The sequence below is a fragment of the Paracoccus shanxieyensis genome (genome assembly GCF_009711265.1).
In the GTDB taxonomy this organism is placed as follows: Bacteria; Pseudomonadota; Alphaproteobacteria; order Rhodobacterales; family Rhodobacteraceae; genus Paracoccus; species Paracoccus shanxieyensis.
The window spans coordinates 1-48,893 of record NZ_WMII01000023.1 but is presented as its reverse complement, the minus strand read 5'-3'; the positions used below and the strand labels follow the sequence as shown (position 1 = coordinate 48,893).

40 protein-coding genes, 7 pseudogenes and 1 other annotated feature are annotated in these 48,893 nt (G+C 63.4%); of the genes and pseudogenes, 26 read left to right on the top strand and 21 right to left on the bottom strand.

What is annotated here, in order from left to right:
- Positions 1 to 499: 499 nt before the first annotated feature.
- The 4 genes from GL284_RS18125 to repC all read left to right on the top strand — a co-directional run bounded on the left by GL284_RS18125 (position 500) and on the right by repC (position 4,650).
- The gene (locus tag GL284_RS18125) at positions 500 to 1,876 is read left to right on the top strand and encodes a plasmid recombination protein (protein WP_155045928.1); all 1,377 of its coding nucleotides are present in this window, start codon (positions 500 to 502) and stop codon (positions 1,874 to 1,876) included.
- Between the two features lie 239 nt (positions 1,877 to 2,115).
- Positions 2,116 to 2,661 (top strand): type 4 pilus major pilin, encoded by a 546-nt coding sequence (locus GL284_RS18120; RefSeq protein WP_155045927.1) that lies wholly within the window; start codon positions 2,116 to 2,118, stop codon positions 2,659 to 2,661.
- A gap of 218 nt (positions 2,662 to 2,879) precedes the next feature.
- Positions 2,880 to 3,791: a helicase RepA family protein gene (locus GL284_RS18115; RefSeq protein WP_155045926.1), complete on the top strand. Its 912-nt coding sequence runs from the start codon at positions 2,880 to 2,882 to the stop codon at positions 3,789 to 3,791.
- Positions 3,792 to 3,807: 16 nt separating this feature from the next.
- Entirely contained in the window at positions 3,808 to 4,650 is an 843-nt protein-coding gene (repC, locus tag GL284_RS18110; protein WP_230383165.1) for a replication protein C, IncQ-type, read from the top strand.
- A 285-nt stretch (positions 4,651 to 4,935) separates the two neighbouring features.
- On the opposite strand, the gene GL284_RS18105 is transcribed toward repC, so the two are convergent.
- From GL284_RS18105 to GL284_RS18090, 4 genes and pseudogenes are all read right to left on the bottom strand, one after another.
- Positions 4,936 to 6,585, bottom strand: a complete 1,650-nt coding sequence (locus GL284_RS18105; RefSeq protein WP_155045924.1) for a site-specific integrase — start codon at positions 6,583 to 6,585, stop codon at positions 4,936 to 4,938.
- A gap of 298 nt (positions 6,586 to 6,883) precedes the next feature.
- Positions 6,884 to 8,224, bottom strand: coding sequence for a HipA domain-containing protein (locus tag GL284_RS18100; protein WP_155045923.1), 1,341 nt, complete (start codon positions 8,222 to 8,224; stop codon positions 6,884 to 6,886).
- The gene (locus tag GL284_RS18095) at positions 8,214 to 8,474 is read right to left on the bottom strand and encodes a helix-turn-helix domain-containing protein (protein ID WP_150350644.1); all 261 of its coding nucleotides are present in this window, start codon (positions 8,472 to 8,474) and stop codon (positions 8,214 to 8,216) included. The genes GL284_RS18100 and GL284_RS18095 overlap by 11 nt, the downstream gene beginning before the upstream one ends.
- A gap of 438 nt (positions 8,475 to 8,912) precedes the next feature.
- Positions 8,913 to 9,174: pseudogene (locus GL284_RS18090) on the bottom strand (ATP-binding protein); the annotation flags it as partial.
- Here GL284_RS18090 and GL284_RS18085 point away from each other — a divergent pair.
- A pseudogene (locus GL284_RS18085) lies at positions 9,175 to 9,471 on the top strand (hypothetical protein); the annotation flags it as partial. It lies immediately after the preceding pseudogene.
- A 34-nt stretch (positions 9,472 to 9,505) separates the two neighbouring features.
- Here the strand turns inward: GL284_RS18085 and GL284_RS18080 are convergent.
- Together GL284_RS18080 and GL284_RS18075 are read right to left on the bottom strand one after the other, a co-directional pair.
- A complete protein-coding gene (locus tag GL284_RS18080; protein ID WP_150350645.1) occupies positions 9,506 to 9,991 on the bottom strand; it encodes a hypothetical protein in 486 nt (161 codons plus the stop codon).
- Between the two features lie 41 nt (positions 9,992 to 10,032).
- Positions 10,033 to 14,343, bottom strand: coding sequence for a peptidoglycan-binding domain-containing protein (locus GL284_RS18075; protein WP_150350646.1), 4,311 nt, complete (start codon positions 14,341 to 14,343; stop codon positions 10,033 to 10,035).
- 317 nt (positions 14,344 to 14,660) lie between these two features.
- Between GL284_RS18075 and GL284_RS18070 the strand changes: the two genes are divergently transcribed.
- Positions 14,661 to 14,840 (top strand): hypothetical protein, encoded by a 180-nt coding sequence (locus tag GL284_RS18070; protein WP_150350647.1) that lies wholly within the window; start codon positions 14,661 to 14,663, stop codon positions 14,838 to 14,840.
- Positions 14,841 to 14,842: 2 nt separating this feature from the next.
- On the top strand, positions 14,843 to 15,088 hold the full coding sequence (locus GL284_RS18065) for a hypothetical protein (RefSeq protein ID WP_150350648.1): 246 nt from the start codon (positions 14,843 to 14,845) through the stop codon (positions 15,086 to 15,088).
- A 27-nt stretch (positions 15,089 to 15,115) separates the two neighbouring features.
- On the opposite strand, the gene GL284_RS21615 is transcribed toward GL284_RS18065, so the two are convergent.
- The 6 genes and pseudogenes from GL284_RS21615 to GL284_RS21370 form a co-directional block, all read right to left on the bottom strand.
- Positions 15,116 to 17,002, bottom strand: coding sequence for an IS256 family transposase (locus tag GL284_RS21615; RefSeq protein WP_150350649.1), 1,887 nt, complete (start codon positions 17,000 to 17,002; stop codon positions 15,116 to 15,118).
- An 18-nt stretch (positions 17,003 to 17,020) separates the two neighbouring features.
- Positions 17,021 to 18,100: a quaternary amine ABC transporter ATP-binding protein gene (locus GL284_RS18055; protein ID WP_150350650.1), complete on the bottom strand. Its 1,080-nt coding sequence runs from the start codon at positions 18,098 to 18,100 to the stop codon at positions 17,021 to 17,023.
- Positions 18,101 to 18,103: 3 nt separating this feature from the next.
- Positions 18,104 to 18,976, bottom strand: coding sequence for an ABC transporter permease (locus GL284_RS18050; RefSeq protein ID WP_150350651.1), 873 nt, complete (start codon positions 18,974 to 18,976; stop codon positions 18,104 to 18,106).
- A 142-nt stretch (positions 18,977 to 19,118) separates the two neighbouring features.
- Positions 19,119 to 20,464 (bottom strand): annotated as a pseudogene (locus tag GL284_RS18045) (IS5 family transposase).
- Between the two features lie 107 nt (positions 20,465 to 20,571).
- Positions 20,572 to 21,498: a glycine betaine ABC transporter substrate-binding protein gene (locus GL284_RS18040; protein ID WP_190941547.1), complete on the bottom strand. Its 927-nt coding sequence runs from the start codon at positions 21,496 to 21,498 to the stop codon at positions 20,572 to 20,574.
- Positions 21,429 to 21,581, bottom strand: a complete 153-nt coding sequence (locus GL284_RS21370; RefSeq protein ID WP_190941614.1) for a hypothetical protein — start codon at positions 21,579 to 21,581, stop codon at positions 21,429 to 21,431. Before GL284_RS21370 ends, GL284_RS18040 begins: the two co-directional genes overlap by 70 nt.
- Positions 21,582 to 21,709: 128 nt before the next feature.
- On the opposite strand from GL284_RS21370, the gene GL284_RS18035 reads away from it, so the two are divergent.
- Positions 21,710 to 22,627 carry a LysR family transcriptional regulator gene (locus GL284_RS18035; protein WP_150350653.1) on the top strand — a complete coding sequence of 306 codons (918 nt, stop codon included), beginning with the start codon at positions 21,710 to 21,712 and terminating at the stop codon, positions 22,625 to 22,627.
- An 80-nt stretch (positions 22,628 to 22,707) separates the two neighbouring features.
- On the opposite strand, the gene GL284_RS18030 is transcribed toward GL284_RS18035, so the two are convergent.
- From GL284_RS18030 to GL284_RS18010, 5 genes are read right to left on the bottom strand one after another with little or no spacing between them, the layout of a single operon-like run.
- Positions 22,708 to 23,709 carry a dipeptidase gene (locus GL284_RS18030; RefSeq protein WP_150350654.1) on the bottom strand — a complete coding sequence of 334 codons (1,002 nt, stop codon included), beginning with the start codon at positions 23,707 to 23,709 and terminating at the stop codon, positions 22,708 to 22,710.
- Positions 23,710 to 23,727: 18 nt separating this feature from the next.
- Positions 23,728 to 24,798 (bottom strand): ABC transporter ATP-binding protein, encoded by a 1,071-nt coding sequence (locus tag GL284_RS18025; RefSeq protein ID WP_150350655.1) that lies wholly within the window; start codon positions 24,796 to 24,798, stop codon positions 23,728 to 23,730.
- A gap of 11 nt (positions 24,799 to 24,809) precedes the next feature.
- Positions 24,810 to 25,574, bottom strand: a complete 765-nt coding sequence (locus GL284_RS18020) for an ABC transporter permease (protein ID WP_341870500.1) — start codon at positions 25,572 to 25,574, stop codon at positions 24,810 to 24,812.
- Positions 25,575 to 25,621: 47 nt separating this feature from the next.
- Positions 25,622 to 26,530 carry an ABC transporter permease gene (locus GL284_RS18015; protein ID WP_081791309.1) on the bottom strand — a complete coding sequence of 303 codons (909 nt, stop codon included), beginning with the start codon at positions 26,528 to 26,530 and terminating at the stop codon, positions 25,622 to 25,624.
- Between the two features lie 43 nt (positions 26,531 to 26,573).
- On the bottom strand, positions 26,574 to 27,638 hold the full coding sequence (locus tag GL284_RS18010) for an ABC transporter substrate-binding protein (RefSeq protein ID WP_120441246.1): 1,065 nt from the start codon (positions 27,636 to 27,638) through the stop codon (positions 26,574 to 26,576).
- A gap of 146 nt (positions 27,639 to 27,784) precedes the next feature.
- On the opposite strand from GL284_RS18010, the gene GL284_RS18005 reads away from it, so the two are divergent.
- The gene (locus tag GL284_RS18005; RefSeq protein WP_036762307.1) at positions 27,785 to 28,693 is read left to right on the top strand and encodes a LysR family transcriptional regulator; all 909 of its coding nucleotides are present in this window, start codon (positions 27,785 to 27,787) and stop codon (positions 28,691 to 28,693) included.
- 3 nt (positions 28,694 to 28,696) lie between these two features.
- Here the strand turns inward: GL284_RS18005 and GL284_RS18000 are convergent, their stop codons facing one another.
- On the bottom strand, positions 28,697 to 29,593 hold the full coding sequence (locus GL284_RS18000) for a LysR family transcriptional regulator (protein ID WP_028718945.1): 897 nt from the start codon (positions 29,591 to 29,593) through the stop codon (positions 28,697 to 28,699).
- A 173-nt stretch (positions 29,594 to 29,766) separates the two neighbouring features.
- On the opposite strand from GL284_RS18000, the gene GL284_RS17995 reads away from it, so the two are divergent.
- The 5 genes from GL284_RS17995 (at position 29,767) to GL284_RS17970 (ending at position 37,791) form a co-directional block, all read left to right on the top strand.
- Positions 29,767 to 30,489 carry an isochorismatase family protein gene (locus tag GL284_RS17995; RefSeq protein WP_028718944.1) on the top strand — a complete coding sequence of 241 codons (723 nt, stop codon included), beginning with the start codon at positions 29,767 to 29,769 and terminating at the stop codon, positions 30,487 to 30,489.
- A gap of 86 nt (positions 30,490 to 30,575) precedes the next feature.
- Positions 30,576 to 32,651, top strand: coding sequence for a hydantoinase/oxoprolinase family protein (locus GL284_RS17990; RefSeq protein ID WP_150350657.1), 2,076 nt, complete (start codon positions 30,576 to 30,578; stop codon positions 32,649 to 32,651).
- A gap of 1 nt (position 32,652) precedes the next feature.
- Positions 32,653 to 34,434 carry a hydantoinase B/oxoprolinase family protein gene (locus GL284_RS17985; protein ID WP_028718942.1) on the top strand — a complete coding sequence of 594 codons (1,782 nt, stop codon included), beginning with the start codon at positions 32,653 to 32,655 and terminating at the stop codon, positions 34,432 to 34,434.
- Positions 34,435 to 34,524: 90 nt separating this feature from the next.
- Positions 34,525 to 36,024 (top strand): NCS1 family transporter, encoded by a 1,500-nt coding sequence (locus GL284_RS17980; protein ID WP_155045921.1) that lies wholly within the window; start codon positions 34,525 to 34,527, stop codon positions 36,022 to 36,024.
- 771 nt (positions 36,025 to 36,795) lie between these two features.
- Positions 36,796 to 37,791 (top strand): bile acid:sodium symporter family protein, encoded by a 996-nt coding sequence (locus GL284_RS17970; RefSeq protein WP_150350658.1) that lies wholly within the window; start codon positions 36,796 to 36,798, stop codon positions 37,789 to 37,791.
- Here the strand turns inward: GL284_RS17970 and GL284_RS17965 are convergent.
- Positions 37,759 to 38,658, bottom strand: a complete 900-nt coding sequence (locus GL284_RS17965; RefSeq protein ID WP_150350659.1) for a LysR family transcriptional regulator — start codon at positions 38,656 to 38,658, stop codon at positions 37,759 to 37,761. The genes GL284_RS17970 and GL284_RS17965 overlap by 33 nt on opposite strands.
- Before the next feature lie 105 nt (positions 38,659 to 38,763).
- On the opposite strand from GL284_RS17965, the gene GL284_RS17960 reads away from it, so the two are divergent.
- Positions 38,764 to 39,996: an aminopeptidase P family protein gene (locus tag GL284_RS17960; protein WP_150350660.1), complete on the top strand. Its 1,233-nt coding sequence runs from the start codon at positions 38,764 to 38,766 to the stop codon at positions 39,994 to 39,996.
- Between the two features lie 131 nt (positions 39,997 to 40,127).
- Entirely contained in the window at positions 40,128 to 41,456 is a 1,329-nt protein-coding gene (locus tag GL284_RS17955; RefSeq protein ID WP_196216806.1) for an MFS transporter, read from the top strand.
- 87 nt (positions 41,457 to 41,543) lie between these two features.
- On the opposite strand, the gene GL284_RS17950 is transcribed toward GL284_RS17955, so the two are convergent.
- Positions 41,544 to 42,245: an FCD domain-containing protein gene (locus GL284_RS17950; RefSeq protein WP_155045920.1), complete on the bottom strand. Its 702-nt coding sequence runs from the start codon at positions 42,243 to 42,245 to the stop codon at positions 41,544 to 41,546.
- Positions 42,246 to 42,433: 188 nt separating this feature from the next.
- Here GL284_RS17950 and GL284_RS17945 point away from each other — a divergent pair, with 188 nt between their 5' ends.
- The 5 genes and pseudogenes from GL284_RS17945 to GL284_RS17930 all read left to right on the top strand — a co-directional run bounded on the left by GL284_RS17945 (position 42,434) and on the right by GL284_RS17930 (position 45,357).
- Positions 42,434 to 43,510, top strand: coding sequence for an ABC transporter substrate-binding protein (locus GL284_RS17945; protein WP_080620435.1), 1,077 nt, complete (start codon positions 42,434 to 42,436; stop codon positions 43,508 to 43,510).
- Between the two features lie 169 nt (positions 43,511 to 43,679).
- Positions 43,680 to 44,053: pseudogene (locus tag GL284_RS17940) on the top strand (transposase); the annotation flags it as partial.
- Positions 43,961 to 44,085: a sequence feature (AL1L pseudoknot), on the top strand. It overlaps the preceding pseudogene by 93 nt.
- Positions 44,060 to 44,434, top strand: a pseudogene (locus tag GL284_RS21965) (ATP-binding cassette domain-containing protein); the annotation flags it as partial. It overlaps the preceding feature by 26 nt.
- Positions 44,435 to 44,500: 66 nt before the next feature.
- A complete protein-coding gene (locus GL284_RS21960; protein ID WP_423212618.1) occupies positions 44,501 to 44,719 on the top strand; it encodes an ABC transporter ATP-binding protein C-terminal domain-containing protein in 219 nt (72 codons plus the stop codon).
- Positions 44,716 to 45,357: an ABC transporter ATP-binding protein gene (locus GL284_RS17930; RefSeq protein WP_051578028.1), complete on the top strand. Its 642-nt coding sequence runs from the start codon at positions 44,716 to 44,718 to the stop codon at positions 45,355 to 45,357. The genes GL284_RS21960 and GL284_RS17930 overlap by 4 nt, the downstream gene beginning before the upstream one ends.
- 98 nt (positions 45,358 to 45,455) lie before the next feature.
- Here GL284_RS17930 and GL284_RS17925 read toward each other — a convergent pair whose 3' ends face one another.
- A complete protein-coding gene (locus GL284_RS17925; RefSeq protein WP_150350662.1) occupies positions 45,456 to 46,505 on the bottom strand; it encodes a GSU2403 family nucleotidyltransferase fold protein in 1,050 nt (349 codons plus the stop codon).
- A gap of 237 nt (positions 46,506 to 46,742) precedes the next feature.
- Between GL284_RS17925 and GL284_RS17920 the strand changes: the two are divergent.
- The 5 genes and pseudogenes from GL284_RS17920 to GL284_RS17900 all read left to right on the top strand — a co-directional run.
- Positions 46,743 to 46,943, top strand: a pseudogene (locus tag GL284_RS17920) (hypothetical protein); the annotation flags it as partial.
- Between the two features lie 195 nt (positions 46,944 to 47,138).
- Positions 47,139 to 47,537 carry a DUF3363 domain-containing protein gene (locus GL284_RS17915; protein ID WP_425274248.1) on the top strand — a complete coding sequence of 133 codons (399 nt, stop codon included), beginning with the start codon at positions 47,139 to 47,141 and terminating at the stop codon, positions 47,535 to 47,537.
- A gap of 53 nt (positions 47,538 to 47,590) precedes the next feature.
- Positions 47,591 to 47,842, top strand: coding sequence for a type II toxin-antitoxin system Phd/YefM family antitoxin (locus GL284_RS17910; protein ID WP_080620421.1), 252 nt, complete (start codon positions 47,591 to 47,593; stop codon positions 47,840 to 47,842).
- Positions 47,843 to 47,845: 3 nt separating this feature from the next.
- Positions 47,846 to 48,274 (top strand): PIN domain-containing protein, encoded by a 429-nt coding sequence (locus GL284_RS17905; RefSeq protein ID WP_112887237.1) that lies wholly within the window; start codon positions 47,846 to 47,848, stop codon positions 48,272 to 48,274.
- Positions 48,275 to 48,518: 244 nt separating this feature from the next.
- Positions 48,519 to 48,753: pseudogene (locus tag GL284_RS17900) on the top strand (transposase); the annotation flags it as partial.
- Positions 48,754 to 48,893: the final 140 nt, after the last annotated feature.

Below are 48,893 nucleotides of genomic sequence, written 5' to 3'. Positions count from 1 at the left end.
ATGAGCCTTGAAACGCTCGCCCGTGTGACCGACAATCCAACCGTCAGGCTGCCCGCCGTGGCCACCTGAACAAGCCCTGACCTCTCCGAGGGTCGGCGCTCCTACACCACGCCGCGGGGCACTATCATCCGCCTCTGCGCCGGAAAACCCGGCGCAGGGCGCTTTGAGGTTGTGACGCGTCACAACCCGGCCACGCTGGCAAGCGTCCGGCGGAAGCCTCTCGATGAAATCGCCCCAGCGGGTCCTGCGGAAGGCAGCCGGTCCGGCAGGACGCCCCCGGCGGGGTCTCGATGAAGTCGTCCCCCGGAAGGGCCGGGAAGTCCAGAAACAGCGGCGCGCGTTTTTGGTCGGGGTTTCCAAAGGGGATGAAATCTCCTTGGTCCAGCGGAAGGCGTGGGGTTTCAAAAGGGGATAAAAAGCCGTTAGGTTTTTTCTCCCCTTTGCCGGAAATCCATAAGGAGCGCCTCTTGGGCGTGAGTTATGGATAGTAGGTTATGATATGGCGAAGCCACCTCGGAATCATAAGTCCCCGGAGGGGAACCCAAAAGCCGCGTCCACGCGGCTTGAACTGAAGAATGTCAGGTCTTTGGCCGGGCAGCGCAAACACGATCTGCGTATTGGCAGACAACCCGATTATATAGACGAAATCCGGAAAAGTCTCAATCGGATTATAATGGAGCCGGATCCGCCCGGCGCGATGCGGACGATTTGTGAAGGTCGCCGGTCCCTGCGGGAAACGCGGCGAAAAATGAAAAAGGACGCCGCTGTGGCGGCCTGCGGCATTATCACGTTCGGGACGGAAGCGGCGGATTTATTCGAGGCGTTGACGCCGGAAGCGCAGGACGCCGCCTTTCTGGATCTGGCCGAATCCGTGGCGGAACGGCTGAACACCACGCTTCACGGCCTTGTCGTCCACATGGACGAAACGACGATTCATGCCCATTTTCAGCTTGCCGCTTATAATCGGGACGGGGTGCCGCTTTCGCAGGCCACGCGCCCCGCTGTCATGTCTGGCCTTCAGGACCTGACGGCGGAAGTCATGGCGCGTCACTGCGCTGGCATCGAACGCGGCCACAGATACGGGGACCGGATCGCCGCCGGGGCTGATTTCAAGGACACGCTTCATCGGACGGTGCGTGAACTTCACACGGACCTCCCGCGCGAGATAGCCGCGAAGCGTGCTGACCTCGCTGAAGCGTCAGCCCGTGCTGACGAGATGAGGGCCAGAGTCCAGAAACTCGAGAACAAGGCCGAGTTGACGGACAAGGAGACCAAACGTCTGGAAACATACCGTGCCAGGTTGGCCGAGCGTGTCGCGGTCGAGGAGGCCGCACAGGCCGAGGCCGAACGCCTGACCCGGATAGCGCTGGATGAGGCCGAACAGGCCCGGCGTGAACGGGATGCGGCCAAGACCGAGGAGGAGGCGTCCCGGATAAAGGCCGCCCGGATCACATCCGCGATTCAGGTGCTGGCTGATGAAATCAGGGATGAAACGATTGGCCGGGGCGAGTCTGGGAACGTCGAGGCTCACAACCCGGAGGGACTGCGGCAGGGCTTCCCAGACCTGAAACCGGCTGTCATCGCCACCGCTGACGCCATGACCGCCAAAAAGCGGTTAGAGGCCGCAGCACAGGCTGACCGGGACGCCGCCACCCGCGCACTGGCGGAGGCGGAGGTCGCAAGGCGTGAGGCATTCAACCTGCGTTCTGTGATGAAAAAGACCTTGGGCCTTCTGAAACTGACGCTTTCACGCGTAGGTCGGCACCTGACCGCCACGGAAAAGGCGGATGCTGCTGATGTGGTCGCAGAAGCGGAACGCCTGATCACGCCACCCAAAAAGCCGCGCGACGGTTCCGGGTCGGACTTCTCGATGTGAGGCGCTTCGTGGTGAGCGGGTCAGCCTTTCCACCAATATTATTTGAGGCGTCGGGGTGCTGGGAAATATCGAAGCCTGTCCGGCCCCCGACGAATTCCGAATATGACGCGCTATTCCTTATTTCAAGGAATAATCTCCCATCAACATTTTCTTTATCTTGATGGAGTTTCTTAAGTCGATTTGCGGATTTTAAGATCATAGGACGCCCGGACGGATTTAACCAACGGGAGAAGAAATCTATGAAAATCGAAGCCATTAAAAATAGGATGAACGCGCGCAAGCGCGGCGCGGACATGACGCAGGCGCTGCTTTATGCGGCTTTCGCCATCGTCGTGCTGATTTCAGTTCTGGCGATGTATCAGGTCGTGACGCTGAACAGCAACAAGACCACGGCGGCGCGCACCGTGTCCACGGCAGCCCAAGAGGCCCGGACTCTGTTTCGCAACTCCGTGAACTTTACCGGCCTTAACAATGAAATGCTTATTCAGGCCGGAGCGGTGCCGACCGACGCCATCAGCGGGAACGAAACCATCACTCTGCCTTATCAGGGCACGGTTGCTTTTGCGCCCACCGCCGCCGGTGCCGATGAGGGCAAGTTCCAAGCAACCGTAACATTGTCCCCCACACGCGGAGGTCGCGCACTTTGCACCTTCCTGTCTTCCGGTGCGGCCAGCGAGGTCATCACCGGACCGATGGGTGCTGAATACAAACTGGCCTCTACTCCGGCAAAGGCTTGCGATGCGACAACGGGCACGAACACTTTTGCCGTCATCTATGAACGTTAATCGCCTCCCGGTGATTATCCGAAAGGGGCCGCTCGTCGGCCCCTTTTTATTCACCCTGAGCGATTATTTTTCTCGCAATAACTGATACTTGGCGGCTTGCGAGTGGCGAGAAATCGGCGCCGCTCATATAGCAACTTTGAACCTCCCGCGTCGGCCCATTCCCGCACGGCGCTGGACTTGTCGGTGAAGGCGGGACTGGAGCAGCGAGGTGCCCAAACATGACGAAACAAGACAAAATCCCGGATCCGTTGGCGGGCATCGCACCGCTTGACATAGCCGCAGCGTTCGACGCCGCACCGCCCCCCATCGACATTGTGTTGCCCGGAATGATCGCCGGCACGGTCGGCAGTCTCGTCGCACAAGGCGGCGCGGGCAAGTCATGGCTGGCCTTGGAAATCGCGGTCGGGGTCGCGGGCGGGCCGGATCTCGCGGAAATCGGCATCCCCGCGCACGGGCGGGTCGTGTATCTGCCCGCAGAGGATCCACGTTCCGCCCTTGCGCACCGCTTCCACGCCTTGGCGGGGCACCTGGCCCCGGACGCCCGCCGCACCGTCTCGAACAACCTGACGGTGCTGCCGCTGATGGGGCATCAGGTCAACATCGGGGAGGCGGCATGGGCGGACGCGCTGGAGCGCGTCTGTGACTCGGCACGGTTGGCAATCGTGGACACGCTGCGCCGCTTTCACATCGAGGACGAGAACGCATCCGGGCCGATGGCCCAGCTTCTCGGCGTCATGGAGGGGATATGTGAGCGCACCGGCGCAAGCATCCTGTTCCTGCATCACACCGCGAAGGGCGCTGCGCTGAACGGCGCGGGCGGCGAACAGCAGGCCGCGCGCGGCTCGTCGGTGCTGGTGGACAACATCCGGGGCGGGCAATGGAACCTGCTTGGCATGACGGAGACGGAGGCGGAACGCCACAAGGTCGATGACCGCAAACGCTTCGTGCGGCTCGTCCAGGCCAAGGCGAATTTCGGCCCGCCCATCCCCGACAAATGGCTTGAACGGGGCGCCGGTGGCGTCCTGAAACCCGCTCTTACACTGGAGAATGCTGATGGCATCAGGAAAAACATCACCGCCAAAGTCGTCCCACATCCGTCGTCGCCGGACTGGCGGGGCACGGACCGTTGACCTCTCACACGCTCGTATGGATCGCGCGCACGCGCTGGTTCCGGGCCTGTTCCGATCTCTCGGGCCGGGGGATCGTAAGCGGCTGAAACTGCATATAACCTATGACTACGGGCATGGGGAAAAGCTGGAGTTCTGCGGCTTCGAACCTCTCGGCGTGCTTGACATGCGCGTTTTTCAGGGCCTCGTCGCGCTGGCGGGGCCGGATGGGTGGATTTTGGAAGATTCACAAAAGGCGAGTGAGATCGGTCAAACCCTCCTGACCCGGCTTTATGAACCCGCCGATGAAGAAATCCGTAACGCCATAGTGAAGCCACGTTCGGTTGAGGTTCAGGATAGTCTGCGGCGCTTGGCGCGTGAAATCGGCATAGATGAAGGGGGGAATGCCATACGCCTTATTCGCAAAAGCATTGAACGACTTTTTGCAGTGACCATTTTTGTTGAATCGGGCGGGAAGCGCATTGGTTCCCGCCTGCTGTCCGCATATTTAAGTGATGATGATACTGGAGGGCTGCGGGTGGCATTCAATCCGCGCCTTGCACAGGCTATTATAGGCGGCGGCGCTCATGCCCGTATCGACATGATGGAAGCGCGTGCCCTTGAAACGGATCCCGCACGCTTGATTCATCAGCGGATCTCTGCCTTTATAGATCCCGGAAAATCATGCAAGGTTTCTGCGGAAACGTTGGCAGGATATGTATGGCCGGACGCAGCGGAAACAACGCGCGCCGCCCGAAGCCGTATCACGAAGGTGCGGAAAGTTGTGGATGAACTCCGTTCAGCGACCGGGTGGAATATTACTGAAATCAAGCCTGACCAATGGCGCTTTGTCCGCCCAAGGCTGATAGAGTATAATGTTTGATAGGGTGCGTTCTATTGGTGTCAGCGGGTGCGGATTATTGGTGTCAAAGGTGCGGACTATTGATGTCATAAGTGCGGACTATTGGTGTCAGTTTTCCTGACAGATATACGCTTCAAGATACTGAATAGTTTTATGAAAACGCCTTTCTAAGGTTTTTCGATCAAGATCTCTCTAAGACTTTTCAAGAGTCTTAGAGAGATCTTGAATATAATAGAAGGGGGCCCGCCCCCTTCAAAACCCCATCGCGCCAGAGGCGCGCGCTCTAAAAAACAAGAATGGGCAAGTTCAAAATACCCGAGGCAACGCCTCGACAGCAGCGCGCAGCGTTGCCACGGGTGCCCGTCCGCCATAGCGGTCATCCTCAATGTCCCCGACCAAGTGCCCGAACAGTTCGGCCCTGACATGCTTCTCAACATCCGATTCCGCACGCAGTCCCTGAACGGCATAATGCCGGAAGGAATGGAACGACTTCTTTTCCTGCGGGCCGATCTGGTCGTGCTGAATATTCCGCCACAGGTAAGCCGTCGAGTCGCCGATCTGTGACTTGGCACTTTTCCGGTTCAAGTCATGGAACAGGTGCGGACGGTTCCGCTCCCGCTGGTCGCGGACGTAATCCAGAAAACCAAGGTCGATCAGGTGCGAATGGATGGGGATTCGCCGCTCGGATTGAGCGTTCTTGATGCCGCGCCGCGTGTTGGGGCGGATACGAAAGACGGGGATTCCGTCCTCATCCTCAACGTCCGCAGTCTCGAGGCCGCAGATTTCTTCCCGGCGCGCGCCGGTATAGGCGGCGATCAGCGGCACCCAATACAGCCAGTCCTTCACTACAACGCTGCCGGGCTGACGGCGGCGTTTCGCGCTCTTGGCTCCAGACCAGACCGGGGCCGCAAAAATCCGCTTCACGTCTTCGGGCGTGAACGGGTCGCGGTCGTCCTTGGCGTTCTTCTTCTCGAAACGCCGCAATGATGACGGGTTTATGTCCGGATTAACCCGGATACCCTGCGATTTGGCGAACTCCAGAATCTTGCCGATCTGAATCAGGTTCCGGTTGATCGTCGCGGAGGAAAGTCCGCACTTGACGCCGGAGGCTTCCGCCCCTGCGATGATCTCGGCAATCGGCTTATCCCGCTCGGCGGCGGAACGTCGATAGACCGGCGGCAAGCGATCCATCCCATCCACAAAAACCGCAATGTGGTGCTGCCGGATGGCGCGCACATCCGCCACGCCGGTCAGTTCCACGAACAAAGCCGCGATGCCCGCGCACTGCTCAATCGTCTTGTCGGACGCGCGCCCCGTGCGCTTGTCCATCTTGCCGAGACGAGTCACGATTTCCTGCATCATGTGCGGCCCCGGACCGGAGGCCTCTGTGCGCGGCTGTGGCGGCGTGTCAGGGTGCTGGGCGGGGGTGATGGCAGGCACAACCGAGGAGGCCGATGAAACGGGGGGACGTATCGGCGTTTGAGCCGCATCGGCGGCGTCCGGTATGTTCGGTGCGGCGTCAGGTGGCAATGGGGCTGAATCGACGGGACGTGCGGACGGTTCAGCGGCGTTGGTGGTATCCGGGGAAGGTTGCCCCGTTTTCTTGCTCGGTTCCGGCTCGTCGTCGGGACCATCAGCGGCCAAGTTGAAGAAGAAATAGAAGGCGCGTCCTCCCGGTCGTGAATGCTCTGGATCTCCGCCTGCGGCCTCATAGTCCAAGGCAAGCCGCTCGTTCTGAACGGCTCGGTGAATCTCCTGCTTCGCATCGTGCAAGGTGATCCGGCCTGCGTCAAGCAGGCCCCATCCCACGGACGCGGCGGCGGTTGCCGCTGCTGCGAGGCGGCGGGCATGAGTCGCATCGGTGGTTGAGAGGGGAATCTGAATAGCACTTCCGCGCCAGACGCGCCGCCACGCATAAAACGCGCGCCGCCGGATCACATGGTTCGCAATCGCCACATCAAGGCCCTTCTATGAAGGGTCAGCGTGTCGGGCGCGAGGTCCACAAATGGACGCGGGGTCCATATGCTGCCAAATGGCCTTCAAGATCTTGATTTAGAAGGATTTGGCTCCGGCGGTAGGGGCCGGAATGAACGCGTAGCTAACGCATTGATTTGTCGCCGGATAAAGCCCTCTGGCGAAATCGGCTCAAAGGCCTGTTCACCATCAACATGCAGCACCTGTCCCGAGCTTTCAAGGCCTGCCTTCGCCATGCCACCTTGCATTGTGCTGCAGCGCGCCATGATCGGGCCTGCAGCTATTCAGGATCGGAAGCCAGCAAGGCCCTGACCGTCTCGGCCCGGGTCATGGCATCTTGCGAGATCGGGTCCATCACGGACGCCGGAACCTGATCCCGCACGGCCTCGCGTGCCCTCGCGAGGGCCGGGCCAAGGCGATCCGCCAGCTCGGCCAGCAGAACCAGCGCGCGCCCTTTCGGCAGGCCACTGGCCCGTGCCTCGTTCTCGAAATGGCGCGGGACGATGTCGTCGATGCCGTAGTGGCCATCGACGGACATTGCCATGCGGTAGCGCTTGCGTTGCAGCCGTCCCGCCTGCACCACAGGGGCGATGCTCAGGACATCATAAAGCGGTGCCAGCCGGAAACGGCCCCGGCGACCAAGATGCAGGCTGAAGTTCTTGGCATGACCGTCGGAGGCTCCGATCAGATAAAAGAACATCTGCGCGCAAAGAAACGCCTCCCGGTCAAGGATCGGCTCATCGGATTCGCGCAGCAGTTCCATGATCTGCCGAATGCCAGGGCCGCCAGAGCGCTGATACTTCTGCGCCGAGGGATAGCCGAGGGCCTGACAAAGATCCTCTTGCGGGAGCCGCGTCAAAACCGCGCCATTCCAGCGCCGGTCAAAGCGTTCGACCGCCAGAGCGGTGACGTCGGGCAAGGTGATGCGCTGGACCGAGGCCGCCTGCAGCCCAATCTCTCGTGCCAAGGTCATGCAGAACAGTTCGTTTTCGACGCTGTCGCTGAGGTCGATCTGGTCCGGCCCCGGCAAAACCCCCATCGGGGTCTTGAAGATGTGGCTTGTGGGCGTGATGCCGCGCGGCTTGGCCCAGTTGCCGCCGATCCTGAGATATGCCGTCTTTTCCTGCGCGCCCGCGATCGAGATCCTGAAATCGTCATCCGGCCCTTGGGCCAGAGGGGCCATGGCCAGTCCACGCAGATCGGCCGCCATCTCGTCCTCGGTCATCACGCGATAGGCGATGTCCTGTGCCTCGGGCGCGGCACCCTGCGGCAAAAACTGCAGCGCACCGACGCAGTCGCGGCCCAGCACCGAGAGCAGCGAGAACACGTCCTTGTCTGGCGCAGCGACCCGTTCGGCGATTTTTGCGCGCAATTCCCCCTCGGCATCCGGCAAGAGATTGTCGAAGGCGGCAAGAACAAGGTCACCGCGTTGCGCGCCCTGCACCAAAGGCAAGATGCTGGCGACCGGAAAGGCCTCTTCGTTCGACAGCCAGGTTGGTGCATAGCTGAAGCCGATCCCGCCGTCCGCAGCCTTGACCAAGGTGCCGACAAGGTCGTGTCCATACCAGACGCCGGTCTTGTTCTGCCTTGCGCCTGGTCGGGCGCGCTGTCTACGTGCCATGCCCAGGCGTATCCATGTGGGTTGCACGGTTGGTCAGGCACAACTCGCCGCCTAGAGGTTCGAGCAACCGAAGGTAGACGTCAAGGCTGACCGAGACGACACCGGTTTCGATATCCGAAATCGTCGATTGCGCCGTTCCCGTTGCCGCGGCGAGCTGCTTCTGGGTGAGGTTGCAGGCCCTGCGGCGCGCGCGCAGAGCAGCGCCTGCCTGCCGCAGGCTGCGGATGCTGATTGGAGGAAGCGTGTTCATGCACAGATATATAGTCCATGGGCGTTAGAGGGGGAATATATTTCCTGGACTATTTTCTAGTGATATAGCTTTCTGACTATGGAAATGAAAGATGCAACTTTGTCGATCTCGAACCGGGGGATGGCTGCTGGCTTATGCGCGCACGTCTAGGCTCAGGAATTCGGTAACGGGGTCGTCCCAGTCAAGCGGTTTTGGCATACGAGATGTGCCGCCGGAGCGCGGTCTTGTTCTTTGAGCAAGTGATCTGCTTTCCTGTTCGGCAGTCTTCGCCTGAGACCGACCCGGGTGCATGCTTCGGTCCGTGATCAGCGCTGTGGCCGCCAACATGATGCTGGTTCAATGCAATTCCGATGTGCCCGTCTCATTGGCGTGCTCGATACGATCGGCATCAGTCCTGAGCACGGCATCACCGGAACCGCGTCCCGCGGGGACCTCAAAGGCCTCCATCATCTCGCTGACCAGCGCCACAACGGTGGTAAAGCCAACGGACAGGCCCTTCTGACAGGCAGCCAGCCCGATGCCGAGGGCGACATGGGTTGCCGGTGCCGGACGGGCCGAGGGCAATGACATTCTCGCGCCGTTCGATCCATTCGCACCGGGCCAGTTCCAGCACCTGCATCTTGTTCAGCTTCGGAATAGCCGCAAAGTCGAAGCTGTCGAGGCTTTTGACGGTCGGGCACTTCGCAGCCTTGATGCGACGGCCTTTTACGACTTCCCCGCCGAGCACTGGGAGCATCTGCGCACCTCGAACCCGATCGAAAGCGTCTTCGCCACCGTCCGACACCGAACCGTCCGCACCAAGGGCGCACTGTCGCAGAAGACCGCGAAGCTGATGGTCTTCACCCTGGTTCGGGCCGCATCGAAGAAGTCGCGCAAGCTCAACGGCACAAACCAGTTGCCACGCGTCATCGAAGGCGTCAGATTCACCAATGGCGTCGTCGCTGACGATGCCAACTGCTACGGGCGGACCGGAAGTTCCGTCCGTCTCGCACGGTAAGCCTGGGAATCCTATCGGCCTTGCAGATCTCCTCTCAGAATCCGCAGCGCTCAAGGAAAGCCAGCCGGGCCGCGCCGGTGCCCTTCATTCCCGAGGCGAACAGCGGATCATTCACGGCGGTGTCCTGAAGCCACAGCTTTTCGCCATTGCCAAAGGAGTCCCAGCTGATCGCATCGACGGGGATCGAGGCCGCGACCGAGCCTTGTTCGTCGAAGGCGGTGAAAGCGTCTTGGGTGAAGCTGCCGTCCGGCATCCCGATCCACAGCACCAGATTGCCAGAGATCGAAATCTCGCGCAGCGGCGCCGACAGGTCCGTGCCCGCCGAAATGTCGCTGAGCGACAGATCAAGGGTGCCGCGTCCCCGCGAACAGCTGAGCGTCAGCCGCTTGCCGCCCTCGACCTGCGAGGTCGAGGCGCTGTCTGGCTGCTTTCGCAGATCCCAGGCGAACGAAGGCGCGGCAGTGGCACAGAGGATCATGGCCGCCAAGGTGGCAGCAAGCCATCGGGCGGTAATGGGCATGGGCGGATCTCCTTTCGGTTGGGGTTCGCAGTGCCGGTCAGTCACAGCTTCAGCGGCGCGGCTTCGACGGGGGGGGCCGGGATGGCGTCCAGCGTGCCGGCCAGCTTGCGGTCCAGCAGCCAGATCTGCATCATCCGCCGGTCATCAACTTGGGTCACGAAGGCGCCCACCACCAGCCCGCAGCGTTCGGGATCCAGCTGGCCGGGACGGTCGGTGACCATCTCGGGCCAGCCAGCACCGACCCAGTAATCGGGACTGCCGAAATGGCTGCCGACAGGCTGGCCAAGATCGCCGTCGGGGATCAGTCTGGGCGCGCCCTCACGTCCGCCACGTCCGCCAGCGATCAGCGACCGCCCGCCGACGCAGACGCCCCATCCGTCCTCGCCCTTGGGCAGCGTGCTCCACTGCCAGCGGCCCTCCTGAAACTCCTCAATATTCTCGCCGTATTTCTGCGTCAGGCTGAGCTTGATCGACTCGAGACCCGGCTCACTGGCGGGCAGCATGATCCGGCGCATGATCGCGACGACGGGCTGGCCTTCGGCGCGTGGGGCATAGATCGCGGCCAGCGCCTCGCCGGTTTCCATATTCAGGAAGCCGCGCGCATGGCCGAACATGCCCTTGCCGGGAACCTCCTCGACAAAGCGCACGGCTTGGCCCAGATGCGCGATGGCGCCGGTCTCGAATTCGGCCAGGGTCATGCCGGTAGTCAGGCCCAGGATGTCGCGTGTGGCCAGGTCGCCGGGCCCGGCCCAGTCTGGCGAGGTCAGCGCCAGCGCCTGTGCCATGTCACGGCCAGTGTGGCCGCGCCAGCCGGTGATCGCCTCCACCGGGCCGGCGGCAACCAGCACGCCGCGCAGCTTATCGGGCGCGCCTTGGGGCTTTTCCAGCCGCAGCACGTCCCGGCGCAGCGTCACCGCCGTTGCCGACAGACCGTCATCGCCATGCGCCAGAACCGGCATGGCCGCCGTGCCGACCAGGGCGGCGACGCGGCCCGCATCCACCGGCACCTGCGATTGCAGCGGCGCGACCGGCGAGCGTCCGTGATAGCGGCAGCTCTGCGTCTGGCTATTCGGATCGTGGACCCACAGCCGGTCAGGGCCGGGGCGGTGGGTCTCGGCTGTCCCGAGGTGTTCGGTCGCGGCCATTGCGGTCATGTCGCCCAGCAGCGAGGCCGCGTTCTTCAGCACGAACGACGGGTGTGTTCCGATAGCCGGGGCATTGACCTCGGTAAAGCCGAGGCATTGCGGCTCGCCCATCGGCACTGGGCCGCGTGGCATCAGCAGCCGGTCCGGCAGGGCGGCGACGCGGGCCATGGTCCAGTCGCGGAAGGCCGGCATCAGCGCCGTCATCTGCGCGGGATCCGGGGTCTGCATCGGATCGGCGAAGAAGCTGCCCCAAGCCAGATCGCCGCGAACTGGATCCGGTTCGACCCTGAACCACCGCTCGCGCATCAGCCGTTCGATCAGCATCCGGCGCCAGTCGGTGTCGTCATAGATCGCGGGATCCAGCGACAGGGCCAGCAGATCCAGCCCCTCCTGGTCCAGCAGCAGGGCTCGGGGTGCGGTGATCTGGGTCGGCGCGGCGGGGGTGAGCGTTTCGGCAGGCGTGACCGGCGCGCCGATCTGCAGCAGGATTGGATCGGGCAACCCGTCCGCGCCTACCGGACCCAGCAGGATCGTATCGGGCGCGGCGAATTGTAGGGCGCCATTGCCCGTATTGTAATCATAGGCGACCGCGGCCGGGCGCACCTGCATCAGGAGGGCAAGGCGGCTGTCCACGCCGCGGAAGGTGTCGATGGCAGCGGCTTGTTCCGGCGTCGCGGACAGCAGGCGAAAGACGTTCTGGTCCATGAAGCCGATTTCCGGCGGTGCCATGCCGGTGTCGCCGCCGCCCGGCGGCGGGGCGCGAAGGTCCACGCGCTTGATCGGGAAACCGCCGGTTTGCGGCTCGTAATCCATCAGCTCGACAGTTGCCCCCAGCCAATAACTGCCGCGTGCCTCGGCCACCACCGCGTCCTTGAGCGCGGCAGCCTGAACCTCGACAGCCCCGCCCGCCCCCTGTTTTGACAGTATCTTCTGCAGCATCGCGCTTGCATATTCGTCGCGCGGATCGGCCAGCGCAAAGGCGCCCCACAGGCTGCGGGCGGTGGTCTGGGCCAGATCGGTGGGCGGTGCGATAGGGGCGGTGGCGGCGGCGACCGGGCGCTCCACCGGCGAAGGGAAGGGCAGGTCCATCAGCTTGTCGGTCAAGCCGGGATCAAGATACAGCGCGGCGCTTTCGATATGGCTGCGCAGGCCGACGGTCTCCAGCTCGGCCGCCGTGATCGGACCCGCGCCGGGGGCGCGGCTGGTCACATCGTCCAGACTGTAATCCACGGCAATGAAGAGTTCGCGCCCTTTCGCGCCAGCCGGATTGGCGGCGGTGATCCGGTCCAGCAAGGCCTGCGCTTCGGCGGGGGACATCTTGAAGGGCGCGTCCAAGGCGAAATCGGGTCCGGCCTCGGCCAGAGGCAGGTCCTGATAGATACTGCCGTCCAGTTGCGCCGGGAACGCGCCGCTGTCGAAGTTGTATTCGCCCAGATACATGGTGCTGACCCGGCGCATCGGCAGCGGCAGGTCGGGCGCGCGCGCGATCACCCTATCACGCACGGGCACGGCGGCCTTGGTCATGGCGGCATGCAGCGCCAACTCGCTGATCTTGTCATAGGGTTTGCGCAGGGCGATTTCCTGCGGCAGGATGTCCAGTCTTTCGCGTTCGGTCAGGAACTGCATCGACAGGGCATCGGCCAAGGCAACGTCCGGTGCGCGGTCCGGCGCGATTTCGACCAGCCCGCGCAGGGCAAGGGCGGTCTTCAGCGCCTCGCCCCCACCTCTGACGCTGCCGGTCGCGCTGTATTCGTTCAGATGGCCGCTGCCAAGCCGCGACACATAGCGCCCGCCGTTGACCCCGCCGCCGTAGGTCTGCGCGATCCCGGCGACATCGCCGACCCCACCAACCTGCTGAGCGTCCGGGGCCTCGCCCGTCCAGACATGCAGCACCTCGTCGGGCAGGACGGGATCGGTTTTCCGTTTTGGCAGAGGTGGGCGACGGATCAGCGTCACGCGCTCAACCCGCGCCTCGATGCTGTTGTTGCGCAGGCCCTGACCGTCCGGATCGGGGGTGAAGCTCGCTTTGCCGAGCGCGAGGTCGATCTGCACCAGCAGGCTCGCGCGCTTGTTCTGGCGTGGGAGGACCCAGTTTTCCAGCCCCGCCGGCGTGGGCATGTAGAAAGGTTTAGCAAAGCGAAAGGTCCAGATCGGCGTTGCGGTCCTGGTGCCGCGCTGATGGGTCTGCAATTCGGTGATCGCCGTGACACCTTCGATGTCTGTGAACGTGGTGATGAGGCTGGCGGGCTTGCCGTCCCAGGGCGGCGCGATGTCCACGTCGCGCTCCAGCCGGACAAAGGCGGGTTGCGCCATGCCGGGGGCCGGCAGCGCGGCCCCGATCGCCTGGCGCTGCAGGTTGGGGTCATTGATCTTGTTCTGCCGCAGTTCCGGGGCAAGCCCGGCCCAGACCAGACGGGTGACGATGGTTGGCGCCGTGTCGAGCAGTGTCGGGTTGTTGGCGGCCACCCAGATCAGCATGGCGTTATTCAGAGCGTGGTCGCCGATCACGGCGCCTTCGGGCAGGACACTTTGGGGCATGACTGCCCTACCCGCCGCTGCCCGCGGCACCTTGGCTGCTGCCGGGGCCTGCGCCTGCACCGGCGGCATCCCAGCAGGGGCAGGCTGCCGCTGCCAGGGTGGGGTCTCGGCGGTGGCGGTTGCAGGCTGCTGGCCGGGTGCTGCCCCTGCGGCGGCGGGCTGTCGTTGCCAGGGTGGCGTGTCGGACAGCCCGGCGGGTTCCTGCGGCGCGGGCGTCTCGGCGTCGGCGCTGGCGGTGGCGGGCAGGACCGGCGCGCTCCGGATCAAAGCCCGGGCCTGCTGGTCCAGCAGATAGCCGGTTGCCGATGCCCCCATCGCCGCTTGCCATCTGGCGATGGCCTGACGGCTGCCAGCGCCAAGCGCACCGTCGATCGTGCCGGCGTAATACCCGCCAGCCATCAGCGCCCGCTGCACGGCCATCCGTTCCTCGGCGCTCATCTGCGGCTGCTGCGGGGCGGGCGCCGCCGGTTTTGTAGCCCGCCGCACCTGTTGGGGCTGGCCCTGCTGCTGGGGCTGGCGCGGCTGGGCATTCTGCTGGCGCATCTGCTCCTTGACGACCTCGTTCGCGATGGTTCCGATCAGCCGGCCGAGATCATCAGCCTGCGCGGTCCCGGCGTAACCGGCCAAAGTTCCCAGACAACAGCAGATCATGCGGATACGCCAAACCATGTCACTCTCCACGGTAAATACAGTACGCAATCGAGATGATGCCAAAGCAACCCGGCTTCTCAAAGGCAAAAACTGCCTGTTTTGAAACGTTCATATCTCATGCCGACCTTCCCGGGCAGGACATGGCCGGTGATCATCAAGCGCCCTCAAGGGCGGATGACACGATCCGCACTAATCCTATCCTGTTCTTCCGTGGGCAGGCTGGTCCAGACCGACTGGTAAAGCGACAAGCCCCGTGGTGCGCCACCCCCGACATAGGTTGTCGCGATCAGTCCCGTTAACTCGGAAATCCGGCTGCCGTGCGCCGAGAACAGGGCGTGGGCGAACGCAAGCGCATCCTGTCCCGTTCCCTCCAGCCGCCCGCCGTTCAGATCAAGGACCACAAGTTGATCAAAGGACACAAGCTGACGCGGCCGCAGCACGATGGCTGCCCCCTCGCGCACAAGCGTGTGGACGGCGGCAAGGCGCTGGACGACCTCGCGATTGATAAGGGATGATCATGGCTGACGGTCATTACAGCACAGCGTCGGGCAGGATTGCACAAGCAATCTTTGTCGTGCTCGGTATACTGGGATGTCTAGCCGTCGTTGTAGGCTTTGGCGGCTGGATTAAGCTCATGTCCGAAGGTGACCCAACTGATAAAGCGTCAGTTGGGTTGGTCTTTGCTGTTTTTGGAATGATCTTAGACTGGAAGCAGATTGTCTGCTCTCAAACCGGGGGAGTGTCAGGAACTCTGTGTATCTGAGCGGGCCCATGCGGTTTTCAGATACGTTCAGGCGTCGAAGCGCCCGGCGAACATTATGGCCAGCTGATTGCGGGCCGCAACCCACTCCCGGACGGCGCGGCCGCCCTTCTCGAAGTTGCGGATGGCCAGGAAGATCAGCTTCGTGGCAGCTTCCTCGGTCGGGAAGGAGCCCTTGGTCTTCAGCGTTTTCCGCAGCACCCGGTTCAGCGATTCCACTGCGTTGGTCGTATAGATGATCTTCCGGATCGCCGCGCTGAAGGCATAGAACGGCGTGACCTCGGCCCATACCCGGCGCCAGGCCGGGGCGATGGACGGGTATTTCCCGGCCCACTTTTCCTCGAATACCTCCAACTGGCGGGCGGCCTCCTCGGCGGTCGGGGCCTCGTAGATCGGGCGCAGATCGGCGGCCACTGCCTTGCGGTCCTTCCAGCTGCAGAAGTTCATCGAATGCCGGATCAGATGGACGATACAGGTCTGGACCATGGTCTCGGGGAAGGCCGTGGTGATAGCCTCCGGGAAGCCCTTCAGCCCGTCAACAACGGCGATCAGGATGTCCTGAACGCCCCGGTTGCGCAGTTCATTCATCACCGACAGCCAGAACTTGGCCCCCTCGTTGTCGGCGATCCACAGGCCCAGAACCTCCCGCTCCCCCTCGCGGGTGACGCCGAGGGCGATGTAAACGGCCTTGTTCTTGACCATCCGGCTGTCGGCATCGCGGATCTTAACCCGCAGCGCGTCGAAAATGACGATCGGATACATCCGGTCCAGTGCCCGGTGCTGCCATTCCCGGACCTCCCCCAGCACGGCATCGGTGACACGGCTGATCAGGTCGGGCGAGACCCTCAGGCCATAAAGCTCTTCCAGATGGGCCTGGATGTCGCGCACCGACAGCCCGGCGGCATAGAGCCCGATGATCTTGTCATCCACCCCGTCGATCCGGGTCTGGCCTTTCTTCACCAGCTCCGGCTCGAAACTGCCGTCCCGGTCACGCGGAACCAAAAGCGGCACCTCGCCGTCCGAACCCTTCACGCGCTTCGCCGCAACCCCGTTCCGGCGGTTGGCGGCGGTGCATTTCTGGCCGGTGCCGCCAAAGGCCGAGTTGCAGGCATGGGCGACCGCCAGGTCCAGATCGGCGTCGTCCATGATGACCATCGGGTTCTTCGAGCCCATCTCCATCTGCAACTTCGTCATGTTGACGATGGCCGAGGCGGCGATGGCGCGCCCGACCGGCACCGAGCCGGTAAAGGTGATCGCGTCCAGTGCCGGGCTTTCGATCAGCCTTTGCCCGATGTCGCGCCCGGCACCGGGCACCAGATTGAAAAGGCCGACCGGGATGTCCTGGCGGGCGATGATCTCGGTCAGGGCAACGGCGCTGGCTGAGGTCAGATTGGCAGGCTTCCAGAGCACCGCATTGCCATAGGCCAGGGCCGGCGCAATCTTCCAGGCCGGGGTCGCGATCGGGAAATTCCACGGGCTGATGACGGCGACGATGCCCACCGGGTCGCGCCGGACCTCGATGCCGATGCCGGGCCGCACGCTTTCCACGCGCTCGCCAGCCAGGCGCAGGGCCTCGGCCGCGAACCAGGTAAAGAACTGGCCGGCGCGATAGACCTCGCCGCGCCCCTCGGCCAGCGGCTTGCCTTCCTCGCGCGAGATGATGCGGCCGATCTCGTCGGCGCGGACCATCAGCTCGGTGCCGATTGCCATCAACACGTCATGGCGCTTTTGGATCCCGGCGGCCCACCATAACGGTTGGGCCTTGCGCGCGGCGGCGATGGCTTGATCCACCTGTGCCACCGTGGCTTGCGCGTAATGGCCGATCACATCGGCCAGATCCGAAGGATTGCGGTTTTCGATCTCTGTCTCGCCGCGCTGCCATTGGCCCGCGACATAGAGCCCGGTTTGCTGTTCCATCTGTTTGTCCTTCGGTTCTTACTGTGCGGCTGGGCGGTGCAGGGCGCCCAGCACGGCGCCACGGTCCAAAAGCCCGATGGCGCGTCCGTTGCTGGTGACAACGACCGGGGTGGCGGTGGCCGCCAGTGTGGCGAACGCGGCCTCAAGCGGCGCGTCGGCGTCGATTTCGTCATGAGGGGCGGCGCTGCCGTCCGGCGCCATCAGGCGGGGCGATTGCCCCGGTTGCGTGGACCAGCCCTCGCATTGCAGCCGCGCCAGCCCACCACAGGACAGCACCCTCGCGCGGTTCACGTCGCGCACGAAGCGGCTGACGTAATCATCGGCGGGTGTCATCAGGATCTGGTTGCCGCTGCCGACCTGGCGTAACTGGCCATCCTTGAGGATCGCGATCGTGTCTCCCAGATACAGCGCTTCGTCCAGATCATGGGTGATGAAGACCACGGCCTTGCCCAGTTGGCTCTGGATCGCCTTCAACTGCACCTGCATCTCGGTGCGGATCAGCGGGTCCAGCGCGCTGAACGCTTCGTCCATCAGCAGGATCTCGGCATCGGTGGCTAGCGCGCGGGCCAGCCCGACCCGCTGCTGCATGCCCCCCGACAGCTGGGACGGCAGATGGCTTTCGAAGCCGGTCAGCCCGACCACGCCAATGAACTCGGCCGCCTTGCGGCGCGCGACGGCTGCGGGCTCGCCGCCGACGATCCGGCCATAGGCCACGTTGTCCAGCACGGTGCGATGTGGCAGCAGGCCGAATTTTTGAAACACCATCGAAATACGACGGCGCCGCAGTTCGCGCAGATCAAGCGTGCCCAACTGCAGGATGTCCTGACCGTCGATCAGGATGCGACCATCGGTGGGCTCGATCAGGCGGTTGAAATGCCGGATCAGCGTGGACTTGCCCGACCCGGACAGGCCCATGATCACGAAGATCTGTCCGGCGGGAATGTCCAGATTGATGTCGTGCAGGCCCAGGACGTGGTTTGTCGCCTGCAGCAACTCGGCCTTGCCCATGCCGGCGCGCACATGCTCGCGGGCCTTGGCAGGATTGGGGCCGAAGATCTTGCAGACATTCTCGACCCGGATCTTGATTTCTTGACCCATGCCTCAGCTCTCCTGTTTCCGGGCGCGCTGAACCCTTTGGCCGTAGCCCTGTGCTATCCGGTCGAAAATGATGGCCATAAGGACGATGCCTACTCCCGCCAGCAACCCGCGGCTGACCTCCAGCCTCTGGATGCCCTGCAGGACCTGATAGCCCAGTCCGCCCGCGCCGATCATCGAGGCGATGACCACCATCGAAAGCGCCATCATCGTGGTCTGGTTGATGCCTGCCATGATCGTCGGCAGCGCCAGCGGAAGCTGAACCGACAAAAGCGTCTGGATGGGCGAGGCCCCAAAGGAATGCGCCGCTTCGATGGTCTCCGCGTCGACCTGACGAATTCCCAGATCGGTCAAGCGGATGACGGGCGGGATGGCAAAGGTGATCGTCGCCAGCAGGGCAGGGATCTTGCCTGGGCCGAACAGCATGACAAAGGGGATCAGGTAAACAAAGATCGGCATGGTCTGCAGGATGTCCAGAACTGGCAGCGCGACCGCGCGCAAGCCATTCCAGCGCGACATTGCGATGCCCAGCGGCACGCCGATCAGGATGGCGAGCAGCGTTGACACCAGCATCAGCGCCAGTGTCGACATGGCCGCGTTCCACACGCCCACCACCCCGATGCCAAAGGTTAGCAGGCCGACCAGCAGCGCCGTTTTCCAGCTTCTGGACATTGCCCAGGCCAGAACTGCCAAACCCAGCACGACTGACCACCAGGGCAGCGCCTGCAATGTCTGTTCGAACAGGGTAAGCATCTTCAGCAATGGCAGAAAGCAATTGCTCAGCGCGGTGCCATAGGTCGAGACAATGCCCGTAAAGGCATCGTCCAGCGCCGCGCCGAATGTCCTGACGTCAAAGATTTCGGGAAAGCCCTGCGCCATGCGGTTTCTCCATCTTGCGCGGCCCAGGCGTGCAACAAGTCGCGCGTGCCGACCGGCAGGTAAATGGGGGAGGGAAAGGCGCTGCCGTTCCCCGGGGGCAATCAGTCGGCCAGCTTAGCCTCGTCGGCTCTGAACAACCGTGTCAGGCGGCCAATGCTTGCCTGTGAAGGGCCCTTTCGCGGCAGATGATTGCCGCAATCAGGTGGAGTAACAGGGCCCAAAGAACCCTGAGATGGACCAGGATCTTGCGGATATTGTGGCCACAGGCACAGAGAACGGCGAAGACCGCGTCGCCAATGCGGCCCTTCAGCGGGCATCTGGCAAGACGTCCGTCGGCCTTCATGTGACCGATTTCGGGTTCGATGGCGCTGCGTCGTTTCAGGAGCTTGGCCAGTAACGGCGTGATGCCGCGCCGCATGCCGCTGATCAGGATCTTGGTGGTGCCCACGCCATGGCCGCGATAGCCGCGGTCGACGACGGCGAGATCGGGCACCTGGTCGGTCAGGATCGCGACCTGCTCCAGTGCAGGTGCCAGGGTGTGGCCATCATAGGGGTTGCCGGCAAAGCTGCGGGCGCCGACGACGAAACCTTCGTCGATGGTCGTGGCGAGGCTGACCTTGGTGCCGAATTCGTAGCGGACCCGCGCCTTGCCCTTGGAGATGCAATCGACCTCGGGCTCGTGCAGGGAGTAAATCTTGTCCTTGCTCTTCGGGGTCTGCGCGAGCAGGCGACCAACCAGCCAGAGCGTCTCCAAGACCCTGTCACGCAAGGCTCCCTCGGGAATGTCCTGCAAATGCCGGCGCAGGTCCCGGCGGATCCTGCCGGCATAGCCCTTGAGCTGGCGCAGGGCCTTGCGCATGCGCTTGAACTGCCGGGCATGGGCATAACGCCCGACCTGGGCGGCGAGACGCGGGGCAAGCCGCGCGTAGCTCTGGCGCAACTCGATCCCGGCCTCCTTCGCCAGACCGACCATCAGAGCCCGGGCGCGCTCGTAAAGCCGGGCATCCGTCGGATGGGCGATGTTTTTCTCCATCACGGTCGTATCGACTGCGATCCGCTTCAGGCTCTTGTCGGTGACCGCGCCAGAGGCCCGAGCTGCCTCGATCGTCTTGGTCAGCAGCCACTCCACTCCCTCTTCGCCGATCCGCTTGCGCCAGCGAGTCAGCGAGGATGGGTCGATCGGTGGACGGTGCTGGAAGAAGGTCTCGCCGGTGAAGTGCTGGTAGTAGGATTTTCAATCCACCGGGCGACGATCGCCTCGTCAGAGAGCTTGAAGGCATGCTGGAGATACATCAGCCCCGCGACCAGTCGCGGCGACGTCGCCGGGCGCCCTTGATGCGAGGGAAAGAAACTCACCCATTCCCGCTCGAAGAAATCCCAGTCGATCAGCGTCGCGAGCTTCACCAGCTCATGGCGAGCGTCGATCATGTCGACCAGCCTCGGGCGAAGGAGATCATCTTGTTCGGGCACGCGGGAATGGGGCTTCATCGGCGACCTGAAATTGCAAGGTTTCTGCCCCAAGCATACGAAACTCTGCAAATCAAAGCGAACAAAACCGCAGATTCACTACCCAAAATCAACGTGGTAGAGGTTGTTCAGATCGGACTAGCCTCGACGCGCTGGGCTACATCGGCCGGAACCCATGTCTTCCAGACCTGCGGGTAGGTTTGAAAGAAATGCTGTGCAGTCTCCTCGGGGCTGGCGCTGGCGTCATCGGCCCAAGCCAGGATGGCGTTCATGTCGTTATTGGGGACGGTCATTTTGGACAGGAACGTCGCCACGTCTGGGGCATCGGTCCGCAGACGCGTCGTCGCGGCCACCGCGACCTCGCGCGGGGCCCATCCCGTCACCTCGGGGTTGGCGCAGTCGGTCTGGGTCAGGCACTTGAACTTGACCGGGTCATAGGCGGGCATGTCCAGCCGGACCAGCTTGTATTTCCCGATCACCTCGGTCGGCCCCCAATACCAGCCGACAAAGGGCTGACGCGCCGCCACCGCCCGGGCGATCGACGCCTTCAGGTTCTCGCCCGAGCCGGTCGAGAACACCTCAAAGGTCTTGCCTAGATCCAGCGCCTTGAACAGGTTGTCCGAGATGATCTCGCAGCCCCACCCCGGAGGGCAGCCATAGAAGCGGCCCTTTTCCGGGTTCGAGGGGTCGGCGAAATCCTTCCAGTTTGCGGCCAGATCGGTGAGGGATTTCAGCTTGGGGTTCGCCTCGACCATGTAGTCGGGCACCCACCAGCCCTCAATACCGCCCTCGGTATAGGTGTTCGAGGCCTTATAGACATTGCCTTTTGCAATCATCTGGTCCCAGACCGACTGCGCGGTCGAAACCCAAAGCTCGGGCGCGATATCCGGTTGCGAGCGCGTCAGCATCGAGCTGGCGACGGGCACAGTGTCGCCGGGTTGCAGCGCGGTGTCGCAGCCGAAGCCATCCTGCAGGATGCGCTGGGTTACCTGGGGAGCATTCCGGCAGAAGCCCAGGTCATTTCCGCTATGGTGATGGTGCCGGCATTTCCGCAATTGGGCTCGGCACGCGCCTGCCCGCTGGGCAGGGCGGCAAGGGCCAAGGCCGAACAGGTCAGGCAGACCTTGATGCTGGTCATGTGGATGCTCCGATGTTGATTCCCCGTATTTCGTGACGAGCGGGTTGACAGCACCTAGCGCTTCCCTGAGATTTCAATCAATCTTGAAAAATTGGCATTTGATTAAGAAAACCTGAAGCAGGTGTGAAGTGGCAATCAAGATCGAGATGCTGCGAAGTTTTTTAACGGTGGCAGAGGAGGGCAATATTAAGGACGCCGCCACGCGCCTGCTGCGCACCCCGTCGTCGGTGTCGATGACGCTGTCCGCGCTTGAGGACGAACTGGGCGGGCCCCTATTCGAACAGGACCGCAAAAGCCGGCTGACCGTTCTGGGAACCTATGTCCGCGACATGGCCGAGGTGATGATCCGTGACCACGACCGCGGCATCGAGACGATCAAGGCCTTTGCCCAGAGCCGGCTGGGCCGTCTGCATATCGTGGCGGTGCCATCGGTCGCATCACGCATCCTGCCGCCGATCCTGCGCGAGTTCCTTCGCCGCCAGAGCGGCGCAGCCGTCAGCCTGGTGGATACCGACAGTCATCAGGTTCAGCAAATGGTCGTCACCGGCGAGGCTGATATCGGTATCGGCGGCCCGCCGCCGGGCAAGCTGCCCCTGTCCTTTGCACCGCTGTTCGAGGACCCTTTCCGACTGGTCTGTGCAGTCGAGAGCCCTTTGGCTCGGCTTCCCCGACCCCTTTGCTGGCAGGATCTGCTGACCGAAGATCTGATCGTCAATGAATCCGCGCGGGCAATAAACGCGCCTGAATATGCGGAGATGGTCGACAAGGCCCGGCTGATGATCAGGAATATCACTTCTCTGCTGGCGATGGTCCGGGCGAATGCCGGGGTCACGCTGCTGCCCGCGCTTGCCTGCACCACGCTGCCTGCCGGTCTGACGGCGCTTGAGATCGAGACCGGCGGCGTCTCTCGGGTCGTCGGCCTGGTTCAGCGCAGCAACAGTACGCCAAGCCCTCTGGCAACGACCTTCGTGAAGCAGCTGAACGAACAGCTGAGAGAGGTTCTATCCCACAGCATAGGGTTATACCCTAGTCATGTTGACAAATAGCGGAGCCACAGGCGGATCGGGTTTACGTCACACTGATGCCGCCGGGGGAGGGCGGCCGCATCATCACAGCCATTGGCCTCTTAACCCCGCCAGACCTCGGCTAGCAGGGCGATCCAATTTTCGCCCATGACGCGCTCGATCCTCGCTTCGGGCCAGTTCCGGCGCTGCATGGCGGCGGTCAGAGCGCTGGTATGACCGATCGAGTCCAGGCCGGCCGGGTTCTTGATCGTGCCCAGATCCGTCAGGCGGCGGGCATAGCCCTTGTCATGGCTGATCCAGTCGAAGAACTTCTGTCCATGACCCTGGGTGAAGTCGGTGCCATAGCCAACCCGCTCTTCGCCGCAGAGGTTGATGACGTATTCCATTGCATCGACATAGTCGTCGACCGTCGCGTTGGTCCCACGCGCCAGGAAGGGCGTAAACATGGTCACGCCCACGAAGCCGCCATGGTCGATGATGAAGCGCAACTCCTCGTCCGTCTTGTTGCGCGGATGCGCCTTCAGCCCGGCGGGCAAGCAATGGGAATAGGCGACCGGCTGGCGCGAGGCCAGGATCACGTCGCGGCTGCTTTGCGCGCCGACATGGGACAGATCGCACAGGATCCCCAGGCGGTTCATCTCGGCCACCACCTCATGGCCGAAATCCGACAGCCCGCCGTCCCTGGACTCATAGCAGCCCGTCGCGACAAGGTTCTGGGTGTTGTAGGCCATCTGGATGATGCCGACACCCAGATCCTTGAACAGCGACAGATAGCCGATCTGATCCTCGATGCCGGTGATGTTCTGCCAGCCCAGGATGATGCCGGTTTTGCCCTCGGCCTTGGCGCGGCGGATGTCGGCGGTGCTGTGCACTTGCAGGATCAGGTCGTCATTGTCGCGAAACCACTGCTTCCACTGCATGATGTTGCGCATCGTGCCGGTGAAACCCTCCCAGATGCAGCAGGTGCAGTTGGCGGCCGTGATGCCGCCCCGCCGCATGTCCTGGAAGATCGCGCGGTTGAAATCGGACACGATCAGCCCGTCCACGACAGTCAGCCGGGCATGCAGGACATCGGCCCCGGAAACGGGGGGCAGGTCGTTCATCGTCTTCTCCTGTTCGGTTCAGTGTTCGCTGACGATCACGCCGGCAGAGGGGGACCAGCACAGCCAGATGCGGCTGCCCTGCGGCACCGGCGTGGCGCCGCCCAGACCGGGTGCTGTGGTGCGCGCGGTCATGCGCAGGCCGGCCTCGGTCGCGATCTGGTATTCCACCGCCGCACCGTGAAAACTCATCACCTCGACCCGGCCCGCCAAGGCATTGACCCCTTCGTCGGGCGCCGTGGTCACAATCGCCACTACCTCGGGGCGCAGTGCCAGGCAGGCGGGGCCGGCGACGGGCGCTTGCCCTGCCAGGCGCAGGACCGGCCCCGCATCGGTCACGAAGCTGCCGTGATCGGCCGCCATGCGTCCGCGCAGCAGGTTCGGAATGCCGAGAAAGGCTGCGGCGAAGGCGGAACGCGGCTGAGTATACATCTGGTCGGGCGCGCCAACCTGTTCCACCCGGCCATTATACATCAGCACCATGCGGTCGGAGGTGCTCATCGCCTCGTCCTGGTCATGGGTGACGAAGACCGTGGTCAGACCCAGCGATTGTTGCAGTTGGCGGATCTCCAGCTTCATCTCCTGGCGCAGCGAGGCATCCAGGTTCGACAGCGGTTCATCCAGCAGCAGCACGTCGGGTTCGATCACCAGCGCCCGGGCCAGGGCCACGCGCTGCTGCTGGCCGCCCGACATCTGCTTGGGCAAGCGGTCGGCGTATTGGGACAGGCGCACCCGCGCCAGTGCCTCGCGCACGCGGCGGGCGGCGTCGGATTTGTTCACCTTGCGCATCTCCAGCCCGAAGGCCACGTTCTGCGCCACGGTCATGTGCGGGAACAGGGCATAGTTCTGGAACACGAAGCCCATGTTGCGCCGGTTTGGCGGCAGGCCGGTCACGTCGCGCCCGCCCACCGTAATCCGCCCCTTGGTCGCATCGACGAAGCCGCCGATCATGCGCAGGGTGGTGGTCTTGCCGCAGCCCGAAGGCCCAAGAAGCGCCACCAATTCGCCATCGGCGATGCGCAGCGTCATGTTTTCCACCGCGATGGCGGTGCCGTAATGCTTGGCGACATCCTGAAGAACGACGTCAGACATGGCTTATCCTTTCAGAAGGCGCGGCTGAGCTTCACGTAGCGGTCGGTGACGATCAGCAGGGCCGTCACCAGGGCGATCTGCACGGTGGCGACGGCGCCGATGGTCGGGTCGAAATTCCATTCCAGGTAGTTGATCAGCGCGATCTGCAAGGTCGTGCTGTTAGGTCCGACCAGGAACAGCGATTTTTCCAGATCGATGAAAGAGTTGATAAAGGCGAACAGCGACCCGGCGATCACGCCCGGTTTGATGACCGGCAGGGTGATGCGCCAGAATACCGTCAACGGTCCCGCCCCCAGGCTGCGCGCCGCCTCTTCGACGGAAGGGTTGACCGAGATCAGCGCTGTGGTGACCAGCCTGGTCATCCAGGGCAGCGCGATCAGTCCGTGGGCGACCAGCAGGCCTGCGCTGGTCCCGGCGATGCGCCAGCCGGTCAGGAACTCCACCTCCAGGAAGAACACGAACAGCGCGCTGCCGCCGACGATGCCGGGCACAATCATCGGCGACATCAGCACCGTATTGATCGCCTCGCGCCCCTTGAAGCGGGTCCGCGCCAGGGCAAAGCTGGCCGGCAGGCCCAGGACCAAGGCGATGCCGGTGGCGATCAGGCTGGTCCGGATGCTGAGGAAGAAGCCGTTGCGGAAATCCGACAGCTCCCATGCGCGCAGATACCAGTCCAGCGTATAGCCCTGCGGCGGAAAGGACAGGATCTTGTTGGAAAAGAAGCTCATCCAGACGATGAAGACCAAAGGCAGGGTGATGAAGCCGATGGCCAGCACGGCAAAGGCGGCGTAACCCCGGCGGATGGCGCGTGACTGTGCGGGCATCACTCGCTCCATTTCCGATAGCGGCGCTGGACCAGGACCGACACGCCCACTGTCAGGATCAGCGTCACGGCCATCAGGATGAAGGCCAGGGCCGCGCCGAAGGGCCAGTTCATCACCTTGGCGATCTGCTGATAGACGGTCGGCGCCATCATGTGGAATGTCGGCCCGCCAATCAGCACGGGCGTGGCATAGGCATTCATCGACAGGATGAAGCACAGGACGCTGCCCGCGAGGATGCCGGGCATCGCCAGCGGCAGCACGATCCGGCGCATCACCGTCAGGTGGCCCGCGCCCAGGCTCTGACCCGCGTCCTCGAGGTTCTGGTCGATGGATTCGAAGACACTATTCAGGGTGATGACCATGAACGGCAACAGGACCGAGACCAGGCCGATGGTGACCCCCGCCGAGGAATACATCAGCCCCAGCTGCCCGTCCCAGCCGAACAGGCGCAGAAAGGCCGCCAGCACGCCTTGGTCGTTCAGGATCAGCATCCAGGCCGATGTCCTGACCGCGTTCCCGATCAACAGCGGCACCAGGATCGCCAGCAGCAGCGCGCGCTTGGCGCCGGGCGCCACATGGCGGGCCAGGAAATAGGCCAGCGGAATTCCGGCGGCCAGGCAGATCGCCGTGGACAGGGCCGAGATGCCGATCGTGCGCCACAGGACCTCTTGATAGAAGGCATCGCCGAAGAACTTGATGTAATTCTCGGCCGTGACCGCGCTGATCATCAGCTCGGCCGGATCATAGCGGTTCAGGCTGTTGCGTAGCATCAGGGCCAGAGGTGCTAGCAGGCCAAGCGCCACGAAGATCATTGCCGGTGCGCTGAGCCAGGGGGCGCCCAGGCGCCGGGGCGTGCCGGCAGGGGTGGGCGGCGGGGCCGGATCTACTGCCATCTCGGTCATGCTCATGCAGGTTCTCTCATGCAAGGGCGGATTGGAGCAAGCGTGCGGTTCAGACGGCGAAGGACTTGTTCCACCATTCCAGCCAAGCGGCGGTGTTCTGCGCCACATAGTCGAAGTCGAGGAAACGCATCTTCGCCCGCTCCTCGGCCGAGAAATCGACAAGTTGGCGCAAGTCATCCGACAGCGCGGCCTTGGTGTTGGCGGGGGCATAGAAGCTGGCCTCGGCCAGGCCCGCCATGGCCTGCGGATCCAGCATGGCGTCCAGATAGGCATAACCCGCGTCGGGGTTGGCGGCGAACTGCGTCAGGCAGGCCCCGAAGGTCACGGCAATCGCGCCTTCCTCGGGATACTGGATAGCCAACGGCAGCCCGTCATGCGCCCATTGCAGCCCGCGTGCCTTGTAGTTCACGGCGATCTCGACCTCGCCGTTGGCCAGCCCGGCCTGCAACTGCTGGTGGGCGGCGTAAAGACGCGGCTTGCTGTCCGCGGCCAGACGTTCCAGGCGGGCCTTACCATCCTCGACACTGGTCATGTCACCCTTTTCGACCAGCCCGGCCATCATCATGTAGTTGAAGTAAAGCTGGTTGGTCAGTCCGACCTTGCCCGCCCATTTCGGATCCCAAAGCTCGGCATAGGATTTCGGCGGCTCGGATACTTTGGTGGTGTCATAGATGATGACCACGCCGCTATAGAGCCAAGGGACGAAATAGGGGCTTTGCAGTTCCGGGGCGGTATCGGCGTAATTCGGGATGCGCGCTGTATCCAGTTCGGCGACCACCCCCTGCTTCTGCAATTCGAAGGCGTCCGAGCTGTTGATATGGATCACGTCGGCCGAGGCGCGGCGGATGCGCTTTTCGCTGATCAGCTTGGCCTTGCGCTCGGGTTCGGTCCCCAGGTCGCGGACGATGCTGAAGCCCTTGTCCTCGAGCAGCGGCTTTTCCACGTATCGGACCGTGCGGTCGTTCCAGTCGCCGCCCCAGTTCGACACCACGACCGTGCCGCTGGCAGCCCAGCCCCTGCGCGGCGCGATGGCGGCTGCGGCCACGCCGCCGAGCAAAAGGCCCAGCGTGCCGCGGCGTGAGAATGTTGCGGAATCGATGATACGGCTTGCCATGATGGGCAATCTCCCTGTTGTGTGGCGGGCTTCGTTGGCCCTGCGTCTTTTGGATGTTTCACAAACGATGCAGGACGATTCGCCATTTGTAAAATATCAATTTGCACTTTATTATTTCCTACAAGTTATCAATGATGAGCCGTGCCATGGGCTTGGACCTTCGTCATCTGCGCGCTTTTTCGGCAGTCGGAAACGAGCTGCATTTCGGCCGCGCGGCGGATGCGCTGCATATCGCGCAACCCGCCCTGACCAAGATCATCCAGCAGCTTGAGGCCGAGGTGGGCGTGCCCCTGCTGTTGCGCACCACCCGCCGGGTGGAACTGACGGCAGCGGGCAAGGCCTTCCTGTCCGAGATCGCTACTGTGGAAGGCCAGATCGACCGGGCCATCAACCGGGCCCGCCATGCCGCGCGTGGCATCCGGGGCGAATTGCGAATCGCCTATACCGATTTCGCCATCAACGGCCACCTGCCACATGTGCTGCGCGATTTCGCCAGCGCGCATCCCGACATCCGGCTGGACCTGATCTTCATGCCGACCACCCTCCAGCACGTCGCGCTGCTGCAGCAAAGCATCGACATCGGCTTCATGATCGGGCCTTTCGAGCACAAGACGACCCGGCAGATGATCTTCGACCAGGACGACTATGTCGCGCTGCTGCCCAGTTCCCACCCGCTTTGCGCCCAACCGTCCCTGACGCTGGCGCAATTGGCGGACGAGCCTTTCGTGCTGGGCACCGGCGACAACTGGGCCGCCTTCCGCAGCAGGCTGTTCGCGGAATGCCGCAGCCGAGGGTTCTTTCCGAACATCGTGCTGGAGGCGTCGAACAGCGAAGGCATCTTCGGGCTGGTGGTCGCGGGGGTGGGGGTCACGATCTATTCCAGCTGCGTCGGCAACCTGCCGCGCCTGGGCGTCGCCGTGCGCCCGCTGCGGGATGTGACCAACAAGCTGCCGGTCACCGCAGTCTGGGACCGCACGAACAGGTCGGAGGTGCTGGAAACCTTCCTTAAATTCCTGCGGACTCAAGGCCGGAACAGCGTTCCGGCCCTTCCCTGAGCACTAGCGCATCCCGGCCAGCTTGGCGACCTCCACGAATTCGCGGACCTGGCGCGACCGGTTCGACCGTTTCCAGGCCAGGACGGTGCTGATGCGGAACTGCGGGTGGATGATCGGGCGCACCTCGACGCTGCGGCCCAGAAATCCGATCAGGCTTTCGGGATAGACGGTCACGCCCAGCCCAGCCGCGACCAGGCCCAGCAGGGCCAGGGTGTTCGAAGCCTCGATGGTGATGTTCAGCGATATGCCCTCGGCGCTGAACAGATTGGCCAGGCGCCAGCGGTATTCCTCCCATTCATGGGTATCGCCCAGGATAATGTCCTGGCTCGCCAGGTCCGCGGGCGTGACCACCGGCAGGCGCAGCAGCGCATGGTTGCGCGGCGTCACCACATAGAGCGGTTCGAGCGAGAGCGTTAGGCTGTGATAATCCGAGTGATCGAACGGCCCGATCATGTAGCCCAGGTCGATCTCGTCATTGGCCAGGGCGATCTTCTGGCCCTGGGTGCGGATATAGCGGATCTTCAGGTCGACCTCGGGATGCGCCTGTCGGAACCGCGCCACCGCGGCAGGCATCAATTCGGTGGCCGCGAAGGCCATATAGCCGACGTTCAGCGCGCCCAGCTTGCCCTCGGCGATGCGCCGGGCCAACTGGATCGACGATTCGTAGCCGCGCAGCAGGTCGGCGTTGTCGTCATAGAAGCTGCGCCCGGCCTGGGTCAGCCGGACCTCGCGCGTGGTCCGCTCTAAAAGCCGAAAGCCTAGTGTAACTTCAAGCTTCTGGATGCGTCGGCTCAGCGCCGACTGGTCCAGATGCAGGCGCTCGGCGGCGCGGCGAAAGCTGAGTTCCTGGGCGAGGGTGATGAAGGAATGGACATTCTCGATGCCGGAATGATCGCTCATGAAACGGCGCCTTACAATTGATGCATCTGGTGCATGAATAATTGCTGACACGCCATTTCCCCCGGGTCAAGGAAACGCGGAATATGCCCCTCAGAGCGGCGGACGATGGATGCCGGCGGCTCGGATACCCGGCGCAGCGCTGCGCCTTTCTTACCCAGACAAGGATCTCGATCATGAGCGAAGTGGACACCAAGGAACTGGACCGCCTGCTGCAGGAAGCCTTCGACACCGCGACCAAACTTTACAAGGAGCGCGGCTTCCAGCGCCGCGTCGGCTTCGGAAAGCGTCCGGCCCTGGTCAGCGTCGATCTGGCGAATGCCTGGACCCGCCCGGGCAACCCCTTCACCTGCGACCAGGAGAAGATGGACAACGAGATCATCCCCGGCATGCAGAAGCTGCTGAAGGCGTTCCGCGCCGCCGGCCTGCCGGTCGTCCATGTCACCACGGCCTACGAGATCACCGACCGCAACGCCGATTTCACCGACATGGGCCTGTGGCACAACAAGATCCCGGTCGATGTGGTGGACATCAAGGACAAGGACCTGTGGGCCATCGACAGCCGCATCGCGCCCATTGACGGCGAATACACGCTGCTGAAAAAGCGCGCCTCGTCCTTTCACGGCACCGAGCTGGCGGGCATCCTGCGCGCGAACGGCGTGGATACCATCCTGGTCACCGGTGTGACCGCCTGCGCCTGCGTGCGCCAGACGATCTGCGACGGTATCGCGGACGGCTTCCGCACCATCGCGGTCAAGGAAGCCATCGGCGACCGTGTGCCGGGCGCGGTGGCCTGGAACCTGTTCGACATCGACGCCAAGTTCGGCGACGTCCACACCGTCGATGAATGCGTGGCCTATATCGACGGCCTCGGCGCCCAGAAGATGGCGGCGGAATAACCCCAACTGGCGCCGGTCCCTTGCGGCCGGCGCCTTTTTTCAGCGCCGCGAAGACGGGCGCGAGCCAACCAACAGAGAGGTGTCACATGGCCAGGATTGGCGTCGATGTGGGCGGGACGAATACCGATCTTGTCCTCGAATGCGCAAAGGGGGTCTTTTACCACAAGGTTCCGACCACGCTGAAGAACCAGTCGATCGGCGTGGTGCAGGGCGTCAGGGGCATCTGCGACCAGGCGGGGATCGACCCGTCCGAGGTCGAGACCATCGTCCACGGCACCACCACCGCGACGAACATCACCATCGAGCACAACGGCGCGGAATGCGGGATGATCACCACCCACGGCTTCCGCGATATCCTGCATATCGGGCGCCACAAGCGGCCCTATAACTTCAGCCTGCACTTCGACGTGCCCTGGCAAAGCCAGCCGCTGGTCAAGCGCCGCAACCGCATCGCCGTGCGCGAGCGCATCCTGCCGCCGACGGGCGAAATCGCCGAGCCGCTGGACGAACAGGCCGTGCGCGACGCCTGCGCGTTGTTTCGCAAGCGCGGCATCGGCTCGGTCGTGATCGGCTTCATGTTCAGTTTCCTGAACGACGCCCACGAGGCCCGCGCCAAGGAGATCGTGCTGGAAGAAATTCCCGGCGCCTATGTCACCATGTCGTCGGAACTGGCGCGGGTCATGCGGGAATACGAACGCTTCTCGACCGCCGCGATGAACTGCTATGTCGGCCCCAAGACCGCCTATTATCTGCGCGATCTGGATGCGCGGCTACGCGAGGCGGGCGTTACCTCGAAACTGCGCATCATGCAGTCGAACGGCGGTGTCTCGACCGTCGAATCCTGCGCGCGACGCCCGATCCGCATCCTGATGTCCGGCCCGGCCGGCGGCGTCATCGGCGGTGCGTCCGAGGGCCAGATGGCCGGCACGCCCAACATCATCACCGTCGACATCGGCGGCACCTCGGCCGACATCTCGACCATCCCCGGCGGGCAGCTAAAGATCATGAACCAGCGCGACACCTATGTCTCGGGCTATCCGGTGCTGACGCCGATGATCGACCTGGTGACCATCGGCGCTGGCGGCGGCTCGGTCGCCTTCATCGACGACGCCGGCGGCTTCAACGTCGGCCCGCGCTCGGCCGGGTCCGAGCCGGGACCGGCCTGCTATGGCCGCGGCGGCGATGAGCCGACCGTAACCGACGCGCAGATTGTGCTGGGACGCCTCGACCCCGACATGGCGCTTGGTGGCGACCTGCGGCTGGACGCGGACCTGGCCCGCAAGGCGGTCGAGGAAAAGATCGCCCGGCCCCTGGGCCTGTCGGTCAACGACGCGGCGCTGGGGATCATCAGGATCATCAATAACAACATGGCGCTGGCGATCCGGTCGAACTCGGTGGCACGCGGCATCGACCCTCGGGAATTTTCCATCATGCCGTTCGGCGGCGCGGGTCCGCTGCACGGCGTGGCCCTGGCCGAGGCGGTCAGCGCCCGCGACGTGGTCGTGCCGGTGGCGCCGGGCATCACCGCTGCCGTGGGCCTGTTGAAGACCGACCTGCAATACGAACATACCGAGGCCGGGATTCTGATCCTGAACTCGGCAAGCGACGCGGAACTCGCTCGCATCAACAACAATGTCGAAAAGCTGTGCCAGGCCGTACACGAGGAACTGGACGCGGACGGCATCGCGCGCGAGTCGCAGGATCTGAAGATCATCGCCGAATGCCGCTATCAGGGCCAGGGCTTCGAACTGCGCGCCGATTTCCCCGACGGGCCGCTGACGCAGGAGAACAAGCAGGTCATCATCGACAGCTTCCACGACGCGCATGAACAGGACTACGGCTATGCCTATCGCAAGGCCGAGGTGGAACTGATCACGCTGCGGGTCATCGGCTCGGCCAGCGTGCGCCGGATCGAGATCCCCAAGGTGCAGCCCACCGACGGCAGCTCGATCGACCGGGCGCTGATGTTCGTGCGCCCGACCACCTTCGACTGCGGCCGGACGCTGGAAACACCGCGCTACGACCGCACGAAGCTGTTCGCGGGCGACCGCGTGCCGGGGCCGGCGATCCTCGTCCAGCACAATTCCACCACCCTGGTCCCGCCCGGCTATGTGGCCGAGACGCTGGATTACGGCAACACGCGCATCAGCAAGGGGGCGTGAGATGAACCAGATGAGCAAGATCACCGAGGTCGATCCGATCACGCTGCAGGTCGTCCGCGGCGCCTTCGAGACCATTGCCGAGGAAATGGGCCATGTGCTTTACCGGATGTCGTTTTCCTCGATCATCCGGGAAAGCCAGGATCTGGGCGCGGGCCTGTTCGACACCGATTTCAACACGCTCTGCGAGTCGGAATCGACGCCGATGCATATCGGCTCGATCCCCGGTTATCTGCGCGGCATCGCCGAAACGCTGGAGGACGGCGAATGGTATGAAGGCGACGCGGTCGTCCACAACCACCCCTATCACGGCTCGTCCCACACCCCCGACCTGGCCATCGTCGTGCCGGTGTTCTTCCAGGGCCGGCTGGTGGGCTTTGCCGGAAACACCGCGCACCACGTCGATATCGGCGCGGCGACTCCGGGCCTGATCATCGACGTGCCCGATGTCTATGCCGAAGGCATGCTGTTCGCAGGCACCAAGCTTTACCGCAAGGGCGAGCCGAACAACGCCATGTGGAACTATATCCGCCGCAATTCCCGTGCAGCCGGGCAGTTGGTGGCGGATATCGAGGCGCAGATCGCCTCGGCCCGCCTGGGCGCGCGCCGCTTTGTCGAACTGCTCGAGAAATACGGTGAGAAGACGATCTTTGGCGCCGCCAACCAGCTGATGGATTACGCCGAGCGCATGACCCGCCAGCGCATCAGCGAAATCCCGGATGGCGACTACACGGCCGAGGGCTGGCTGGACGACGACGGCCGCAACCGCGACCAGCGCCTGAAGGTCAAGGTGACGGTCCGCGTGCGCGGCGACGAGGTCGAGGTGGACCTGACCGGCTCGGCCGACCAGACCCCCACGGCCTATAACGTGCCCTTCGAAGGCTCGACCAAGGTCGCCGCCTATGCGGGTTTCCGCAAACTGCTGCTGGATGCCGCCACCTCGGACGCGCGGGTGCCGTCGAACGAGGGCTCCTTCCGCCCGATCAAGGTTACGGCGCCGCTGGGGTCGATCTTCAACCCCCGCGCCCCCGCCTCGGCCGAGGCCCGCTTTACCCAGTGCAACCGCATGATCGACCTGATCATCCGCGCGCTGGCACCGGTGATGCCGGAACAGGTGATCGCAGGATCCTCGGCCTCGATCAGCTTTGCGGCCTATTCCGGCGTGCGGCCCTCGGGCGATTACTGGGTGTTTCTCGAGGTGAACGAGGGTGCCTATGGCGGGCGGCCGCGCAGCGACGGGCCGGACAGCATCGACAACCTGATGGCCAACACCCGCAACAACCCGCTGGAAGACCTGGCGATGCATATCCCGATGATCTGCGACCGCTACGAGCTGCGCGACGACGCCCCTCCGGGCGCGGGCCAGTTCCGGGGCGGCATCGGGGTCGTCAAGGCGCAGCGGGTGCTAACGCCGGCCTTCATCACCCACGAATCCGAACGCCATACCGATGCGCCCTGGGGCATCTTCGGCGGACAGGACGGCGCAGTAGGGCGCTGCACGATCAGCAATCCATCCAGGCCCGGACAGGAGCAGGAGATGCATTCCAAGTTCTCGGGCCTGTCGGTCGGCGCCGATGACGTGATGACCTATTACAGCCCAAACGGCGGCGGCTACGGCAATCCGCTGAACCGCGCGCCCCGCAAGGTGCTGGAGGACGTTCTGGACGGGTTCTGCACCCTCAAGGATGCCCGCGAGGTCTATGGCGTCGCCATCGACCTCGAGGCCGAGACGGTGGATCTGGCCACCACCGAGAAGCTGCGCCTTGCGATGCAGCGCCAGGACTGACCAGGGGGGCCGCATCGCGCGGCCCTTTCATTTCGGCGAAAGAACGGCCGCACGACGGCCGCATGAAACCAACTCACAGGGAACAGAACCATGTCACTGACACAGGACGGGCTGGCGGCCGGGCGCGACCGCACAGCCCTGATCGAGGAAAGCATCCTGCCCACCCGAGCCAGCCAGCGGCCCATCGGCATGCTGGGCTATGCCTGGATCTGGGTCGGCATCGCGGTCATCATCGCCACCTATTCGCTGGGTGCCACCGGCATCCAGGGTGGGTTCAGCCTGGGCACGGTTGCCCTGACGATCCTGCTGGCGAACCTGGCCATCGGCGCGCTGATGCTGCTGACAGCCGACATCGGCACCGAGCACGGGCTGTCCTTTGCGGTCTATCTGCGCGCGCCCTTCGGCCTCTATGGCACGCATCTGCCGGCAGTCTCGCGTGGAGTCGTGGCGGCGATGTGGTTTGGCATCCAGACCTATCTGGGGGCATTGGCACTGAACGGAATCGGCGAATACTTCCTGGGCTTTTCCAACTGGTTCCTGTGGTATGCACTCTTTGCCGCCGTGCAGGTCGCCAATACCATGCTGGGCATCAAGTCGGTCGAGCGGCTGGCCTCGCTGGCCGCTCCGGCCATCATCGCGATTTCTGCCTGGATGTATTTCACCCTGGACGGCATTGCCCAGACCAAGGGGCTGAACATCTGGACCTTCCGGGCCGAGGGACAAGCCTCGCTGATCGTGCTGTTCATCGCCAATATGAGTTTCTGGTCGACGATGGCCATCGACATTCCGAACCTCACACGGTTCGTCGAGACCCAGACCGGCACCCGCAGCTTTTTCCGCCGCAACCGCTCGATCTTCCTGGCGCAGTTGGTTGCACTGCCCGTAACGCAGGCGATGATCGCCGGGATCGGCGCGGTCTCCTTCATCGCCACCGGCAACTGGAACCCTGTCGAGGTGATCCAAGGGGATGCACAGGGCATTGCGCTGCTGGTCCTGCTGGTGCTGGTCGTGCTCGCGCAATGGTCGACGAACAACTCGGCCAACCTGATCCCCGCCGCGCTGACCTTCGTCAACCTTGCGCCGCGCGTGATCAACTATCGGATGGCCGTGATCATCGCGGGCGTGGTCGGCACGCTGTGCTTTCCCTGGCAGATCCTCGACAATCTTTTCGTATTCCTGGGCTATTACGGCGCCTTTTTGTCGGCCATCGGCGGCATCATGGTCGCGGATTACTATGTCATCCGACGGCGTCGCCTGAACGTCCCGGCGCTTTACGACCCCGAGGGACAGTATCGCTATGGCCGCGGCTTCAACCCGGCCGGGCTGATCGCCTGGGTGCTGGCGGGCGCCATCGCGGCCTGGTGGTCGGTCTACGCCTTCGTGATCGGCTTCCCGCTGGGCTTTCTTCTGTATCTGGCGCTGATGCATGGACTGGTGCTGTCGCGCTACGGCCAGGCAGAACTCGAGTCGCGCGAGTCGGACGACTATCTGGCCGCCTCGGTCGGGGTGGACTGGGTGCATCTGTGCAGCGGCCGCTTTGCCCGCATACCCTGCGGATCGGGCAACGCGGGCGATCGCGAAGACCTGTAGGCGAGGGAAAGGCTGGCGGCAAAGTCCGCCGGCTTATTCGAATCCACCGTGCTGGAGTTTGGCCCTGCCACTCTACTGGACGATGCCTGGCTCGGCATTTCCCGCCGACGTCTGCGCGATTATAGGAAAATTCGTGCAGACGACCAACTGCATTCGCGCGCCTTCGGCAGCCGGATCGGCTGCAGCGGTCTAGAGGATCGCAGTGGTGGCATCCGATGACCCCGCGCTCTTGATGCCAAGGATCGCGTTCAACAGTGCCGACTGGTTCAAGAAGTAGGCCGCACAGCCTCGTGCGGTGCCTACGCTGAAACGAAAATGCCAGTCTGCCGCAGTGCCGGAAAACTCGTCACATCGGACGGCCCGTTGTCAGTTGCTTCCTACCGCCCGGCCCGCCGCCAGATCGGCCATGTCGACAAAGGGTATCAGGACGGTCCCTCGAAGCACGGGCGCATAGTGATGCGCGGTATTGCAACGGATCGCCGATGCCTTAGCTCCGGTCCGTTCCAATCCCCTTGCCATTTCAGCCAGCGCGTCCCCAGATCATAGCCAAGATCATCAACCAGGCGGATAATCCGCGACGGTAGCACCTGCTGGTTCATGTCGGCCAGCAGTGGAATGTGATCGACATCGCCCTGGTGGGCGTCGCTGCGATCAGCGGACGCGATGGCACCCGTGCCTAACCACGCAGACCAATTTGCAGACCAATGTGAAGAAGCCTCAGAACCTTGCCCGACGTCGCGACAGCGGCATTGCACAGGAAAGGTCGTAGCCTTGAAGAAAACCGATCCCTTTTTGCTGCTGATGATCGGCGCAGTCGCGCTGGCGACCGTCATGCCGGCTACCGGAGCTACTGCCGGCCTTGTGGAGACGCTCGGCACGTCGGCCGTGGCGCTTCTTTTCTTTTTGCACGGCGCTGCACTGTCGCCGCGCACTATCCTGGATGGGCTCAAGCGATGGAAGTTGCATCTGTTCATTCTGACGACAACATTTGCGGTCTTCCCTTTGCTGGTTCTGCCGCTGAGATTGCTGCCCGGCTCGATCCTCCCTCCGGATCTGGCGCTCGGGTTCGTCTATCTGGGCGTGTTGCCCTCGGCCGTGTCATCCTCGATCGCCTATACTGCCATGGCCAAGGGCAACGTGCCGGCCGCCGTATGCAATTCCGCCGGATCGAACGTATTCGGGCTTTTGCTGACGCCGCTGCTGATGAGCATGTTGATCGGTTCGGCGGCCAGCGAGGCGATGGATCTTGGCCAGACGCTGGCGGACGTGTGCCTGCAGCTTCTTCTGCCCTTCGGCCTGGGCCAGCTTGCCCATCGCTGGCTGGGTGGACCGTTGCAGCGCAACAGCCGATGGTTGTCGGACTATGACCAGTGGGTGATCGTTCTGATCATCTATTCCGCGTTCTCTCAGTCCGCCACGGCAGGGCTTTGGCAGGTCCTGCCGATTAGCGGATTGCTGTTGGCAGGGGCATTGTGCCTGGTGCTGCTTCTTGCGGTGATCGGCTTTACCATGACCGGGGCGCGCAGGCTGGGCCTGTCGCGCGCGGACGAGATCACGGCGGTTTTCTGCGGCTCGAAGAAAAGCCTGGCTTCCGGCTTGCCGCTGGCGCAGGTGCTGTTCGCGGGCGCCGCCGGCTTTGGCATGATCGTTCTGCCGATCATGCTTTACAACCAGATCCAGATCATGGTGGGCGCAATGCTGGCGCGGCGCTATGCAAGCGGCGGCCTAGGCGCTTCAGGCCTGCGTGCGAGCGTCGTCGATCCATGACAGGAAGGTCTGCCTGGCCTTGCGGCGGCCTGCGTCGCGGGGCGTCAGGTTGGACTGGGTCAGGTAATAATCGAACTCTTCCAGAACCGAGATATCCGACAGCTGAACCAGGTGCCCGGCGGCGAGATCGGGCTGGATCATCGCCAGCGAACACAGTGCGACGCCTTGCCCGGCCAGCGCCGCAGCGCGCAGCAGGTTGAAATCCTCGAAGATGCTGCCCGGCAAGCGCGTCGGTGCCGACAGACCGGCGCGGGCAAACCAGGTCTTCCAACCGGAAAGATCGGTGTCATGCAGAAGCCCCAGTTCCAGAAGCCGCTCGGCCGAGGCCTCGGTCGGGCCGGGCCCGACCAAGGCGCGGCTCGCCACCGGCATGCTGCGCCCGGACAGGAAGGGCTGGGACAGGATGCCTTCACCGACGGGCTGTGCGTCGGCGAACGTGAAGGCCACATCCGTCGAGGTGAAGTCGATCTCGTGGCCGTGATGGGCATAGATCACGCGAAGCTGGATGTCGGGATGCAGGGCCCGGAACGCGGGCAGGCGCGGGATCAGCCAGCAGATGGCCACCGAGGGAATGGCTGCGACCACCAGCGTGCCCTCTGATGAGGCCGGGCGGGCCCGGCGGCAGGCCGCATCGATGCCGTCAAGGGCCATGGTCAGGTCGCGCGCCAGAGCGACGGCGCGCGGCAGCAACTTTGGCGACCGACCCCTGCGATCAAACAGGGGCGCTCCAAGCCATTGTTCCAGATGCTTGATCTGGTGGCTGACCGCCGACTGGGTGACGTGCAGATCCTCGGCGGCGGCCTGAAAGCTGCCGGTCCGCGCGACGGCCTCGAACGCGCGCAAGGCATTGAGCGGCGGTTGCGACATGAAGGTCTTTCATGAGAAAATCTAAATACAGGTTTATAAATGATCCTTTGACCGCTGCAAGCCTGGCCGGCATCCTTCCAGGAAATCTTATGCAAGGAGGAATGAATGACCGAACGCGAAAGACTGCAGGACTATGTGGGGAATGGCAAGAAAGCGAAGGGCACCTTTTCAGATGCCGAGATGCAGCGGCGTCTGGACGCGATCCGCAAATACATGGCTGACAGCCAGATCGACGCGGCCCTGTTCACCAGCTATCACAACATCAACTATTACGCCGATTTCATGTTCTGCCAGTTCGGGCGGCGCTATGGCTTCTTCGTCGATCACCAGCACGCCACCTCGATCAGCGCCGGCATCGACGGTGGCCAACCCTGGCGGCGCACCTTTGGCGGCAAGAACCTGACCTATACCGACTGGCAAAAGGACAACTACTTTCACGCCATTCGCCAGGTCATCGGCGGCGCCAGGCGGATCGGCATCGAATTCGACCATGTCAATCTCGACACTCTGGCGGCCCTGAAAGCGGAATTCCCCGGAATCGAATTCGTTGATATCGCCGCCCCGGCCATGCGGCTGCGCATGGTGAAATCCGCCGAGGAAATCGCCCATATCACCGAAATGGCCCGCATCGCCGACATCGGCGGCGCGGCCTGCGTCGAAGCCGCCGCCGTGGGCGTTCCGGAGCACGAGGTCGCGCTGCATTCCACCGCCACCATGGTGCGCGAGATCGCGAAATCCTGGCCCGAGGGCGAGCTGATGGACACCTGGACCTGGTTCCAGTCCGGCATCAACACCGATGGCGCGCACAACCCGGTCACGGCACGCAAGATCGAAGCCGGCGACATCCTGTCCCTGAACTGCTTCCCGATGGTCGCGGGCTATTACGTCGCGCTGGAGCGCACGCTCTTTGCCGAACATGCCAGCGACGAACACCTGCGGCTGTGGGAAATCAACTGCAAGGTCCACGACCGCGGCAAGGAGCTGCTGGTCCCCGGCGCGAAATGCGCCGACATCGCCGCCGAGCTGAACGAGATCTATGCCGCCGAGAACCTGCTGCAATACCGCAGCTTCGGCTATGGCCACAGCTTTGGCGTCCTCAGCCACTATTACGGCCGCGAGGCCGGGCTGGAGCTGCGCGAGGACTGCGACACCGTGCTGGAACCCGGCATGGTCGTCTCGATGGAGCCGATGATCACCATCCCCGACCACCTGCCCGGCGCCGGCGGCTACCGCGAACACGACATCCTGGTGATCGAGGAGACCGGCAACCGCAACATCACCGGCTTCCCCTATGGCCCCGACCACCTGATCGTCAAAGGCAAGGCCAAGGCGGCCTGATCCAACGACCGGCGGGGCCACAGGCTCCGCCGGTTCCGCTTTTGCCAGTCCGCAAAAGCTGTCCGGCCGACCGGGAGGATCGCGCCGTTGACGATGATCGTCCCCATCATCGGTTCCCATGGGAGGAGACCATGACCACCATGACCATCCCCGCCGCGGCGGGTTCGGACCGCGCAACCGACGCCCAGGCCAGCCCGGCCGTCCTGCGCAAGGTTCTGACCGCCAGTTTCATCGGCAATTTCGTCGAATGGTTCGACTATGCCTCCTATGGCTATTTCGCCACCGTGATCGCCGCGGTCTTCTTCCCCGAGATCGCGCCGCAGGCCGCACTGCTGGCGACCTTCGCGGTCTTTGCAATTTCCTTCGTCATCCCCCCGCTCGGCGGCATCGTCTGGGGCAGCATCGGCGACCGCATCGGCCGCAAGACCGCGCTGTCCTGGTCGATCCTGATCATGTCCGGGGCGACGACGGTCATCGCCTTGCTGCCGTCCTATCACCAGATCGGCATGCTGGCGCCCGTGCTGCTGCTGCTGGTCCGCATGGTGCAGGGCTTTTCCGCCTCGGGCGAATATGCCGGGGCGACGTCCTTCGTGGCCGAATATGCGCCGCCCGCAAAACGCGGCTTCTACACCAGCATGGTCCCCGCCAGCACGGCCGCCGGTCTTCTGGCCGGCTCGCTGATGTCTGCGCTGCTGTTTTCGCAGCTGGACACCGCGCAACTGCATGGCTGGGGCTGGCGGCTGCCCTTCCTGCTGGCCTTTCCGCTGGGCCTGGTCGGGCTCTATATCCGGCTGAAGCTCGAGGACACGCCGAAGTTTCGCGAACTCGAGGCCAGGCACCATGTCGAGGCGACGCCGACCCGCGAGCTGTTCACCACCTATCGCAAGCCGATCGTCCGCGCCTTTGCCGTCACCTGCCTGAACGCCGTCGGCTTCTACCTGATCCTCAGCTATATGCCGACCTATCTGATTACCGAAATGGGCATGGAGGAAAGCGCCTCGTTCCTGGCCAACAGCATCGCGCTTTTTGCCTATATCTTCCTGATCTTCCTGATGGGCCTGCTGTCGGATCGTTTCGGGCGCAAGACGGCGCTGATCGCGGCCTCGGTGCTGTTCATCGTCCTGACCGTGCCGCTGTTCGGCATGCTGGAGGGCGCCAGCTTCGCGATGATCGTGCTGATACAGGTGATTTTCGGGGCGCTCCTGACCGTGAACGACGGCACGCTGCCCTGCTTCCTGACCGAGATCTTTCCGACCCGGGTGCGCTATTCCGGCTTTGCCTTCAGCTTCAATACCGCCAATGCGCTGTTCGGCGGCACGGCGCCCTTCGTCGCCACCTGGCTGATCTCGGCCACCGGCAGCAAGACCGCCCCGGCCTGGTATCTGGTCGCAGCCGCGGTCGTCGCCTTGGTCGCCATGCTGGCCGCGCGCGAAACCGCCGGCAAGCCGCTGGAGGAATGACGGCGACGAAGCGTCCGACGATCAATCTCCGACAAGCGAGAGCCGGCCACGTGGGGTCGGCTTTTTGCATTCGCGGAACCGGCGGCGTTATCGGTTGATGACGCCCGGTCGATTGCAGGCCCGCGCAGGCAGGAAGGCCGCGGCAATGTCTTCCAGATGCAGTTGCATCGCGTCAAAAGCGGCATCTCCATCCCCCGCGGCTATCACCTCGACGATCCGCTGATGCTGATCGCTGTGGCTGGTCTGAAACGTTGCTGGCGCCAATCCGCGATAGCTGCGTTCCCAATCGCGTTGCCACGCGGCATGGCGACGGGCCGATGACAGCCACGCCATCGTGCCCGCGATGGCTGGACTGCGTGTCATCCGTGCGATCGCATTGTGAAAGGCGCTGTCGGCTTGCTCGCATTCGGCAAATCGCTGTGCGCGGCGCCCCCCGTCAACCAGCAGGTGCAGCTCCCTGATATCCGCCTCCTCGCGGCGTGTTGCTGCCTCCCTAGCTATGGCAGGTTCCAGAACAACGCGCGCCCGCAGCAGATCGCCTGCCGATACCTCGGCTGGAAGCGTGGCAGAATGCAGCGACAGTGCGCGGGGTGGGGGACCGACAAAGGTGCCCTGTCCGACATGGCGCCAGATCAGCCCCTGGCGCTGCAAGCGCGCAAGTCCTGCGCGCAAAGTCTGCCTGCTGCAGCCCATGTGCTGCGCCAGTGCGCGCTCGGGCGGCAGGCGGTCACCGATCTGCAAGTTCTCAAGCAGGCAAAGAAGCGCAGAACCGACATCAGCTTGATGCACCACGATGCTCCTTTGCCCAAAGGCGATAGTCTCGATTTCTGATCACATTAGTTTCTCTCATTTCATCTTGAGCAAAGCTCCTTTGACACCGTGCCCAACCCGGGCTTTTCTTCTCGGAAAAAAGGAACAATTCGCCACGCCGGCATTGGTCGGGCGGATGATAATCACATCCAACACGGGAAATCATCATGAAAAGAACTCTCATCCTTGGCACTGCGCTGGCCATGACAGCAACCGCCGCAATGGCCGAACAGATCACGGTGATGTCATGGGGTGGCACCTATAGCCAAAGCCAGGTGGAAGCCTATCAAAAGCCCTTTACCGCGGAGACCGGCATTGGCGTCCTGTCGCTTGACAGCGACAACCCGGCCATTCCGCTCAAGGCGCAGGTCGAGGCAGGCAATGTCACGACCGACGTGGCGGATATCGAATATGCCGATGCCATTCGCCTGTGCGATGAGGGGCTGCTGGAACGGATCGACCCGGCCATTCTGCCTGCCGCCCCCGACGGCACGCCCGCGACCGAGGATTTCCTGCCGCAGGGGCTGAGCGATTGCGCGGTGGGCTCGATCGTCTTTTCGACCATCTACGCCTATGACCGCAGCCGCTATGGCGACAACCCGCCCAAGACCATCGCCGATTTCTTCGATGCGGAAAAGTTTCCCGGCAAGCGCGGCCTGAAAAAGGCGCCCAAGGCGTTATTGGAGATGGCGTTGATGGGCGACGGCGTTCCGGCGGATCAGGTCTATGAGGCGCTGGCCACGCCAGAGGGGCTCGACCGCGCCTTCGCCAAGCTGGATACGATCAAGCGGGACGTGGTCTGGTGGGAGTCGGGCGCACAGGCTCCACAGCTTCTGGCGGACGGAGAGGTGGTGATGACCACCGCCTATAATGGCCGCATCTTCAACGCCGCCGTATCCGAGGGCCGGCCGTTCGAGATCGTCTGGGACGGTCAGGTCTATGAGTACAACCTGTTCTCCATTCCCAAGGGCGCACCGCACAAGGATGCCGCGCTGAAGTTCATTTCCTTTGCGACCAGCACGCAGCGGTTGGCCGATCAGGCAAAGTGGATCAGCTACGGCCCGGCGCGCAAATCTTCTGCTCCGCTGGTCGGGCTTTATCAGGACGGCAAGACAGAGATGGCGCCGAACATGCCAACAAATCCCGACAATATGAAGAATGCGCTGGGATCGTCCTATGATTTCTGGGCGGATCATGAGGCCGAACTGTCGGAACGCTTCAGTGCGTGGCTTGCGGCCAGTTGAGCCACCTAGGCCATCTGGAATGAAGGGAGCTGACCAACGCTTCCGTAAGGCAGGGGCTCTGATGATGTGACCGCCCCCCCCGACGGCTTCGCTGTGCCAGGGTGGGTCTGGGACGATGAACCGCGCCGGGTTTGCCGGAGGCTCCAACTCCTGAGTAAGGTGGAGCATCATGAGCAAGACAACGAACAAGTTTTCTCCGGAAGTGCGTGACCGCGCGGTGCGGTTGGTCCTGGACAATGAGGGTCAGCATGGATCGCGGTGGCAGGCGGTCATGTCGATTTCGGCGAAGATCGGCTGTGCGCCTCAGACCTTGAACGATTGGGTCAAGAAGGCCGAGGTTGATAGCGGCAAGCGTCCGGGCGTCTCCAGCGAGATGGCCGAGAAGATGAAGGCGCTGGAACGCGAGAACCGCGAGCTGCGCCAGGCGAACGAGATCCTTCGCAAGGCGTCAGCGTATTTTGCGATGGCGGAGCTTGTCCGCCGATCGAAGTGATGGTGGGTTTCATCGACGCGCATCGGGACGCGCACGGGGTCGAGCCGATCGGCGCGGTGCGCGATGTCAGCCTGTCGCTGCACGAGGGCGAATTGCACTGTCTGATCGGCCCCAACGGCGCCGGGAAATCGACCTTTTTCCGCATGCTCTCGGGGCAGTATCGTCCCAGCGCGGGAGAGGTTCTGTTTCAGGGGCAGTCCATCATCGGTCAAAGCAGTGCAAGGATCGCCCGCGCCGGGATGGGGATCAAGACGCAGGTGCCGTCCGTCTTCAATGCGATGACGGTGCGCGAAAACGTCATGCTGGCGGCGCTGCGCAATCTGCCGTCCTCTCTGACCTGACAGCGCTGCGACGAGGTGATGGAGCGGATCGGCATCGCCCATCTTACCGCCACCCAGGTCGGGACACTGGCCCATGGCCAGCGCCAACTGGTCGAGCTGGCGACGGTCATCGCGCCGCGCCCGGCACTGATTCTGCTGGACGAGCCGGCCGCCGGCATGAACGGATCCGAGGTCGAGGGGCTGGGCGATCTGCTGGTGGAACTGGCCCGCAGTTGCTCGGTGATCGTGGTCGAGCACGACATGGCCTTCGTCCGCCGCATCGCGCGCAGCATCACCGTCTTCAATCAGGGCTCGGTTCTGGTCGAGGGTCCGGCCCGTCAGGTGCTTTCGGACCCGCGTGTGCGCGACGTCTATCTGGGAAAGGAAGTGGCATGATGCTGGAACTAACAGGGGTGCATTCGGGCTATGGTCAGATCCCGATCCTGCGCGACATCACGCTGCATGTGGCCGAGGGCGAGTTCGTCGGCATTCTTGGCGACAATGGCATGGGCAAGACCACGCTGCTGATGACCATCGGCGGCGATCTTTCAACGACGCAGGGGCGGATAGGTATGGAGGGCCGCGACATTACCGCGCTGCCCATCCACCGGCGCGCGAGGCTGGGTCTGGGCCATGTCAAGCAAGGGCGGCGGATCTTTCCACAGCTGACGGTGCGTGAAAACATGCAGGCCGCCTGTCTGGCGGGCGGCCAGTCGCTGGACCGGGCCGAAGAGATGACTGCGCTTTTTCCGCGCCTCGCGCCCATTGCCGGGCGACCGGGCGGTGTGCTGTCCGGGGGCGAACAGCAGATCCTGGCTCTGGCCCGCTGTCTTTGCGCGGCGCCCCGGTTGGTGATGCTGGACGAGCCGACCGAAGGCATCCAGCCCTCGATCCGCGACGAAATCGTCGAGGCCTTGTTGATGTTGCGCGACCGGCTGCACCTGACGATGCTGTTGGTCGAGCAGGACGAGGCATTTCTGGGCGCGCTTTGCACACGTCGCTATTACTTGGAAAAGGGGCGGCTGTTGGCGTGACTTGCAGCATCGACCGCTCCCAATGTGGATATCTGTGCGCTCCGATCCACATGGAGGCACCGGCCTCGAAGGTTCACTTGGCTACTTAACCGGATGCATCATTCCCAGTCTGGCGCGAGTCTCTTCTGATCAGATCTTGCTGGTCCGACTGTTGTCAGATCCGCCACGAATCTTGGCAGGGCGCTGTGCTTGCCCGGGTCCAGCTTTTCCTGTGGCAGCCGATCCTTGATCAGGCTGAGGACCGCTTCAGCCTGAATCCTGTCACGCGCGGCCTTGCCGGGATCGCGGTCTGCTCTTTGGGAAATCCAAAGCTTGTGCGCCGCCCATATGGCCGGTGCTGGCGCGGTCATTCTGACCGGAAAGCCGCGGTCATCGATGGCAATTGCCGTGAAGGCAGGTGCAGACACGAGCCATTCCAGACCGACAATCGGGGCCGGAACGGCATCCCCGTCGACGCCGCTGATCTGGCCGGGCATGACCCGATGCGCTGGTCGCGCCTCGGGGCGGATAAACTCGACCATGAACCCGTCCTTGTTGATCAGCCGGAAATCTCCCTTCTGCCGCTGCTGGAATGACGGGTCGACGGATCTGGCGATGGCCTCCAGGCCTCTCGCTTCTCCGTCAATTGCGATGCGCAAGGGCGCGCGATCGTCGATCAGAACATCCAGATCTCCGGTGGCGACCATCTCTCCTTCGAACGTCACCGCCGCTGCGGCTTCATAGGCGTAAAGGGCATGGGTCCCCACCACTCGAAACCGGGCGGCTGCCGGGCTTTCATCCAGCTTGCGGATCAGCCTGGCGGCGATGCTGGGGACACGCTGGTGGTTGAGCGCCCGCATGACCGCGGCCAGTTGGTTGATCTTTCCGGCCAAAGTTGCGAGACGCTCCTCGGCCTCCTGTTTCTGTCGCAGATAATGCCCAAGAATTGCGTCGGTCTTGTCAGATCGAGGGCCAAGGCTTCGGGTCGACCTGATCCCGCCTTTTGTCATTCTGCGGTACAAATATTCGCGGTCCGCGCGGAACTCGTAAGACATGTTTCCGCCAAGTTCGTTCTGTGATAGCTTCCTGACCCGTTGCCACTCTTCGAACGTGGCGACGAGATCAACCCGGTCACGGATCACGCGGCTGTCTAAAGCACTGTAATACATGAATTTGGGACTCCAGGGTGCTACATTCCAGAGAATAATCACCAAATTGAAAAAATTCAATAAGATGTGTTGTCCTATCGGTGAAGCGCCTCCGCGACATCGCCGATCATAACGACCTCTTTGACCTCAGATCTATCGAGGCACAGACCCCCCGGGTAGCCTCAGCTTTCTAGAGAAGATTGCCCGCCTCTGATGATGTGACCGCCCCCCGGTGGCATCGAATGTGCCAGGGTGGGTCTGCAACGATCCACAAAGGGGAGCGGTCATGACGAGACTGTCGCGGTCGGGCTCGATCTGCCGAAGACTGTGCTCCAGGTGCATGGAGCCGACGGCACAGGACGGGCCGTTCTGCGCAAGACGTTGCGGCGGGCTCAGGTGCTGGAATTTTTCAGCCAGCTGCCCTCTTGCGTCGTGGCGATAGAAGCTTGTGGCAGTGCGCAGCTGCCCTGCCGCACCGCCATGAGACCGCTTTCCGCCCTTTTTGACGCTCCTCTCTGGCGCCCCCAATCAAGGTGATGCAGATGGTGTCAAGAATCCTTTCCTTTTTGTCACTGGAAATAGCAAGAATTCCTGACATGGTTCTTCTCTGTGCGACGCGCCGTGCCCGGGCTGACACAGGCCGATGTCGCCTCCATGGCGCAGATCAGCCTGCCGGCGCTCGGGGCGCTCGAGCGGGGTGAAGGGGGTTTTCACGCCCTTATCGCAGTGACGGCGGTGCTGGGCGTGCGCTGGGGTTGGGCGCCGGGTCGTGCACAGGCGGCGACCGCGCTGGCCGCGCGGCACCGCGCTACGGGCTTGAGCCAGGCGGAACTCGTCACCCGCATCGGGGTCACCTGTCGCCGGCTATTCGCCCTGGCCTCCGGCCGCTTTGCCATGATCGACGACGGGCTCGGCTTCAAGCTGGTGCCGTGGACGCCCTCGCTCGAACGGCATCTGGGTCAGCATGTCTCCGGTGTCGCGCGTGGCGATGGTGGCGTGGACTGGAGCTTCGGCCGGAAGTGTGGGCTGGGGTTGTGGGGCCGATCACCTTGACGGCCGGTGTTGCCATCCCATATGACTACATATAGTCATTGCGAGGAACGGCCATGAAGGAACTCCAGCTCAGGGATGCGAAGGCGACGCTCTCCGCCGTGGTCGATCAGGCCGTGGCCGGCGAGCCGACGGTCATCACCCGGCACGGCCGCAAGGAGGCGGTGCTGCTCTCCTTCGAGGAATGGCAGCGCATCTCGCGAGTTCCGGATTTCGCCGACCTGCTGCTGGCCTTTCCCGGCCAGCCGGAGGATATCCCCGAACGCACCCGCAAGCCTGCACGCGCGCTGCGGGATACGAGCCTCTGAATCTTGTACCTGCTCGATACCAACATCGTTTCGGCCTCCGCGCCGACGAGGCGAGACACCGATGTTCTCGCTGCATGGATGCGCGTCCACAGCGACCGGCTCTATCTCTCGGCCATCACCATCGCCGAGATCGAGGCCGGCATCGCCCGGGCGGTCAGGATCGGCGCCAGCAGCAAGGCCCCGGCGCTGCGCCGCTGGCTCGCTGCGGTCGAGCATTTCTACGCCAGCCGGATCCTCGCTTTCGGCATCGAGGAGGCTCGTCAGGCCGGGGCGATCCTCGACCAGGCGCGTGCCCATGGTCCGGGCTTCGAGGACATCGCCATCGCGGCGACGGCTGCCGCGCATGGCCTGACGGTGCTGACCGCCAACGAGCGGCATTTCGCGCCGCTCGGCGTGCCCTATGCAAATCCGTTGAAGGAACTGCCCGCATAGCAGGGCATTCGGCCAAGGATTGCGGCCAGACCTGCATTTCTCGACCGGCCTGTTCCCGGATCAGCGCCGCCACTTTTCGGAAACGGGGGTGCTTCGCCGTGCGCAGCCATTCGGCCGCGACGGCAGAGTCCAGATCCGGTCCGCGAAACTTCGCCGTGCGCTGGAACGAACCGTCCTTGTTCAGCACCACGCCAGGCGCGACCAGTGCCGCCCAGGGCAGAAAGTCGGCGAGGCGGGATAACAGCCGAATAGGCGCAAGCCATCCAATCATCGTCTTTTTCTGGATGGTATTATCTGGATAGCGCGGACGGGAGCGCCGTGGCGTGACCTTCCTGAAGAGTTTGACAAGTGGTCGTCGGTCTGCCGCCAGTTCCGCCGCTGGACGCTGGTCGGGCTGTGGGAGCATATCCTGGACGCTCTGAACCATGCGGAAATCGCCTGACAAGCTTCAGATGGTCGATAGCACCATGATACGCGCCCAAGGGGCGAGGATTGGACCTGTCGCGGTTTGGTGCCGCTCCTTTGATCACGTAATGTGCAGCAAAGGAGATGAACCATGGGCACAGGCAGGACGGATGAATTTCGCAGGGATGCGGTGCGTATCGCGCTGACCAGCGGG

What these genes read in the sequence shown, in the direction of transcription:
- GL284_RS18125 (WP_155045928.1), top strand. Translation starts at nt 500, where the DNA reads ATGGCGAAGCCACCTCGGAATCATAAGTCCCCGGAGGGGAACCCAAAA.
- GL284_RS18120 (WP_155045927.1), top strand. Translation starts at nt 2,116, where the DNA reads ATGAAAATCGAAGCCATTAAAAATAGGATGAACGCGCGCAAGCGCGGC.
- GL284_RS18115 (WP_155045926.1), top strand. Translation starts at nt 2,880, where the DNA reads ATGACGAAACAAGACAAAATCCCGGATCCGTTGGCGGGCATCGCACCG.
- repC (WP_230383165.1), top strand. Translation starts at nt 3,808, where the DNA reads ATGGATCGCGCGCACGCGCTGGTTCCGGGCCTGTTCCGATCTCTCGGG.
- GL284_RS18100 (WP_155045923.1), bottom strand. Translation starts at nt 8,224, where the DNA reads ATGGCACGTAGACAGCGCGCCCGACCAGGCGCAAGGCAGAACAAGACC.
- GL284_RS18095 (WP_150350644.1), bottom strand. Translation starts at nt 8,474, where the DNA reads ATGAACACGCTTCCTCCAATCAGCATCCGCAGCCTGCGGCAGGCAGGC.
- GL284_RS18080 (WP_150350645.1), bottom strand. Translation starts at nt 9,991, where the DNA reads ATGCCCATTACCGCCCGATGGCTTGCTGCCACCTTGGCGGCCATGATC.
- GL284_RS18075 (WP_150350646.1), bottom strand. Translation starts at nt 14,343, where the DNA reads ATGGTTTGGCGTATCCGCATGATCTGCTGTTGTCTGGGAACTTTGGCC.
- GL284_RS18065 (WP_150350648.1), top strand. Translation starts at nt 14,843, where the DNA reads ATGGCTGACGGTCATTACAGCACAGCGTCGGGCAGGATTGCACAAGCA.
- GL284_RS21615 (WP_150350649.1), bottom strand. Translation starts at nt 17,002, where the DNA reads ATGGAACAGCAAACCGGGCTCTATGTCGCGGGCCAATGGCAGCGCGGC.
- GL284_RS18055 (WP_150350650.1), bottom strand. Translation starts at nt 18,100, where the DNA reads ATGGGTCAAGAAATCAAGATCCGGGTCGAGAATGTCTGCAAGATCTTC.
- GL284_RS18050 (WP_150350651.1), bottom strand. Translation starts at nt 18,976, where the DNA reads ATGGCGCAGGGCTTTCCCGAAATCTTTGACGTCAGGACATTCGGCGCG.
- GL284_RS21370 (WP_190941614.1), bottom strand. Translation starts at nt 21,581, where the DNA reads ATGACCAGCATCAAGGTCTGCCTGACCTGTTCGGCCTTGGCCCTTGCC.
- GL284_RS18030 (WP_150350654.1), bottom strand. Translation starts at nt 23,709, where the DNA reads ATGAACGACCTGCCCCCCGTTTCCGGGGCCGATGTCCTGCATGCCCGG.
- GL284_RS18025 (WP_150350655.1), bottom strand. Translation starts at nt 24,798, where the DNA reads ATGTCTGACGTCGTTCTTCAGGATGTCGCCAAGCATTACGGCACCGCC.
- GL284_RS18015 (WP_081791309.1), bottom strand. Translation starts at nt 26,530, where the DNA reads ATGAGCATGACCGAGATGGCAGTAGATCCGGCCCCGCCGCCCACCCCT.
- GL284_RS18010 (WP_120441246.1), bottom strand. Translation starts at nt 27,638, where the DNA reads ATGGCAAGCCGTATCATCGATTCCGCAACATTCTCACGCCGCGGCACG.
- GL284_RS18005 (WP_036762307.1), top strand. Translation starts at nt 27,785, where the DNA reads ATGGGCTTGGACCTTCGTCATCTGCGCGCTTTTTCGGCAGTCGGAAAC.
- GL284_RS18000 (WP_028718945.1), bottom strand. Translation starts at nt 29,593, where the DNA reads ATGAGCGATCATTCCGGCATCGAGAATGTCCATTCCTTCATCACCCTC.
- GL284_RS17995 (WP_028718944.1), top strand. Translation starts at nt 29,767, where the DNA reads ATGAGCGAAGTGGACACCAAGGAACTGGACCGCCTGCTGCAGGAAGCC.
- GL284_RS17990 (WP_150350657.1), top strand. Translation starts at nt 30,576, where the DNA reads ATGGCCAGGATTGGCGTCGATGTGGGCGGGACGAATACCGATCTTGTC.
- GL284_RS17985 (WP_028718942.1), top strand. Translation starts at nt 32,653, where the DNA reads ATGAACCAGATGAGCAAGATCACCGAGGTCGATCCGATCACGCTGCAG.
- GL284_RS17980 (WP_155045921.1), top strand. Translation starts at nt 34,525, where the DNA reads ATGTCACTGACACAGGACGGGCTGGCGGCCGGGCGCGACCGCACAGCC.
- GL284_RS17965 (WP_150350659.1), bottom strand. Translation starts at nt 38,658, where the DNA reads ATGTCGCAACCGCCGCTCAATGCCTTGCGCGCGTTCGAGGCCGTCGCG.
- GL284_RS17960 (WP_150350660.1), top strand. Translation starts at nt 38,764, where the DNA reads ATGACCGAACGCGAAAGACTGCAGGACTATGTGGGGAATGGCAAGAAA.
- GL284_RS17955 (WP_196216806.1), top strand. Translation starts at nt 40,128, where the DNA reads ATGACCACCATGACCATCCCCGCCGCGGCGGGTTCGGACCGCGCAACC.
- GL284_RS17945 (WP_080620435.1), top strand. Translation starts at nt 42,434, where the DNA reads ATGAAAAGAACTCTCATCCTTGGCACTGCGCTGGCCATGACAGCAACC.
- GL284_RS21960 (WP_423212618.1), top strand. Translation starts at nt 44,501, where the DNA reads ATGAACGGATCCGAGGTCGAGGGGCTGGGCGATCTGCTGGTGGAACTG.
- GL284_RS17930 (WP_051578028.1), top strand. Translation starts at nt 44,716, where the DNA reads ATGATGCTGGAACTAACAGGGGTGCATTCGGGCTATGGTCAGATCCCG.
- GL284_RS17925 (WP_150350662.1), bottom strand. Translation starts at nt 46,505, where the DNA reads ATGTATTACAGTGCTTTAGACAGCCGCGTGATCCGTGACCGGGTTGAT.
- GL284_RS17915 (WP_425274248.1), top strand. Translation starts at nt 47,139, where the DNA reads ATGGCGCAGATCAGCCTGCCGGCGCTCGGGGCGCTCGAGCGGGGTGAA.
- GL284_RS17910 (WP_080620421.1), top strand. Translation starts at nt 47,591, where the DNA reads ATGAAGGAACTCCAGCTCAGGGATGCGAAGGCGACGCTCTCCGCCGTG.